The organism is Flavobacterium akiainvivens (genome assembly GCF_001278115.1).
In the GTDB taxonomy this organism is placed as follows: Bacteria; Bacteroidota; Bacteroidia; order Flavobacteriales; family Flavobacteriaceae; genus Flavobacterium; species Flavobacterium akiainvivens.
In genome coordinates this window covers 3,984,302-4,041,972 of sequence record NZ_LIYD01000005.1, presented here as the reverse complement: position 1 = coordinate 4,041,972, position 57,671 = coordinate 3,984,302, and the positions used below count along the sequence as shown (strand labels likewise).

Annotated in this window: 49 protein-coding genes and 2 tRNA genes (2 of these 51 running past the window's edge); 28 read left to right on the top strand and 23 right to left on the bottom strand. The window is 43.5% G+C overall.

From position 1 onward, the window contains the following. Both ubiE and porT read left to right on the top strand, forming a co-directional pair. Window positions 1-420 carry the 3' portion of a bifunctional demethylmenaquinone methyltransferase/2-methoxy-6-polyprenyl-1,4-benzoquinol methylase UbiE gene (gene ubiE / locus AM279_RS18055; RefSeq protein WP_054409447.1) on the top strand. It extends 312 nt beyond the left edge of the window, so the window shows 420 of its 732 coding nt (coding positions 313-732); its start codon lies beyond the left edge, outside the window; its stop codon occupies window positions 418-420. Window position 421: 1 nt separating this feature from the next. Continuing rightward, window positions 422-1,138, top strand: coding sequence for a type IX secretion/gliding motility protein PorT/SprT (porT, locus tag AM279_RS18050; RefSeq protein WP_054409446.1), 717 nt, complete (start codon window positions 422-424; stop codon window positions 1,136-1,138). Here porT and AM279_RS18045 read toward each other — a convergent pair. Beyond that, window positions 1,125-1,862, bottom strand: a complete 738-nt coding sequence (locus AM279_RS18045; protein ID WP_054409445.1) for a TrmH family RNA methyltransferase — start codon at window positions 1,860-1,862, stop codon at window positions 1,125-1,127. The two genes, porT and AM279_RS18045, sit on opposite strands and share 14 nt — an antisense overlap. 39 nt (window positions 1,863-1,901) lie before the next feature. Here AM279_RS18045 and tamL point away from each other — a divergent pair, with 39 nt between their 5' ends. The 5 genes from tamL (at window position 1,902) to AM279_RS18020 (ending at window position 8,532) form a co-directional block, all read left to right on the top strand. After that, a complete protein-coding gene (tamL, locus tag AM279_RS18040) occupies window positions 1,902-4,472 on the top strand; it encodes a translocation and assembly module lipoprotein TamL (RefSeq protein WP_054409444.1) in 2,571 nt (856 codons plus the stop codon). A gap of 59 nt (window positions 4,473-4,531) precedes the next feature. Continuing rightward, window positions 4,532-5,599 (top strand): class II fructose-bisphosphate aldolase, encoded by a 1,068-nt coding sequence (gene fbaA, locus AM279_RS18035; RefSeq protein WP_054409443.1) that lies wholly within the window; start codon window positions 4,532-4,534, stop codon window positions 5,597-5,599. A 76-nt stretch (window positions 5,600-5,675) separates the two neighbouring features. After that, window positions 5,676-6,530 (top strand): acetyl-CoA carboxylase, carboxyltransferase subunit beta, encoded by an 855-nt coding sequence (accD, locus tag AM279_RS18030; RefSeq protein WP_054409442.1) that lies wholly within the window; start codon window positions 5,676-5,678, stop codon window positions 6,528-6,530. A gap of 254 nt (window positions 6,531-6,784) precedes the next feature. Further along, a complete protein-coding gene (locus tag AM279_RS18025; protein ID WP_054409441.1) occupies window positions 6,785-7,588 on the top strand; it encodes an alpha/beta hydrolase in 804 nt (267 codons plus the stop codon). A 293-nt stretch (window positions 7,589-7,881) separates the two neighbouring features. Beyond that, window positions 7,882-8,532, top strand: coding sequence for a hypothetical protein (locus tag AM279_RS18020; RefSeq protein WP_054409440.1), 651 nt, complete (start codon window positions 7,882-7,884; stop codon window positions 8,530-8,532). A gap of 70 nt (window positions 8,533-8,602) precedes the next feature. Here AM279_RS18020 and AM279_RS18015 read toward each other — a convergent pair whose 3' ends face one another. Further along, window positions 8,603-9,856 (bottom strand): ABC transporter permease, encoded by a 1,254-nt coding sequence (locus tag AM279_RS18015; protein WP_054409439.1) that lies wholly within the window; start codon window positions 9,854-9,856, stop codon window positions 8,603-8,605. Window positions 9,857-10,013: 157 nt separating this feature from the next. Between AM279_RS18015 and purH the strand changes: the two genes are divergently transcribed. The 6 genes from purH (at window position 10,014) to rodA (ending at window position 17,107) form a co-directional block, all read left to right on the top strand. Then, window positions 10,014-11,549, top strand: a complete 1,536-nt coding sequence (gene purH, locus AM279_RS18010; RefSeq protein WP_054409438.1) for a bifunctional phosphoribosylaminoimidazolecarboxamide formyltransferase/IMP cyclohydrolase — start codon at window positions 10,014-10,016, stop codon at window positions 11,547-11,549. Window positions 11,550-11,611: 62 nt separating this feature from the next. Beyond that, a complete protein-coding gene (locus tag AM279_RS18005; protein WP_054409437.1) occupies window positions 11,612-12,640 on the top strand; it encodes a rod shape-determining protein in 1,029 nt (342 codons plus the stop codon). Window positions 12,641-12,651: 11 nt separating this feature from the next. Then, complete coding sequence (gene mreC / locus AM279_RS18000; protein WP_054409436.1) at window positions 12,652-13,485, top strand: rod shape-determining protein MreC; 834 nt, start codon at window positions 12,652-12,654, stop codon at window positions 13,483-13,485. Beyond that, complete coding sequence (locus tag AM279_RS17995) at window positions 13,485-13,991, top strand: hypothetical protein (RefSeq protein WP_054409435.1); 507 nt, start codon at window positions 13,485-13,487, stop codon at window positions 13,989-13,991. The genes mreC and AM279_RS17995 overlap by 1 nt, the downstream gene beginning before the upstream one ends. Beyond that, window positions 13,988-15,850: a penicillin-binding protein 2 gene (gene mrdA / locus AM279_RS17990; RefSeq protein WP_054409434.1), complete on the top strand. Its 1,863-nt coding sequence runs from the start codon at window positions 13,988-13,990 to the stop codon at window positions 15,848-15,850. The genes AM279_RS17995 and mrdA overlap by 4 nt, the downstream gene beginning before the upstream one ends. Beyond that, window positions 15,851-17,107 carry a rod shape-determining protein RodA gene (gene rodA, locus AM279_RS17985; RefSeq protein WP_054409433.1) on the top strand — a complete coding sequence of 419 codons (1,257 nt, stop codon included), beginning with the start codon at window positions 15,851-15,853 and terminating at the stop codon, window positions 17,105-17,107. Window positions 17,108-17,281: 174 nt separating this feature from the next. On the opposite strand, the gene AM279_RS17980 is transcribed toward rodA, so the two are convergent. Beyond that, complete coding sequence (locus AM279_RS17980; RefSeq protein WP_074961394.1) at window positions 17,282-18,190, bottom strand: GYDIA family GHMP kinase; 909 nt, start codon at window positions 18,188-18,190, stop codon at window positions 17,282-17,284. Continuing rightward, on the bottom strand, window positions 18,168-19,520 hold the full coding sequence (locus tag AM279_RS17975) for a hydroxymethylglutaryl-CoA reductase, degradative (protein WP_054409431.1): 1,353 nt from the start codon (window positions 19,518-19,520) through the stop codon (window positions 18,168-18,170). Before AM279_RS17975 ends, AM279_RS17980 begins: the two co-directional genes overlap by 23 nt. Window positions 19,521-19,687: 167 nt before the next feature. Between AM279_RS17975 and AM279_RS17970 the strand changes: the two genes are divergently transcribed. The 4 genes from AM279_RS17970 to AM279_RS17955 are packed head-to-tail and all read left to right on the top strand — an operon-like array spanning window position 19,688 to window position 25,762. Then, window positions 19,688-21,844, top strand: a complete 2,157-nt coding sequence (locus AM279_RS17970) for a S9 family peptidase (protein ID WP_143090312.1) — start codon at window positions 19,688-19,690, stop codon at window positions 21,842-21,844. Between the two features lie 3 nt (window positions 21,845-21,847). Next, window positions 21,848-23,470 (top strand): peptide MFS transporter, encoded by a 1,623-nt coding sequence (locus tag AM279_RS17965; protein WP_054409429.1) that lies wholly within the window; start codon window positions 21,848-21,850, stop codon window positions 23,468-23,470. A gap of 22 nt (window positions 23,471-23,492) precedes the next feature. Continuing rightward, window positions 23,493-25,253: a peptide MFS transporter gene (locus AM279_RS17960; protein ID WP_054409428.1), complete on the top strand. Its 1,761-nt coding sequence runs from the start codon at window positions 23,493-23,495 to the stop codon at window positions 25,251-25,253. A 44-nt stretch (window positions 25,254-25,297) separates the two neighbouring features. Continuing rightward, window positions 25,298-25,762 carry a thioredoxin family protein gene (locus tag AM279_RS17955; RefSeq protein WP_054409427.1) on the top strand — a complete coding sequence of 155 codons (465 nt, stop codon included), beginning with the start codon at window positions 25,298-25,300 and terminating at the stop codon, window positions 25,760-25,762. A 5-nt stretch (window positions 25,763-25,767) separates the two neighbouring features. Here the strand turns inward: AM279_RS17955 and AM279_RS17950 are convergent, their stop codons facing one another. The 6 genes from AM279_RS17950 to AM279_RS17925 all read right to left on the bottom strand — a co-directional run bounded on the left by AM279_RS17950 (window position 25,768) and on the right by AM279_RS17925 (window position 31,689). Further along, window positions 25,768-27,780, bottom strand: a complete 2,013-nt coding sequence (locus AM279_RS17950; RefSeq protein WP_054409426.1) for a ComEC/Rec2 family competence protein — start codon at window positions 27,778-27,780, stop codon at window positions 25,768-25,770. A gap of 29 nt (window positions 27,781-27,809) precedes the next feature. Then, on the bottom strand, window positions 27,810-28,586 hold the full coding sequence (locus tag AM279_RS17945; protein ID WP_054409425.1) for a C40 family peptidase: 777 nt from the start codon (window positions 28,584-28,586) through the stop codon (window positions 27,810-27,812). Between the two features lie 73 nt (window positions 28,587-28,659). Further along, window positions 28,660-29,772, bottom strand: a complete 1,113-nt coding sequence (lpxB, locus tag AM279_RS17940) for a lipid-A-disaccharide synthase (protein WP_054409424.1) — start codon at window positions 29,770-29,772, stop codon at window positions 28,660-28,662. Window positions 29,773-29,814: 42 nt separating this feature from the next. Further along, entirely contained in the window at window positions 29,815-30,300 is a 486-nt protein-coding gene (locus AM279_RS17935; protein ID WP_054409423.1) for a hypothetical protein, read from the bottom strand. 59 nt (window positions 30,301-30,359) lie between these two features. Continuing rightward, window positions 30,360-31,118, bottom strand: a complete 759-nt coding sequence (locus tag AM279_RS17930) for a DUF2490 domain-containing protein (protein WP_054409422.1) — start codon at window positions 31,116-31,118, stop codon at window positions 30,360-30,362. A 124-nt stretch (window positions 31,119-31,242) separates the two neighbouring features. Beyond that, window positions 31,243-31,689, bottom strand: coding sequence for a hypothetical protein (locus AM279_RS17925; RefSeq protein WP_143090311.1), 447 nt, complete (start codon window positions 31,687-31,689; stop codon window positions 31,243-31,245). Between the two features lie 396 nt (window positions 31,690-32,085). Here AM279_RS17925 and AM279_RS17920 point away from each other — a divergent pair, with 396 nt between their 5' ends. Together AM279_RS17920 and AM279_RS17915 are read left to right on the top strand one after the other, a co-directional pair. Continuing rightward, window positions 32,086-34,281 (top strand): carboxy terminal-processing peptidase, encoded by a 2,196-nt coding sequence (locus AM279_RS17920; RefSeq protein ID WP_054409420.1) that lies wholly within the window; start codon window positions 32,086-32,088, stop codon window positions 34,279-34,281. A 7-nt stretch (window positions 34,282-34,288) separates the two neighbouring features. Beyond that, the gene (locus tag AM279_RS17915; RefSeq protein ID WP_054409419.1) at window positions 34,289-35,395 is read left to right on the top strand and encodes an ABC transporter permease; all 1,107 of its coding nucleotides are present in this window, start codon (window positions 34,289-34,291) and stop codon (window positions 35,393-35,395) included. Between the two features lie 318 nt (window positions 35,396-35,713). Here AM279_RS17915 and AM279_RS17910 read toward each other — a convergent pair whose 3' ends face one another. The 7 genes from AM279_RS17910 to AM279_RS17880 all read right to left on the bottom strand — a co-directional run bounded on the left by AM279_RS17910 (window position 35,714) and on the right by AM279_RS17880 (window position 43,289). Beyond that, window positions 35,714-37,813, bottom strand: coding sequence for a peptidylprolyl isomerase (locus AM279_RS17910; protein ID WP_054409418.1), 2,100 nt, complete (start codon window positions 37,811-37,813; stop codon window positions 35,714-35,716). A gap of 99 nt (window positions 37,814-37,912) precedes the next feature. Next, window positions 37,913-39,169 (bottom strand): hemolysin family protein, encoded by a 1,257-nt coding sequence (locus tag AM279_RS17905; RefSeq protein WP_054409417.1) that lies wholly within the window; start codon window positions 39,167-39,169, stop codon window positions 37,913-37,915. A gap of 5 nt (window positions 39,170-39,174) precedes the next feature. Further along, window positions 39,175-39,372, bottom strand: a complete 198-nt coding sequence (locus AM279_RS17900; RefSeq protein ID WP_054409416.1) for a hypothetical protein — start codon at window positions 39,370-39,372, stop codon at window positions 39,175-39,177. Then, entirely contained in the window at window positions 39,372-39,911 is a 540-nt protein-coding gene (gene lptC, locus AM279_RS17895; RefSeq protein ID WP_054409415.1) for an LPS export ABC transporter periplasmic protein LptC, read from the bottom strand. Before lptC ends, AM279_RS17900 begins: the two co-directional genes overlap by 1 nt. Continuing rightward, window positions 39,908-41,266, bottom strand: coding sequence for a hypothetical protein (locus AM279_RS17890; RefSeq protein WP_054409414.1), 1,359 nt, complete (start codon window positions 41,264-41,266; stop codon window positions 39,908-39,910). Before AM279_RS17890 ends, lptC begins: the two co-directional genes overlap by 4 nt. Before the next feature lie 12 nt (window positions 41,267-41,278). Continuing rightward, complete coding sequence (locus AM279_RS17885) at window positions 41,279-42,562, bottom strand: hypothetical protein (protein ID WP_054409413.1); 1,284 nt, start codon at window positions 42,560-42,562, stop codon at window positions 41,279-41,281. Continuing rightward, window positions 42,555-43,289: a type III pantothenate kinase gene (locus AM279_RS17880; protein WP_054409412.1), complete on the bottom strand. Its 735-nt coding sequence runs from the start codon at window positions 43,287-43,289 to the stop codon at window positions 42,555-42,557. Before AM279_RS17880 ends, AM279_RS17885 begins: the two co-directional genes overlap by 8 nt. A gap of 143 nt (window positions 43,290-43,432) precedes the next feature. On the opposite strand from AM279_RS17880, the gene AM279_RS17875 reads away from it, so the two are divergent. Continuing rightward, window positions 43,433-43,505, top strand: a tRNA-Phe gene (locus AM279_RS17875). Window positions 43,506-43,560: 55 nt separating this feature from the next. Next, window positions 43,561-43,633 (top strand) — tRNA-Phe (locus AM279_RS17870). Between the two features lie 13 nt (window positions 43,634-43,646). Here AM279_RS17870 and AM279_RS17865 read toward each other — a convergent pair. Together AM279_RS17865 and AM279_RS17860 are read right to left on the bottom strand one after the other, a co-directional pair. Continuing rightward, window positions 43,647-44,357: a CPBP family intramembrane glutamic endopeptidase gene (locus AM279_RS17865; RefSeq protein WP_054409411.1), complete on the bottom strand. Its 711-nt coding sequence runs from the start codon at window positions 44,355-44,357 to the stop codon at window positions 43,647-43,649. A gap of 303 nt (window positions 44,358-44,660) precedes the next feature. Beyond that, a complete protein-coding gene (locus AM279_RS17860; RefSeq protein WP_054409410.1) occupies window positions 44,661-45,017 on the bottom strand; it encodes a winged helix-turn-helix transcriptional regulator in 357 nt (118 codons plus the stop codon). Window positions 45,018-45,152: 135 nt separating this feature from the next. Between AM279_RS17860 and AM279_RS17855 the strand changes: the two genes are divergently transcribed. The 3 genes from AM279_RS17855 to AM279_RS17845 all read left to right on the top strand — a co-directional run bounded on the left by AM279_RS17855 (window position 45,153) and on the right by AM279_RS17845 (window position 46,964). Further along, window positions 45,153-45,935: an SDR family oxidoreductase gene (locus tag AM279_RS17855; protein WP_054409409.1), complete on the top strand. Its 783-nt coding sequence runs from the start codon at window positions 45,153-45,155 to the stop codon at window positions 45,933-45,935. 22 nt (window positions 45,936-45,957) lie between these two features. After that, complete coding sequence (locus AM279_RS17850; RefSeq protein ID WP_054409408.1) at window positions 45,958-46,281, top strand: nuclear transport factor 2 family protein; 324 nt, start codon at window positions 45,958-45,960, stop codon at window positions 46,279-46,281. A gap of 239 nt (window positions 46,282-46,520) precedes the next feature. Next, window positions 46,521-46,964: a KTSC domain-containing protein gene (locus AM279_RS17845; protein WP_054410407.1), complete on the top strand. Its 444-nt coding sequence runs from the start codon at window positions 46,521-46,523 to the stop codon at window positions 46,962-46,964. Between the two features lie 36 nt (window positions 46,965-47,000). Here AM279_RS17845 and AM279_RS17840 read toward each other — a convergent pair whose 3' ends face one another. After that, a complete protein-coding gene (locus tag AM279_RS17840) occupies window positions 47,001-49,043 on the bottom strand; it encodes a hypothetical protein (protein WP_054409407.1) in 2,043 nt (680 codons plus the stop codon). 128 nt (window positions 49,044-49,171) lie between these two features. Here AM279_RS17840 and AM279_RS17835 point away from each other — a divergent pair, with 128 nt between their 5' ends. The 3 genes from AM279_RS17835 (at window position 49,172) to AM279_RS17825 (ending at window position 52,848) form a co-directional block, all read left to right on the top strand. Continuing rightward, complete coding sequence (locus AM279_RS17835; protein ID WP_054409406.1) at window positions 49,172-51,193, top strand: thioredoxin domain-containing protein; 2,022 nt, start codon at window positions 49,172-49,174, stop codon at window positions 51,191-51,193. Continuing rightward, window positions 51,194-52,036 (top strand): mechanosensitive ion channel family protein, encoded by an 843-nt coding sequence (locus AM279_RS17830; protein ID WP_054409405.1) that lies wholly within the window; start codon window positions 51,194-51,196, stop codon window positions 52,034-52,036. A 134-nt stretch (window positions 52,037-52,170) separates the two neighbouring features. Continuing rightward, window positions 52,171-52,848, top strand: a complete 678-nt coding sequence (locus AM279_RS17825; RefSeq protein WP_054409404.1) for a hypothetical protein — start codon at window positions 52,171-52,173, stop codon at window positions 52,846-52,848. Here the strand turns inward: AM279_RS17825 and tsaB are convergent, their stop codons facing one another. From tsaB to AM279_RS17810, 3 genes are read right to left on the bottom strand one after another with little or no spacing between them, the layout of a single operon-like run. Beyond that, complete coding sequence (gene tsaB, locus AM279_RS17820; protein WP_054409403.1) at window positions 52,849-53,508, bottom strand: tRNA (adenosine(37)-N6)-threonylcarbamoyltransferase complex dimerization subunit type 1 TsaB; 660 nt, start codon at window positions 53,506-53,508, stop codon at window positions 52,849-52,851. It abuts the gene before it with no gap. Then, window positions 53,508-54,803, bottom strand: coding sequence for an efflux RND transporter periplasmic adaptor subunit (locus tag AM279_RS17815; protein ID WP_054409402.1), 1,296 nt, complete (start codon window positions 54,801-54,803; stop codon window positions 53,508-53,510). The genes tsaB and AM279_RS17815 overlap by 1 nt, the downstream gene beginning before the upstream one ends. Window positions 54,804-54,805: 2 nt before the next feature. Beyond that, complete coding sequence (locus AM279_RS17810; protein ID WP_054409401.1) at window positions 54,806-56,170, bottom strand: TolC family protein; 1,365 nt, start codon at window positions 56,168-56,170, stop codon at window positions 54,806-54,808. 145 nt (window positions 56,171-56,315) lie between these two features. Here AM279_RS17810 and AM279_RS17805 point away from each other — a divergent pair, with 145 nt between their 5' ends. Beyond that, window positions 56,316-57,671, top strand: the 5' portion of a protein-coding gene (locus tag AM279_RS17805; RefSeq protein WP_054409400.1) for a DUF4403 family protein. Its footprint extends 36 nt past the window's final position; 1,356 of the gene's 1,392 nt are visible here — the first part of the coding sequence; it begins with the start codon at window positions 56,316-56,318; its stop codon lies beyond the right edge, outside the window.

Here is a 57,671-nt window from a genome sequence, read left to right as displayed (position 1 = left end):
CTTGACAACCGTATTAAGCTTGTTTTTGGCGATAGCGAAAACCTGCCTTTTGAAGATAATTATTTTGATGCTATTACCGTGGCCTTTGGCATACGCAACTTTGAAACCCTTGAAAAAGGCCTTGCCGAAATACTGCGCGTGCTTAAACCCGGCGGTATTTTTGTAATACTCGAAACATCTGTACCCACAAAATTCCCTTTTAAACAGGGCTATAAAATATACTCAAAATACCTGCTGCCACTTATAGGCCGCCTGTTTAGCAAAGACCGCAGCGCCTATGCTTACCTTAGTGAATCGGCTTCTGTTTTTCCTTACGGAGAAAAACTGAACAATATTTTAAGCAAAATTGGGTTTATAGAGGTGAAGCACCTGCCCCAAACAATGGGTGTGGCTACCATTTACCAGGCTTCAAAACAATAAGATGAAGAAATTTCTTTTATACATATTCCTGCTTTCAGGGCTGTTGGGCCGTGCACAGTTTGGCACTGATGTGTTTAGCAAGCACCCCATTATAAACATGGAAAACTTTGATAAGCAGCGCGTACACTGGGGTTATTTCCTGGGTTTTAACAGCTACGACTTTAAATTTGACTATAAAGTAAACCCTGGTGTAGACATTATTGCAAAAAAAACAACAGGCTTTAACGTGGGGCTTGTAGGCAACCTGCGCCTTATGGAAAACCTTGACCTGCGCCTTGAGCCGGGTTTGTACTACACACAGCGCAACCTTACTTATAACGACCCAAGGCTTTTAACTGATTTTGAAAAGCTTAGGGAGGTAAAATCTACCTATATACACTTTCCGTTACTACTTAAGTTTTCGGCAAAGAGAACCGGTAACGTAAGGCCCTACCTTTTGGGTGGTGTTTCGCGCACGTGGAACCTTGACAGTAATGCCGATGCCAAAGATGACAACCTTACCGGCGACCGTTTCCGTATGAAGAAATGGACCAGCAACTATGAGCTTGGCTTTGGTGTAGACCTTTATTTTGAATACTTTAAGTTCTCACCGTCAATACGCGGTGTGTTTGGCCTTGAAGATGAGCTCATCCGCGATAATACTATCGACAGCCCCTACACCGGCAACATAGAGAGCATGAAAACCCGTGCTATCTTTATCAACTTTACTTTTCACTAAAATTTCGCCTGAATTCGCTTAGCGTAATTGCAGCCGCAGTGGCTACATTAAGGCTTTCGGTAGCCTGAAGGTCGCCAAAGCGCGGTATGGCAATACGCTGTGTGCAAAGTGCCTCAATTTCAGCCGAAATACCGTTAGCCTCATTACCCATTACCACAATACCATTTTGTGGCAGGATTTTGGCATATATGTTTTCGCCATCCATAAAGGTACCAAAAACGGGTAGCGTGGTTTGGGCAAGATAATCCTGCAAATCAGTATATACCACATTTACACGGCTTACAGAGCCCATTGTGGCCTGTACCACTTTGGGGTTGTACACATCTACACATTCTACACTGCACACCAGCTGGCTTATGCCAAACCAGTCGCACAGCCGTATAATAGTGCCCAGGTTGCCGGGGTCGCGCACATCATCAAGCGCTACAATAAGCCCGGTGGTGGCAACAGGCTTTTCATCGGGCATTTCAAAAAGTGCCAGGCAGGTTTGCGGTGTGGTAAGGGCGCTTATTTTTTTAAGCTCCGGTTCGGTAATATGGGTTATTTTTGCCGCATCAATGCCGCCAAAAACATCTTTTGTGGTGTATAAATGCTGCAATTCAAAATTGGAAGTCAGCAATTCCTGCACTACCTTTATGCCTTCGGCAAAGAATAATTTATGCTGCTTTCGGTATTTTTTTTGCTGCAGGCCCGTTATAAGCTTAATTTGGTTTTTGCTAACCATAAATAATGTATTTTTGAATTACTATCCGGCAATAGCGTTTTGAAGAATTTAGCAACAAAAGTAACACTAATTATATTATCGGGCTTTGTTATTTATTCGTGTTCGCTTGTAAAGCGGGTGCCAGACGGCAGCCACCTGTTAGAGAAGAACGAAATAACCGTTAACGGTGAACAAAATAACGATGACGACCACAAGGCGCAGCTCTACCAGCTGCCCAATACTGATATTGCGGGCTTTCACCTGCGCCTGCACATGTATAATGCCGCCAAGCCAAATGCAGATTCTACCTACCTGGCCTACCTTGACAACCACCCGGGCATGCACAAATTTTTAAGGGGTATGCTGTCTGAAAAGCAGGTGCGCCGCTTTGGCAACTCGTTTGTAATTTCGGGCATAAGCAACTTTTTAAAGAAAACCGGCGAACCCCCTGTGCTGGTAGATGAAACCCGCACTAAAAAAGGCCGTAACAGGCTTTTTGCCTACTACTACAAAAAAGGCTTTTTCAGGGCTAACGTAAAATACAGCATAGATACCCTGCCCGATAAAAGGGCTGTTGTGCATTATGATGTAGAAACTGGCAAACCCTACATTATAGACACCATAACCGCTTATATTGAAACGCCTGCGCTTGACAGCCTGTACAAAAAAAGTAAGATTGAAGCCAAGCCTATGATTAAGGAAGGTGTACAGTATAACGAGGCAGATTTTACTGCTGAGCGCGAGCGTATCACAGCTTATTTCCGCAACAACGGGGCGTATAAATTTGAACCTAACAATATCAACTATGTAATTGACACTGTGGGCAATGACTACAAAGCCAGTGTAGATATTAATATTGATAATGAAACCGTGCGCCAGGGCGATTCTACCTTTGTGCGCCCGTTTAAGCTATACAAAATAAGTAAGGTAGACATTTATACCCAAAACCCGTCTGACGAAACACAGGAGCCCGACAGCGCCAGCTATAACGGTTTTAATATATACAGCAGGGGCAAGCTAAACTACAGGCCAAAAGCCCTTACGCAACCCGTTTTTATTACCCCCGGCAGCACCTATGCCGACTGGAGGCGCGTGCTTACTTCGCGCTATATGAGCAACGTAAACATCTTTAACTACCCTGCTATTGATTTTGTTGAAGACACAACAGATGCCAGCGGCAACTCACTGATTGCCAAAATACGCCTTAGCCCTAAAAAGAAATTCCGTTTTAACGTAGCGGCCGATTTTAACCACAGTAACATCCAGGATTTTGGTATACAGGGTAGTATGGGGGTGTCCATCCGTAATATATTCCGCGGCATGGAAACCCTGCAAATATCTACCCGCGGCAACATTGGTTCCAGCCGCGACCAGGCCATTAAAGACCGTACTTTCTTCAACATCCTTGAATATGGTGCCGATGTAAAGCTTACCATACCCCGTGTGTGGCTGCCGTTTAAAACCGAAAGTATAATCCCGAAACGGATGATACCTTCTACCACCGTAAGCTTTGGTATAGGCAGGCAAAAAAACATAGGCCTTGATAAAGAGAATTTTACAGGTATGCTTAGCTACAACTGGTCGCCTAGGCTTGGCACGCAAACCGCAAAACTCGACCTGTTTAACATTCAGTACATACGCAACGTAAATGCAAACCGTTATTTTGATGTATACCGCTCGTCATACGACCGCCTTAACGAAATAGCCCAGAATTACAGCGGCAGTATTCCGGCAGAATACCTTGAACAGAATGGAGACCTTACCATTCCCGGCGGTACCGACTATTTTATAAACAACACATCTGAAGTTGAGCCCCCCACCCTGCCGGTTACCCAAAACGAACTTACTGAAATTGAACGCATTCAGGAACGCCGCGACAGGCTTACCGAAAACAACCTGATTGTGGCCTCAAGTTTTACCTATACCCTTACCACCCGCTTAGACAATAATGACAACTCCTTTTTCATATTTAAAACCAAGTTTGAGAGCGCGGGCAACACATTATCATTACTATCTAAAGCTTTTGGCAATATAGATAATGCCCCACTTGGCCAAACCACATTATTTAATGTAGAATACTCGCAATACCTTAAAGGTGAGGTAGATTTTATAAAACACTGGAGCCTTGGCCGCGGCAAAGTACTGGCCATGCGTTCGTTTTTTGGCCTTGCCGTGCCTTATGGCAACTCAAACACAATACCGTTTGCAAGAAGTTATTTTGCCGGGGGCTCTAACGATAACCGTGCATGGCAGGCCTACAGCCTTGGCCCAGGGCGCAGCGGCGGTTTAAACGACTTTAACGAAGCTAACCTTAAAATGGCTTATAGTGCAGAGTTGCGTTTTAACCTTTTCGGGCAGCTAAACGGTGCGGTTTTTGGCGATGTAGGCAACATCTGGAACGTATTTGATAATGTAGACGACCCTGATTACACCTTTAACGGCCTCTCATCTTTCAGAGACCTGGCATTTGGCACAGGCCTGGGGCTTAGGTATGACTTTAACTTCTTTGTAGTGCGCTTTGATCTGGGCTTTAAAACCTATAATCCCGGCAGGCCCGAGGGCTCAAGATGGTTTACAGACCACGATTTTAAGCACAGTGTTTTAAACGTAGGTATTAATTATCCGTTCTAAAATTTTCAGGAATAGTTAAAAACACTATTTTTGTGAATTAAATTTAAAATCCCAAACTAATGGCCCACAACATTAAGCCCGGTGTAGCCACCGGAGATCAGGTTCAGGAAATCTTTAATTATGCTAAAGAAAAAGGTTTCGCGCTTCCTGCAGTAAACGTTACCGGTTCAAGTACTATAAATGGCGTTCTTGAAACCGCTGCAAAACTTAAAGCTCCTGTAATCATTCAATTCTCTAACGGCGGTGCCGCTTTTAATGCCGGTAAAGGCCTTAATAACGATGGCCAGAAAGCAGCAATTCTTGGTGCTATAGCCGGGGCTAAACACGTTCATACACTTGCAGAAGCCTATGGTGCTACTGTAATTTTACATACTGACCACTGTGCCAAAAACCTACTGCCATGGGTAGACGGCCTTCTTGATGCCAGCGAAAAACACTTTGCCGAAACAGGCAAGCCGCTTTTCAGCTCGCACATGCTTGACCTTAGCGAAGAACCGCTTGAGGAAAACATAGAGATATCTGCAAAGTACCTTGAAAGGATGAGCAAAATGGGCATGACCCTTGAAATAGAACTTGGTATAACAGGTGGTGAAGAAGATGGTGTAGACAACAGCCATGTAGATGCTTCAAGGCTTTATACACAACCTGAAGAAGTAGGCCATGTATATGAAGAGCTTAGCAAAATATCGCCAAGGTTTACCGTAGCTGCTGCTTTTGGCAACGTACACGGCGTTTACAAGCCTGGTAACGTAAAACTTACCCCTACAATTCTTAGGGATTCTCAAACGTATGTAGCTGAGAAATTTGGCACCGGGCCAAACCCTGTAGACTTTGTATTCCACGGAGGATCAGGCTCTACGCTTGAAGAAATCCGCGAGGCTATTTCTTATGGTGTTATCAAGATGAATATTGATACCGACCTGCAGTTTGCCTTTACCGAAGGTATCCGCGACTACATGGTGGGCAAGGTAGACTACCTTAAAACGCAGATAGGTAGCCCTGACGGACCTGAATCGCCTAACAAAAAACACTACGACCCACGCAAATGGATTCGTGAAGGCGAAGTTACCTTTAACAAAAGGCTTGAGCAGGCATTTGCTGACCTGAACAACGTAAACACACTTTAATATTACCACAATAGGCTAAGCACCAGCGTGTTTAGCCTATTGTTATTTTTACCAAATAATTTAAGGAGAGAGAATTATGGCCTGGTTTAAAAGAACGGAAAAAGGTATTACTACCCCTACCGAGTCCAAAAGGGATGTACCCAAGGGGCTTTGGTATAAATCGCCAACCGGAAAGATTATTGATGCTGAGGAACTTGCGCGCAATTTTTATGTAAGCCCTGAAGACGGTTACCATGTAAGGATAGGCAGCAAAGAGTATTTTAGCATACTGTTTGACGACAACGAATTTACTGAGCTCGACAAGAACATAACCAGTAAAGACACCCTTAAGTTTGTGGATACCAAGAAGTATGACGAACGCCTTAAGGATGCCATGGAGAAAACCAAACTTAAGGATGCAGTGCGCACCGCTGTGGGCAAATCTAAAGGTAAAGACCTGGTTATAGCCTGTATGGACTTCTCTTTTATAGGCGGTTCTATGGGTGCTGTGGTAGGTGAAAAAATAGCCCGTGCCATAGACCACTCTATTAAAAACAACATTCCGTTTCTAATGATCTCAAAATCAGGGGGCGCCAGGATGATGGAGGCTGCTTACTCGCTTATGCAGCTGGCCAAAACATCGGCTAAGCTGGCACAGCTGGCAGAAGCCGGAATACCGTACATATCGCTTTCTACCGACCCAACAACCGGCGGAACTACAGCAAGCTACGCCATGCTGGGCGATGTAAACATCTCAGAACCAGGAGCATTGATAGGCTTCGCAGGCCCGCGTGTGGTTAAAGACACTACCGGTAAAGACCTGCCTGAGGGCTTCCAGACGGCTGAATTCCTGCTGGAGCACGGTTTCCTTGACTTTATTACACCAAGGAAAGAACTTAAAGACAAAGTAAACCTGTATCTTGACCTGATCCAGAATCAGCCAATACGATAAGAAATCACTTACAGAAATATCAAAAAGCCATTCGCAACCCGAATGGCTTTTTTCTTACAAGCACGCCTCAAAAAGTGCTTAATATTTCACTTTTGGAGTTTGTTTTCACGGTGTGAAATATCAAAAGCCATTTTTTACCCCACAGCGGCTTTTTTCAAAAAAAATTTGCTACCCAAAAAAGCCTCCACAATCGCAATTATATTTTTTGTACGTTTATACTTCAAACAATTTTTGACCTTCATAAAAACACTCGCATGAAACCACTATACATACTCCTTGCTATTTTAACCCTTAGCTGTGCAAAAGCACCCCAACAGCCGGCCGACCCAATTCCTGCACACAACACCTTTACTATAGCCTCTAAGCAACTGGGCGAAACCCGTACCATTAATGTATGGACACCCGAAGGCTACGCACAGGCTACCGACTCCCTGCCGGTTATGTACATGGCCGATGGCGGCATAAAAGAAGATTTTCCGCATATTGCCAATACCTTTTCAGAACTTATTAAGGCCAAAAAGATAAAGCCCTTTATTTTGGTGGGCATAGAAAACATACAGCGCCGCAAAGACCTTACCCCACCCACCACAGTGGCAAAAGATAAGGAAGTAGCCCCCGTTGTGGGTGGCTCAGGCGCATTCAGGGCGTTTGTGGCCAATGAGCTGTTTGCCGAAGTAAACAAGCACTACCGCACCACCGCGCAAAGGGGCATACTGGGCGAATCGCTATCTGGCCTGTTTGTTATGGAAACCTTTTTCCTGGAGCCGCAGCTGTTTGACTACTACATAGCTTTCGACCCATCGCTATGGTGGAACAACCACAACCTGGTTACCACCGCCAGACAAAACCTGGCAAAAATGCCGCAGGGCAAAACACTGTGGTTTGCAGGCTCTGGCGCTACAGATATTTCGCAGTACACAAAACAGCTTGAGGGTATACTAAAAGCCACCAACACCCCAGGGCTGCGCTGGGCATATTCAGATGAGCCTAACGAAGAGCATGGCACTATTTTCAGGGCTACTAAAGAAAAAGCGCTGGTATGGGCGCTAGGTAAGTAATTTTTCTGCGCCATGCTCACTAAAACTCATATTTAAACACAAAGCTTCGTGAACTTCAAAATGATCTTATCATCTAATCTTCGTGTCCTTTGTGATCCCGATAACTATCGGGATTGGTGACCTTTGTGTCAAAAAATTATCTACAGAAATCTTTTAGAAACATTTTTTTACGAAAACGTTTTTCTAAATATTTATGTTAACAAACTGCCGTTCATCGATTTATTCATTAAAATCATCGCTATCAGACTGTTAAAAAAATTAACATATTTATAGCGCCCCTATATTTGCTGCTTATGAAAACATATGCCGCAGATATAATACCGAAGATTGAACGGTTTTCGCAAAAGCTTGATAACATAACCATGCTGGTTAACCACCACTGGGTAGTGCTTGATGAAGCCTCCCAGACTAAAACCGTGTATATTTTCAGGAATAACGGGCAGTTGCTTATTTCGGTTAACGGCAGGGTGCAAAAAGCCCGGTGGGAGTACCTGGGCAACAACGCCATACTTATTGATTTGCACGATGAGTCATACCTTTTCCGCCACGGTTTTTTTGATAAAAACGTACTGGCGCTAAAAGTAGACAGCGCTAATGAGTATGCCGTGCTTATTAACGAAAGCCGCTACCGTGCCGACCTCAATTCCATTGCCGCGGTGCTTGATTTTTTAAGCCTTACCTATGGCGAAGATGTAGTGCCAAAGCTACAGCAGCCGCATAACCACCACTTGCCCATTACCTATTACATTACCCTTGTAAAAGAAAGCTATTCGCTCAGGATGGGTGCATACCGCGAATACAAGGTAAGGCTCTCCGGTGGGGCGGTGTTTACCATATACAAAAAGAAATCAAACGGAAAGTTCTTCTTTTACCACAACCGCGAAATGGTGCAGTTCAGCAACAAATCAAGCTGTATTGAGTATATAGAAAGAGTAGCGGGGTAGTTCCCGTTTAGGGTTCATTGTTCATTGTTCGTTGTTTAACCCTGAACCCTGAACAGCGAACGCCGCAGGCCTACATCCCACTACGTATCGCCTCAACCGGGTCGAGCTTAGAGGCAGAGCGCGCCGGTAAAATACCCGCCACAAGCCCAATAAAGGTAGAAATGCTAAAGCCCAGCATAATGTTGCCAAAGCTCAGCACAAAGTCAAAACCGGCAATGCTGCTGGCAATGGCTGCTGCTCCTTTTACCATAAGTATACCTATAAGCCCGCCAATAAGCGACAGGATTACGGCCTCAAATAAAAACTGGAACAGTATAAAGTGGTTCTTTGCACCAAGTGATTTTTGTATGCCTATAATGTTGGTACGCTCCTTTACCGATACAAACATAATATTGGCAATACCAAATCCCCCCACCAGCAGTGAGAACCCGCTTATAATCCACCCCACCATGTTTAGCACGCCAATAATCTGGTCTATAAACTCGGTGAATGAAGAAATAATGTCTATCATAAAGTTATCGCCCTCACTCGCCTTAATACCACGATAAAGGCGCAACTTCTGGGTAATATCGGCCTTGGTGGCCTCGGCATCAGCACCCTGTTTAGGCTTTATGATAATTATGGGCGTCATAAAATCATTGTTATCGCCATACATATTGCGCATCATATTAACCGGAAATATAGCCGCAGTGTCGTTACTGCCCATACCCATCCCGCCAGAGCCTACTTTTTTAAGCACGCCTATAACCGTAAAGCGCCTGCCGTATACCCTAATCTTCTTGTCAATAGGGTTATCATCGCCAAAAAGCGTTTCGGCCACATCATACCCCAGTACAATAACGGCGCTGCCACGGTTGCTTTCGCTTTCGTTATAAAAACGCCCTTTATCAAGCTCTTCTTTTTGAATGTCTATAAACTCATGCGATGTAGGTATCATGTTTATGCCCGTAGCCGTCTTCTTTTCATAAGTCAGCGTCTCGGCATTGGTAAACATCTGGTAAGCCATGTATTCAGAACTCGCCACATTGTCTTTCAGGTACTGGTACTCATCATACGTCACATCCGGAAACTGCTCGCGCCTCCAGGCCGGTATATCGGTTGGCGCAAAAGAAAAACGCTTCAGGTACATGGTATTTTTATCTACCTTGTTCATATCGGCCTTAATCTTGCGGTCCAGGGAGTCTACCGCGGCCAGCACGGCTATAATAGAAAATATACCTATGGTTACACCCAGTAACGAAAGGAATGTGCGCAGCTTGTTGTTAGTAAGTGCGTTTATGGCAAAAGCAAAGCTTTCTTTAAGTAACCTAAGGTAAAGCAGCATGGCAAAAAATTATTGGCTTGTTCAAAATTCAGCATTTTTTTAAAGCCGTGAAAATGTAAGGGCATAAAAATTTCAAATTAAATAAAAATAACCATTTTGGCTTTTGAATGTTACCTGCGTTATAACTACTTTTGCGCCTTAAACTAACACACAACAAATGAGCAGCGCAAAAACAATTTCATCGGCACTTATTTCAGTATTTTATAAAGACGGCTTAGAGCCTGTTGTAAAGGCACTTCACGCCAATAATGTAACCATATATTCTACAGGCGGCACAGAAGATTTTATAAAAGCCCTGGGCATACCGGTAGTGCCGGTTGAAGATGTAACGTCTTATCCGTCAATACTTGGCGGCCGTGTAAAAACCCTGCACCCTAAAGTTTTTGGTGGCATACTAAACCGCCAGGACCATGAGGGAGACGTAGCGCAAATGAAAGAGTATGATATACCACAAATAGACCTGGTTATTGTAGACCTTTACCCGTTTGAAAAAACCGTGGCAAGCGGCGCTTCTGAAGCCGATATTATCGAGAAGATAGACATAGGCGGCATATCGCTTATCCGTGCGGCGGCAAAGAATTTTAAAGACACCGTTATTGTGGCATCGGTAGACCAGTATGGCCTGTTCCTTGACGCGTATAACAAAAACAACGGCGGCACCACGCTGGAGGAAAGGAAACTTTTTGCTGCAAAGGCATTCCACACTTCATCGCACTATGATACTGCCATATTCAACTACTTTAACAGCCAGGATACAGACGAAACCATATACAAGCAAAGTGTTGCCGGTGGGCAAATACTGCGCTATGGCGAAAACCCGCACCAAAAGGGTTATTTCTTTGGTGGCTTAGACACTATGTTTACAAAGCTGCACGGCAAAGAGCTTAGCTACAACAACCTGCTTGATGTAGATGCTGCTGTAAACCTTATAGGCGAGTTTAAAAACGACAACCCTACATTTGCCATACTTAAGCACAACAATGCCTGTGGTATTGCAACCCGCCAAACGGTTAAAGAAGCATACCTTGATGCCCTTGCTGCCGACCCAACTTCTGCTTTTGGCGGTGTGCTTATTGCAAACGCGGCTATTGATAAGGATGCAGCTGAGGAAATCAACAAGCTTTTCTGCGAGGTGGTTATTGCACCGGGGTATAGCGATGAGGCTGTTACCATACTTCAGGAAAAAAAGAACCGAATTATTTTAATCCAAAACGAGGTAGAACTTCCTGCAACACAGGTGCGTACATGCCTTAACGGAATTTTAGTACAGGATAAAGACAATATTACCGACAATAAAGGCATACTAACCACCGTTACAGTAACATCACCTTCTACGCAGGAAATCGACGACCTGCTGTTTGCATCTAAAATATGCAAGCACACTAAATCTAATACTATTGTATTTGCTAAAAACGGACAGCTTATAGCCAGCGGTACCGGCCAGACCAGCCGTGTAGATGCGCTAAGGCAGGCAGTAGAAAAAGCACACTCATTTGGCTTTAGCCTTGAGGGCGCTGTTATGGCAAGCGATGCTTTCTTCCCGTTCCCTGATTGTGTGGAACTGGCTAAACAGGCAGGCATTACAGCTGTAATTCAGCCGGGCGGGTCTATTAAAGACGAGCTTAGCATAAACTACTGTAACGAAAACGGCGTGAGCATGGTATTTACAGGAGTACGTCATTTTAAACATTAATTTTAGTACTTTTGTAAGCTTAAAACGCAAACATTATAAATATATAACCCGCACACACACCTATGGGATTTTTTGATTTCATGACTGAGGATATTGCCATTGACCTTGGCACCGCAAATACCCTCATAATACATAACGATAAAGTAGTTATAGACAGCCCCAGCATAGTAGCCCGCGACCGCGTTAGCGGCAAAATTATTGCCGTGGGTAAGGAGGCTAATATGATGCAGGGCAAGACCCATGAAAACATTAAAACCATACGCCCCCTAAAAGATGGTGTAATTGCCGATTTTGATGCCTCTGAAAAGATGATGAGTATGTTTATAAAAAGCATACCGGCCCTTAAAAAGAAGCTCTTTACCCCTGCCCTCCGCCTGGTTATTTGCATACCAAGCGGCATTACAGAGGTAGAAATGCGTGCGGTTAAAGAAAGTGCAGAGCGTGTAAACGGTAAAGAAGTTTACCTTATACACGAGCCTATGGCAGCAGCAATAGGTATTGGCATAGATATTATGCAGCCCAAGGGCAACATGATTGTAGACATAGGTGGCGGTACTACAGAAATTGCCGTTATAGCATTGGGCGGTATTGTGTGCGATAAATCGGTTAAAATTGCGGGCGACGTGTTTACTAATGATATTGTGTACTACATGCGCACCCAGCACAACCTGTTTGTGGGTGAAAGCACTGCCGAAAAAATTAAGATACAAATAGGCGCAGCCCTTGAAGAGCTGGACAGCCCACCGGAAGATATGAGCGTACAGGGGCGTGACCTTTTAACAGGCAAGCCTAAGCAGGTAGATGTTAGCTACCGCGAAATTGCCAAAGCGCTTGATAAGTCAATCCAGCGTATTGAAGATGCGGTTATGGAAACCCTGAGCCAAACGCCTCCTGAGCTTGCTGCCGATATTTACAACACCGGTATTTACCTTGCCGGCGGCGGTAGTATGCTAAGGGGCCTTGATAAAAGGATTTCACAAAAAACCGACCTGCCCGTTTATATTGCCGAAGACCCGCTTAGGGCAGTTGTGCGCGGCACCGGAATGACACTAAAAAACATACCAAAATACAGGAGCATCCTTATAAAATAACGAGATAGCAAATGCAGCAAATATTTAATTTTCTATATAAAAACAGTATATTCTTACTGTTTTTGCTGCTTTTGGGCATATCGTTAATCTTTACCATACAAAGCCACTCTTACCACCGCAGCAGGGCGGTATCATCGGCTAATGCGGTTAGCGGCTATGTATATGAACAGGTAAATAACATTAAGGCCTACTTTAACCTGCGCGAGCAAAACCAGGCCCTGGCCTTTGAAAATGCCCGCCTGCAAAGCCTGCTGTACAACACGCAGGACACCGCAAACAGGCCCGAGATTAAAATAGACCCCGCCTTTGCCGATTATAAGGTTATACAGGGCAAGGTGATTAAAAACGCCTTTAGCCGCCAAAAAAACTACCTTACCCTAAACATAGGCTATAACGACGGCGTGCGTAAAGACATGGGCGTTTTAAGCAGCCGCGGCGTGGTAGGCTATATAGAACAAACATCAGCCAATTATGCCACGGTAATAAGCGTGCTGAATAAAGATTTCAGGCTTGGTGCAAAAATCAAGAAAAACAACCACTTTGGCACCCTTACCTGGAACGGTAAAAACACCGGCTATGCCCAGCTTACAGATGTGCCCCGGCTTGCCGAGGTAACAGTAGGCGACACTATTGTTACCGGTGCAGAGAGTACTATTTTTCCTGAAAACATACCTATAGGTACTATTTATAAAGTAAACAGAAACACGGTTACTAACTATTTTGAGCTCGACATAAAGTTGTTTAACGACATGACCAGCCTTGACTATATTTATATTGTAGAAAACAAGCACAGGGACGAGATTATTAAATTAGAGGAAGCTACCACACCCACCACTACAAAATAATGAACAGTACGGTATTAGTAAACATATTCCGTTTTATAGGATTACTGACATTGCAGGTAATGGTGCTTAACCATATTAACCTGTTTGGCTTTCTAAACCCCTACCCTTATATTTTATTCATACTGCTCTTTCCGGTAAACGGCAACAGGGCGGCATTGCTGGTTAGTGCATTTTTCCTGGGGCTGTGTGTAGATATGTTTCTTGATACCAGCGGCCCCCATGCGGCGGCCTGTGTGGTGCTGGCCTACGTTAGGCGCAACTACTTTAAGCTGGCCTTTGGTGTTAGTTTTGAATACCAGACCATAAAAATCAACGACAGGCTTTCGCCCGAAAGGTTCTCGTTTATCCTTATGTGTATTGTAACGCACCATTTAATTTTGTACCTTTTGGAGGTCTTTAACCTTGGGCTTATTTTCAGCACACTGTTAAATGCACTCTACACCACAATATTTACGCTTATAATAAGTCTTATTGTTATATACCTTATTAAGCCTGCAAAAGAATGAGAAAGCTATTACTGCCCATAATTATTATCTCGGCTACATTACTAATAATTGCGCGGCTTTTTTATTTGCAGATTGTTGATGACTCCTGGATTAAAAAAAGCGACAACAACGCCTACAAAATAAAATACGAATACCCTGAGCGCGGTTATATTTATGACCGTAACAATAAGCTTATGGTGGCCAACCAGCCGTCTTATGATATTATGGTTACCCCAAACGAGGTGGCCGATGATGTAGATGTAAACGAGCTGTGCAACCTGCTGCACATAGACCGCGCCTATTATGACCTGCGCATGAAAAAGGCCAACGTGTACAGCCCGCGCCTGCCCTCTATTTTCTTGCCGCAGCTCAGTAAAAAGGAGTTTGCCGCCTTCCAGGAAAAAATACGCCGCTTTAAAGGCTTTGATATTGTAAAGCGTTCCCTGCGCGATTACCAGCTTACTGCCGGCGCTAACGTGTTTGGCTACATACAGCAGGTTAACGATGCCATTATACAGAAAAACCCCTACTACAAAAGCGGAGACCTTATAGGCCGCCAGGGTGTGGAAGAAGTATATGAAGAAGTACTGCGTGGCACCAAGGGCGTTAAGTACATACAAAAAGACCGCTTTAACCGCGAAATAGGCTCTTTTAAAGAGGGTATTTATGATACCATAGCCGTTCAGGGTAAGGATATAACCCTTACGCTTGATATGGAGCTTCAAAAATATGGCGAGTCGCTAATGTTTGAAAAGCGTGGCGGTATTGTAGCCTTAGAGCCCTCAACCGGCGAAATACTGGCACTGGTTACAGCACCTAATTATGACCCGGCGCTGCTTGTGGGCCGCGACCGTTCTAAAAACTACCTGGCCCTTGAAAGGGACACCATAGGCATACCCCTGTTTGACCGTGGCCTCCTGGCAGAATATCCGCCGGGCTCACCTTTTAAAATACTTACCGGGCTTGTAGGCCTGCAGGAAGAGGTTATAGACGAAAACAGCACCTTTGTGTGCCGCCATGGCTTTAGCTACGGCCGCGGTGCGTTTATGAAATGCCACGACAGCGGTACAAACAACCTCAACTCGGGTATATACCACTCGTGCAATACGTATTTTGCCAATACCTTTAAACTTACCATAGATAAATACGGCAAGCCAGACCTCGGCGTTAATGCCTGGGCCAGCCACCTGCAAAGCTTTGGCCTGGGAGACTTTTTGGGTTATGACCTGCCTCCGGGGCGCAAGGGGCTTATACCTACTGCAAAATTCTACAAGCGTTTTTACCCCAACGGGGGCTGGAGGAGCAGCACCATTATATCAAACTCTATTGGCCAGGGCGAAATCAAAATGACCCCCATACAGCTGGCAAACATGATGGCCACTGTGGCTAACAAGGGCTGGTACTACACCCCTCACATCATCAAGAAAATTGAAGGCGGCACTATAGATAAAAAGTTTACCACAAAGCACGTTACCACCATTGCGCAGCAATACTACAACCCGGTTATACAGGGATTGTTTGACGTGTATAACTTTGGTACGGCAAGTCGCTTAAAGGTTGAAGGCATAGAAATTTGTGGTAAAACCGGTACTGCCGAAAACTTTGCAAAAATAGGCGGCGTGCGCACACAGCTTGACGACCACTCTATTTTTGTGGCGTTTGCACCAAAGGAAAACCCTAAAATTGCCATTGCAGTGTTTATAGAAAACGGGTATTGGGGTGCACGCTGGGCAGGCCCTATTGCCAGCCTTATGATAGAAAAATACCTGAAGGGCGAAGCGCTTACCCAAAAAGCCCGCGAAGAGTACATACTGCACAACGGCCTTAAGGCTACTTATGATAAATATACAAGCGGCATGCCGTTTAGCATTAACCACTAAATGAAGAACCAGAGCGTAACCAATAGTGTAGACTGGATAACCATACTACTGTACATGGTTTTGGCCATTATGGGGTGGATGACTATTTACTCGGCATCGCTGCCGCGTGAGGCTACCTCTATATTCGACCTCAACCAGGTATACGGCAAGCAGATACTGTTTATACTGGGCAGTATCCCGCTTATAATTGTTATGCTTTCTATAGATGCCAAGATATTTGACAAGTACGCTTTTATCTTTTACGGGCTTTCCATACTGTTACTTGCCGGCCTCTTTATTTTTGGTACAGAACGCAAGGGGCAAACCAACTGGTATGCCTTTGGCGGCTTTAGCTTGCAACCCTCTGAATTTGCCAAGATAGCCACATCATTAGTACTCAGTAAATATCTGAGTGATGTTCAGGTAAACCTGCAAAAGGTTAACCACCAGCTGGTAGCCTTTGCCATAATAGGCGGGCCCATATTGCTCATCATGATGCAGCCCGATGCCGGTAGTGCCATGATATTCCTGTCGCTTGTATTTGTACTGTACCGCGAAGGATTACCTGCCTGGTACCTTATTGCCGGATTCTCTGCCGTAGGGCTGTTCCTGCTGGCACTCGTTATAAAACCCATTTTTGTTATCATACTTCTTGTAGTAGTGTTAGGCCTGCACTACCTCACAGCCAAACGCGTAAACCGAAACCCCATAGCCTACACCCTGATACTTGTTGCCGCAAGTGCGTTTGTGTTTTCGGTTAGCTATGTGTATGATAATGTGCTCGAACCCCACCAAAAAGACCGTATAAATGTGCTTTTTGGTAAAGATGTAGATTTAAAAGCCGAGGGCTACAACCTCAACCAGGCGCAGATTGCCATTGGTTCGGGCGGATGGCTGGGCAAAGGCTACCTTGAGGGCACACAAACCAAGGGCGGCTTTGTACCCGAACAGCACACCGACTATATTTTTACTACAGTAGGCGAAGAATGGGGCTTTGCAGGATCAATAATTGTGATTATAATGCTAATAACATTACTGTTCCGCATTATTTACCTGGCAGAAAGGCAAAAAACCAAATTCAGCCGTACTTATGGCTATTGTGTAGCCGCCATACTCTTCATGCACTTTTTTGTGAATATCGCCATGCTTATCAGGCTGTTCCCCACTGTGGGTGTGCCGCTGCCGTTTTTCTCTTACGGAGGATCGAGCTTCTGGGCATTTACCATACTGCTGTTTATCTTTATAAAGCTCGATGCAAACAGGGTAAACGAGTGGTAGGCTCGCTTCGCTCAGGTTATTTTGTTTAGGGTTGGGAGTTGGTTTTAAAGTTGTTTGCTACTTTCAACAAAGGCATACAAAATTAAATTCATATCAAGCCACGAATCTTACTAATTATCGAAAATTAATTAGTGAGATTCGTGGAATTCGTGGCAAAAAAACTTTGCGGAATAACTACAAGATCATCTCGCCATACGGCACCACAACATCATAGCCTTTCGTCTTAAAGTATTCAGTTGGATTTTCTTCGGTAGCGGCCAAAATAAAATCGCCGCCCCAGGCACCCAGGCTTTTTACCACACCTTTAAAATCAGGAAACAGGCGTTCCTGCACCGGGGCAATGCCCAGCACACCGCCCACTAAAGCTTCCTGCTTTTCTAACGCCGATGCAAAAGAGCTTAAATCAGGGGCAGCAACAAGCGCTTCAATAAGTTTATTGATTTGCGCTACCAGAGCCGGGCGGTCAAAATTCCTTTCGCGGTAAGCGGCAATGGCTTCACGGCTGTTCTGCTTTTTATTGAGGTAAACAAAGTATAGGTTGTGAGCAAACGGCGGGTTAAAATCAAACGTTTCAACTATGGGCTCATTTGCCGTTTTAGTATATAAAACAGCCATATCGTGCTGTGCACAGGCAATATCATACCCGCTTCCGCCAAAGGTATTGGCAAGCAATTCATACGCATCAATACCAAACCATTCTGCCACCAGGGCAATAAATGTAGACGATGTGCCCAATCCCCACAAGCGCGGAAATGTAAGTTTGGTTACCACCTCAAACCCTCCATTAGCCAGTATTTCAGGATTAGCCTTGTGCGCTTCGTGCAATACTTTTATAAGCATTTGTGTCGCTTCAGGATGCGATTGCCCGTTGTTAGCAACAATATCATTAACCGGTATTTCGGCTTCAAGCCAAAGCGTACCGTCGGCATCATGGCTTTTCCATAGCAGGGTATCCCCTGCCCTGTTTTGTACCTCCAGGCTCTGCCCGAATTTTGTAGGCAATGCAAAAGCCGCCGAGCCATCAAGCACGGTATATTCGCCCATTATAAAGAGCTTTCCGTTAGCGTAAAAAGTCTTCTTCAATTTTTGTGGGGTCGTTTTTGCGGAGTTCTTCAATAAAATCAGCCACGCCTGAGTGGCTTACCGTTGCAGTTTCAAAATGCTTTACGGCTGCGTGCTTTTCAAGGTCGTTAGCCCCCAGCTGGTTGAGTATGTTCATCAGGTGCATTTTCATGTGTCCCTGTTGTATTCCCGTTGTGGTAAGCGATCTCACGGCAGCAAAGTTTTGCGCAAGGCCTGCCACCGCCACAAACTGCATCAGCTCTTTAGCAGACGGGTTGCCCAGCATCTCCAGGCACAGCTTTACCAATGGGTGCAGGGTGGTTAACCCGCCCACGGTGCCCAAAGCCAGCGGCACATCAAGCCAAAAGGTAAAAATACCGTCTTCAATTTTGGCATGGCTCAGGCTGCGGTACTGTCCGTCTTTGGCGGCATAAGCGTGTACCCCGGCTTCTACCGCACGAAAGTCATTACCCGTTGCCACCACCACGGCATCAATACCGTTCATAATGCCTTTATTATGCGTAACCGCACGGAAAGGCTCTACCTGCGCCACCTGAACGGCAGTAACAAACTTTTGGGCAAAGTCTTCCGGCTTTATATTTTTGTCGTCATTAAGGTCACTAACCGGGCATGATACTTCGGCACGCACCACACAGTTGGGCACATAGTTGCTCAAAATACTCATTATAACCTCTATGTGCTGTTCGCATTCGGTAAAGGCATCATAACCCAGCGCCTGCGCCTTTAGCGTATTGGCAAACTGCTCCAGGCATGAGTTTATGAAGTTAGCCCCCATACTGTCTACCGTTTCAAACGTAGCGTGCAGCTGGTAGTAATTGGGCAGTAATGTGGTTTTATCGCGCAGCTCAATATCAAGAATACCGCCGCCACGTTTCTGCATATTTTTAGTAAGGTCTTCGGTTGAAGTAAAGAAAGCAGACTTTATAGCATCAAAAAACGCCTGTAGCTTTGCAGCATCCCCTTTATATAAAAAGTGTACCTGCCCTATTTTTTCGGTGCTGATAACCGTAGCTTTAAAGCCGCCTCGCTTTGCCCAGAATTTAGCCGAACGCGCCGCGGCAGCCACTACGCTGCTTTCCTCAACCGCCATGGGCAGCACATATTCTTTTCCGTTTATTACAAAACCGGGCGCCACACCCAGCGGAAGGTAAAAGTTAGAAACGGTGTTTTCTATAAATTCGTCGTGCAGTTTTTGCAGCGCGGCATCATCATTCCAGTATTGTTTCAGGATGGTTGCGGCTGCATTTGGGTCGGCAAAATAATGACTGGTAAGCCATTCTATTTTCTGTTCCTTACCCAGTTTGCTAAAACCCGCTATAGTATTACTCATTCTCAGGAGCTTAATAAAAATTACCCTGCAAAGATACGCCTTATGCCCGGCTTACGCCAAAAATTAATTAATCAGTAAAGTTTTCGCAGAAATTCAGTTTAACAAAAAAAACAGCTCATATCTCATAAAATTTTACTAAAATTGACAGTTTTTTTATCATTAATAAAATGAAATATTTCTTAAAGCCTGTTTTATTCTTTTTAATAGCCGCATTGCCGGCTGTAGCACAGCAAAAAATAACCCTCGACGAAATCTGGAGGGGTGGTTTCCGTGCCCAGGGTATGGACGAACTCAACACCCTCAAGAATACCAACCAGTACACTGTACTTAACGGCAACAGCATAGATTTGTACGATTTTGCCACACTGGCTAAAGTAAGCACGCTGCTTGAGGGCAAGGGCTTCAGCCAGCTTAAAGGCGGTATTGACAGCTATACCTTTAGCACTGACGAGAAGAAAATACTGGTAGCTACAGGCAGCGAGCCTATTTACAGGCACTCGTTTACCGCTACGTATTATATTTATGATATTGCAGCCAAAACGCTTACGCAACTTTCTGAAAACAAGGTGCAGGAACCGGTATTTTCGGCAGATGGTACTAAAGTGGCTTACGGCTATGCCAATAACCTGTATGTGTTTGATATTGCTGCAAAAACCAGTAAGCAAATTACTACCGATGGCAAGCGTAACAGCATTATAAACGGCATTACCGACTGGGTGTATGAGGAAGAATTTGCCTTTGTGCGCGCTTTTGACTGGAACAAGGCCGGAGATAAAATAGCCTACATCCGTTTTGATGAGACTGAGGTTCCTGAATTTACTATGGAATATTACCAGGGCACCCTATATCCGCAGGAATACAAATTTAAATATCCAAAGGCCGGCGAAAAGAACGCTACCGTTAGCCTGCATATTTACGACCTTAAAACAGGGGCTTCAAGCCAAATAAAACTGGGCGATTATACTGATTTCTACATTCCGCGTATAAAGTGGACTAACGATGCCAACACACTGAGTGCACAGGTTATAAACCGCCACCAAAACAACCTCGACCTTATTTTTGTTGATGCTGCCACCGGCACTGCCAAAGTGGTGCTTAACGAAAAAGACAACGCTTATGTAGATGTTACCGATAACCTTACATTCCTTAACGATAACAGCTTTATCTGGACCAGCGAAAAAGACGGCTACAACCACATATACCACTATGCCAAAACCGGCAAGCTTATCAAGCAGGTTACTGCCGGCAAATGGGAAGTAACGTCTTACTATGGCTTTGACGCTAAAACCGGCAATATTTTTTACCAGTCGGTAGAAAACGGTTCTATAAACCGCGATGTGTACCGCATAAACATAAATGGTAAAAACAAAGTAAGGCTAAGCAGCCAGGCCGGCACCAGCGATGCTAAATTCAGCCCTGATTTTAGCCTGTACCTCAACAACTTTTCAAGCGCTACACAGCCCGAAATCTTTACGCTAAACAGCGCTAAAGACGGCAAGGTGGTTAAGGAAGTGCTTAACAACAACACCCTGCTTAAAAAGCTTGAGGGCTATAATATGCCTGTAAAAGAATTCACCACCATTAAAACCGAAAAAGGCCACGAACTGAATGCATGGTTTATTAAGCCTAAAAACTTTGACGCTTCTAAAAAATACCCGGTGCTTATGTATCAGTACAGCGGCCCCGGCAGCCAGGAAGTGGCCAACCAGTGGAACAGCTATAATGACTACTGGTTTTATATGCTGGCTCAGGAAGGCTATATTGTGGCTTGTGTAGACGGCCGCGGAACGGGCTTTAAAGGTGCTGCCTTTAAAAAAGTAACCTATAAAGAACTGGGCAAATATGAGGTGGAAGACCAGATAGACGCTGCAAAGGTTATTGCACAATACCCGTATGTAGATGCTGCACGCATAGGCATTTGGGGCTGGAGCTACGGCGGTTTTATGAGCAGCAACTGTATACTTAAAGGGGCCGATGTATTTAAGGCAGCAATTGCCGTTGCACCGGTTACCAACTGGCGTTTTTATGACAGCGTATATACTGAACGCTATATGCAAACCCCACAGGAAAATGCAAGCGGGTATGACGAAAACTCGCCCATAAACCACGTTAAAAAACTTAAAGGCAAGTACCTCTTGGTACACGGCAGCGCCGATGACAACGTACACCTGCAAAACACTATGCTTATGGTAGAGGCGCTTGTACAGGCAAACAAACAGTTTGACTGGGCCATTTATCCTGATAAAAACCACGGCATTTACGGAGGATTTACCCGCATACACCTGTTTACAAAAATGACAAACTTTATAAAAGAGAATTTATAATACATGAGCCAGGACCTAACCTTAGAACAAATACAGGACTTTAAAGGCAAATACCCAAAGCAGCTTTGGGGACTTTTCTTTTCTGAAATGTGGGAGCGCTTTTGCTTTTATGGTATGCGCGGTGTGCTTACCTATTTTATGGTTACACACCTTATCCTTGAAAATGGCGGCCACATGAGCGATAGCCAGGCTAACCTGCAATATGGTGCCACACAGGCTTTTGTTTACGCCTTTACGTTTATTGGCGGGCTTTTCGCTGATAAGATTTTAGGCTTCCGCAAGTCGTTGTTCTGGGGTGGTATTTTAATGATTGTGGGCAGTGCCATCCTGGCATTCGACCCTTTCCCAGAAAGTAATTTCTTCCTGGGTATTAGCTTTACCGTAATTGGCACAGGCTTCTTCAAACCGAACATTTCAACAATGGTGGGTGCGCTTTACAAAAAAGGCGATGCACGCCGTGATGCAGGCTTCTCTATGTTTTACTCAGGCATTAACATTGGTGCGCTGCTTGGCGGATATGCCTGTATTGCCATAGGCAAAGGGCAGCTCTTTACCAGCTTTATACCTGCTGAATACACATGGAATGTAGCCTTTGGCCTTGCCGGAATTGTAATGACCATAAGCCTTGTAACGTTTATCTTCACACAAAAAACACTGGGACCAATAGGTTTATCCCCTTTTAAACGCGAAGACAATACTGTTAAGAAATTTACCGAAGCCGACAGCTTTGGCACTGCTCCGGCTGAACCCACCAAAGTGGCTCTTACTGTAAAATCAGGCAAGGCATGGTATGAGTATGCTGTATATGCCCTTACACTTGTGCTTATACCTGTTATTATGGCTATGGTTGCCAAAACAGAATATACTGATTATTTTATGTATACCATAGGTCCCTTAACGTTAGTGTACCTGGTATATGAAATGAGCAGGCACACGTGGGAAGAAAGTAAAAAGCTTATCGCTGCCCTTGTATTTATAGTTTTTTCTATAATATTCTGGGCTTTTTTCGAGCAAAGCGGTGGTTCATTAAGCCTCTTTGCTGCTAAAAACCTTAACAACGTGGTAGCAGGCACACTTACGCTTGACCCTAACGGTGTAAACAATGCAGCAAACTCTGTATTTGTTATCATATTCGCGCCTATAGTAGGCCTTGTATGGGTGGCAATGGCAAAGAAAAAAATTGAACCTAATACTGTAGTAAAATTCGGGCTTGGGTTTTTATTCCTTGCAGGCGGTTTCTACACATTTTATGCAACACGCTTTTTTGAGGTAATAGCCGGTTCGGGCATTGCAAGCCTTGATGTTTTTGTGGTAGCTTATTTTATCATTACTTTTGGCGAGCTTTGCCTTTCGCCCATAGGCCTGTCTATAATGACAAAATTGTCTCCGCAAAAATTGCAGGGTGTAATGATGGGTATGTGGTTCCTGGCAAGCGCCTATGGCCAGTATGTGGCAGGTATCCTGGGTGCAGGGCTTAGTGAGGGCGGCGAAAACGATTCGCTACAACAAAAACTTATTACGTATACTGACGGCTACCAACAGCTTGCCCTATATGCGGTTATAGCAGGTGTGGTGCTTATAGCCATATCGCCACTGGTGCGCAAGCTTATGCAGGACGTAAAATAATAAAAATTACAACTAAATATATATGTCGACAACTACAACGTCTAACGACTTTTTTAAATCAACGGTACTGGGGCACCCTTCCGGGCTTTTTGTACTGTTCTTTACCGAAATGTGGGAGCGTTTCTCGTTCTACGGAATGAGGGTACTTTTAATAAATTTCCTTACAACAGCCATTTTAGGCTCTAACCCCGGCTGGGGCTGGTCGGCCGAAAATGCCGGTGCACTATATGGCACCTATGCCATGCTGCTGTATATTACCCCTATTTTTGGCGGTATTGTAGCCGACCGTTATATTGGCTACCGTTGGGCTGTAGTTATTGGCTCTATAATCATGACGCTGGGCCACGCCGCTATGGCGCTTGACACGCCTGTTATGCTGTATACCGGGCTTGCACTATTGGTTATTGGTACCGGTTTCTTTAAACCAAACATGACCTCTATACTATCTGAAATGTATAAGCAGTTCCCCGAAAGGAAAGACGGTGCCTATACCATTTTCTATATGGGTGTAAATGCAGGCGCCTTCTTTGGTATGATGCTTTGTGGCTACCTTGCCGAAACACAGGGCTGGCACTGGGGCTTTGGCCTTGCCGGTATCTTTATGCTTTTGGGCACACTACAGTTTTGGCTGGCCAAACCGCTTTTTGGCACTATTGGCGATGTACCTTCTAAAGAAAAAAGAATAGCTGAAGAAGCCGCTGCAAAATCTTCTGCAAATGCAGAGGATAAAAGAAACCCTTTTACTATGGTTGATTACGTGCTTATTGCCGTGTCTACCGTATTAGGCCTTTTATATGCTTTTAACGACCCCCTTTCTAAAATTGGCGGCATCAATATGTTTCCGTTTGAAGTAGGTGGTGTTACCGGCCAAAACGTAATTGTGCTTATAGCGCTAATACTGTTCCTTTTCCTTGTTATTACACGTATAGCACGCTACACAACCGTAGTGCGCGACAGGATGGTAGCCGTTATTATCTTTGCATTCTTCACAGTATTCTTCTGGATGTCTTTTGAGCAGGGTGCTTCATCGCTGGTAATTTTTGCCCGCGATAATGTAGACAGGTCGCTTGCCGGCAACTCGCTTGTAGCATTTAACATCATAAACTCACTGCTTACTGTTGTGCCTCTGGCTATTGTTACATGGGTACTTATACTGCTTGCTAAACAAACCTGGAACACCACACCGGCATCTAACATTGTACTTGCCATTTGCTTTATTGGTATTTGGGCTATTGCAGGATGGATGCTGTATCAATACCTTACAGCTGAATCTTCAGAAATAACAGTATCTTGGTTTAGCATACTTAACTCATTCTTTATTATTGCACTTGCATCGGGCGTTTCTAAACTGTGGGATAGCAAGTACAACCCACCTGCAGCCTACAAATATGGCCTTGGCCTTATTATCATGGCAATAGGCTTTGGCCTGCTTGCCTTTGGCGCTTATGGCATTACTACAGGTGTAAAAGTGAGCATGATATGGCTTGTACTGGCCTACCTGTTCCACACACTTGGCGAATTATTCCTTTCACCGGTAGGATTATCTTATGTATCTAAACTGGTACCGGGCAGGATGATTGCCTTTATGTTTGGTATGTGGTACCTTGCTATTGCAATAGGCAACAAGCTTGCGGCCATTCTTGGCGGACAAATTGAAAACATCACTAAAGAGTACTCTCTTTCAACATTTTTCCTGATCTTTACCATTGTTCCGGTTGCGGCAGGCTTAATAGTCATAGCCCTTAACCGACCGCTAAAAAAACTAATGCACGGCGTGCATTAATAAACGGCACAGTATTTGGCTTAAGCACTTAAACATTAAAGACTATGAAAAAATTTATATTGGCACTGGCCTTTACCCTTGGGTTTATAGGCGTTAATGCGCAGGAACAGGAGTGGTATACCGATATGAATAAAGCGGTTGAGCAAAGTGTAGCCACAAAAAAGCCCCTTATGCTGTTTTTTACAGGCAGCGACTGGTGCGGGTGGTGCATGAAACTGCAAAAAGAAGTGTTTAAAACCGAGGAGTTTACTACCTGGGCCAAAGAAAATGTAATACTGGTTGAGCTTGATTTTCCGCGTAGGAAAGAACAGCCGCAGGAAATAAAGGCACAAAATGCCCAGATAAGCCAGGCGTTAAAAGTGCGCGGTTATCCTACGGTGTGGTTTGTAACGGCAGAGAAAAACGCCGAAGGCAAAACCAACCTCAACGCACTGGGCAATACAGGCTATGTAGCCGGAGGCCCTGCCAAGTGGATTGAATCGGCCAACCCGTTTATTAAAAAATCATAACAAGATTATTTCACAGTATAGTATCCCTTTTCGGCAGTAGCATGAAAAGGGATATTTTGTTTTTGGCAGGTAGCGGCCCATCGGGCTACCACGTTTTTATGGCTGGTACCGTCGGCCACTACGTGGGCAGGCTTCAGGTCGTGCAACACACGGTTAAGGTTTACTTTAGTATTCTGTGTAAGCACCAGCACGTCGGGTTTTATTCCGGCAGGATAAACAGCAAGGTTATCGAGCACCAAAACTTTTGTACCGTTGTGCCACAGCAGCTGCCTCATTGGTTTTAACCTCACAGTCGGATTAAAACTGCCTTTGATATAATCAGCAATTACGCGGTTTTGCAGCGCAAGGGTATCAGCACTCATAACGGTAATACCGGCGGGATTTTTCTGCGCAAGCAACGATGATTTGTAGTTGTGGAAAATAACCAGCTCCTCGTCTTCTTTAGCATTGTATGAAGTTATCATGTAGGCAAGCTGAAAGACTATAATACTGCACAGGCACGCCACAGCATATTTAAACCGCCTTTTATACAGCCATTGTACCAACAGCAGTATTACCGCGTACAATAGCACATTCAGCAGCAGCGTAAAAGGGATATTTTTGATTACAAGGCTTTCAAACGAAGCTACCCAGGCAATAAAGCCATTCATAATTTCAATACTGAATTCAAGCGCCTTGCCCACCCATATTGCCACTGCGGGAATGGTAAAATTGAGCAGCAGTGTTGCAATACCCAGCCCCAATACCAGGTTAGACAGCGGTATTACCACCACATTAGCCAGTAAAAACAATAACGGAAACTGGTTAAAATAATACAGCGTAACGGGCAGTACCCCCACCTGTGCTATAAACGATATAGCAACGGTATCTTTAACCCACTGTAAGGCTTTATATTTAGAACGCTTCAGCCTGTTGTACAGCGGTTGCAGCCCCACAATGGCAAACACGGCGAGGTAACTGAGCTGGAAACCGGCATCAAATAAAAAGGCAGGTTTGGCAATAAGCAGCAACAGCATAGATACTGCCAGCGAGTTGTAAATATTTGCCCTGCGGTTTAGGGCATCGCCTGCCATTACAATGGTAAACATTACCACCGCACGCACCACAGAGGCCGATAATCCGGTAATAAACGCAAAGCCCCACATAAGCCCCAACACAATAATAAAATGCCCCACATTACCTAATTTAGGCACGCGCTTTAATGGGGCAAGCAGCCTGCTCAGCGCCCAGAACAACAGTGCAAAGTGCAGGCCTGATATGGCCAGTATGTGCACCACCCCTGCACTGGTGTAGCTATCGGTGGTTTGTTTATCCATATCCTGCCGCTGGCCGAACAACAGCGCATTGATAACCTGTAGCGTTTGCGGTTTAAAATTATGGATGGAGAAGCTGCCTATAAGCCTGTCACGAAGCTTCTGTATGTAGTAACTAAAATCACGCTCCTGCCCTGCAATAATATAATTGCCCTTAAGGTTTATTTGGTGGAATACATCCTGCTTAGCCATGTAAGCAGCATAATCAAACTGGTAGGGGTTGCGGGCATTGGTTATGGGTTGGGGAGAACCTGCTACAAAAAGCACATCGCCGGGGTGCAGGGTCTTGGCAAATTTGTCTTTGGGCATGTTTACCAAAATAGTCCCCACGGCAGGCTGCTTATCTACAGCCGTAACCTCAAGGTAATATTTTTCGGAATACTTATTTGGTTTAAGCCTTTCAGATATTACTCCCCTGATTACGGGGTTTTCAATTTTGGCATGGGTATAATGCAAGCCTTTATTGGGCCCGAAATGGAGGTATTGCACCGCCATGCCCAGTGAAAATGCCAGCAACCAGGCAGCTACGGTAAACCACGGTTTTTGCAGCAGCACTTGTTTAGACTGCCACCATGCAGTAAGCAATAATAAGGCTGAAAGTAAAGCACAAATCAGCACAACGCTTTTATCAGGCTGCAAATAGCCTGCAAAAATGCCCAGTGCCGTAAAAAATGTTATGGGGATTATGGGGTATTTCAATATCATAAGTGCAGCGGATATTGAAATACCATATACTACTGTATGTCGTCTATAACCCTGTTTGCCTGAACATACGTTTTAATGTAATACGGCTCGTTCATAGACGAAACTATTACACCGCTGCTCAGGGTTGAGTGTATAAACTTAACCTCGCCCTCCTCGGTAACTTCGGTTACAAGGCCCACGTGGTTAACGCGTTTTTTATAAGGGTTGTTGTCAAAAAACAGCAGGTCGCCTTTTTTAACCTCGCCAAGCTTTATTTCATGCCCGGCATTAGCGGCCATATCAGCAGAGCTGCGCGGTAATGTTACATCAAAAATCTGGAATGTGGCATACACCATGCCAGAGCAGTCCATACCTGCCGGGGTTGTGCCACCGCCACGGTAACGCACGCCTTCAAACTGCATGGCGTTGTTTACTACCTGCTGGGCAAAGTAGCTTTCATAAGGGTCTGGGGTAAAACCGGCCGGGGTAGGTTCGTCTTTAACTGCTACTTCCTCTTTTTTGGCCTTTTTGTTTTTCTTAGGTTCTTCTTTTTTAGCAGGCTTTTCAGCTTTAGCTGGAGCCGCTGAAACTGCCGGGGCAGGCGCTACATTTGCCGTAAGGGCATCAACCGCGGCTACGGTTTCCTGCCTTACCTGTGATTTTTGCTGCGAAGAAGAGGTTGGGATTTTTGCCGATGACGGTTTTTCAGCATACGAATAAATGCCTTTCGCCTGGGCTTCCTTCTTAGAGGTTACAATTTGCGCGGTAACGCTAAATGAGGTAATCAGTAATAGTAAGGTAAGTGACAGGGATTGGATATGCTTCAAAACTTTTATTTTTTCAAATTCGACTTGGTTTTTTACAAATATAAGAAAGTTAGATTAATATAAAATTAAGAATCTATGTTAAATCTTTGACTATGAGCTGCGCCACCCTGCTGCTTGCCCCTGCCCCACCCAGCTTTTCTTCCAGTAAATCATACTGTTTCAGCAGGTTTTGGCGGGTATCGGGCGCTAAAATTTTTAACAGTTCGGCCTGTATATTTTTTTTATTGAGCTCACTTTGTATAAGTTCTTTTACCACCTCTTTATCCATAATAAGATTTACAAGTGATATGTATTTTAGCGTAATAACGCGCTTTGCAATCTGGTAGCTAATCCAGCTGCCGCGATAGCACACTACTTCCGGCACTTTAAACAAAGCGGTTTCCAGCGTTGCCGTGCCCGATGTTACCAGTGCTGCATGCGCAACGCTAAGCAAATCATAGGTTTTGTTGTTTACAAAATGTACCCGAGGATTGGTTAAAAACTGCTTGTAAAAATCATATTCCTGCGCGGGGGCGCCTGCTATTACAAACTGGTAATCCGGAAAATCATCTACAACCGAAAGCATCAGTTCCAGCATTTTTGCAATTTCCTGCTTGCGGCTTCCTGGCAGTAAGGCAATAACAGGGCGGTGGTCGAGCCCGTTTTCTTTTATAAACGCTTCCTTATCGGTCGGGGTGCGGTTGTGTATGGCATCAATAAGCGGATGGCCTACAAATTCTACCGCAAAATTGTGTTTTTGCTCATAAAACTCCTTTTCAAACGGCAGGATAATGTACATTTTATCTACATCGCGCTTAATGGCCTTAATGCGGTTTTCTTTCCACGCCCATATTTGCGGTGATATGTAATAATGTGTTTTAATACCCAGTTCTTTAGCCCATTTAGCAATACGCATGTTAAAGCCCGGATAGTCTATAAACACAATAACATCGGGTTTAAAAGCCAGTATGTCTTCTTTACAAAGTTTTATATTTTTAAGGATGGTACCCAGGTTAGCCACCACTTCGGCAAAGCCCATAAAAGCCAGGTCGCGGTAGTGCTTAACGAGCGTTCCGCCTGCTGCCTGCATAAGGTCGCCGCCCCAAAAGCGTATATCAGCCTGTGGGTCGGCCTTATAAAGTTGCTTCATAAGGTTGCTGCCGTGCAGGTCTCCGCTGGCCTCGCCCGCTATGATGTAGTATCTCATTGCCTTTTGGTTTTCAGCAAAAATACTGTTTTTGTTTATAATTTACATTTTAGTGTAGGTAAGAGTCGCGCCATATAAAAATATGGAGGTATCGGCAAAGTTGCCATAACCGGGCACATAATCGTCCGACTCATAATTTAAAGTAGCCGTAAGTGTGTTGCCATTTAGCACATAAGTTGCCGTGCGGTTGTATGTGGGGGTTGAGGCATAGCTAAACGTTACATTACTACCCTGCTGTATGTAAGATGTTAGCTCAGGGCCATCGCTTTCAGAAAGGCAATGCCCGGTAAATACTGCTGTATTTGAAGCTCCAAAAATTATAGATGTTGTATCAAAACAAGAGGTTTCATCAAGATGGTTTTCGGAAATAACACCATCGCCATTGGCATCATAAGCTATATTATCGGGCAGTACAATTTTTGTGAGTACCCATGTGCCTCCTACCGGCTGGGCATTATTGTTATCATCATCAGAACACGAAACAAACAGTACTGAGGCAAGTGCGGCGAATAACGTAATCTTTTTCATGGATTGTTTTTTTTGGTTCAGGAAATTACTTACAAACATTATGCCGCAATAACCTACAACTAAAACACATCTACCAGCACCACATCTACTGCAAGATAATTGGCATCGGCTATATGGTGGCCATAACCCATGAGGTCGTTCATATACCCAACGTCTACCACCATGCGAGGAACCGGCACATAGGTATAATACAGGCAAAAACGGCTCTCTTTATATTCATAATTACCCCAGCTACCGTGTTCATCAGCAATTGAAAAGAGCGCTTCGGCAGTACCGGTTAAGCCATTTCCATCATTACCTAACGGCATCCACACACCGGCTTTAACCCTGGTGCGCAGTTGCAGCTCATAGCTTTGGGCATTAAAGTCAGGTGCAAAAAACTCGCGCACTTCCTGCCTCAGCGTAAGCGAATACTTGCCGCCGTTATTGCCCTTAAAGCTATAGGCCAGCCTGCCATAAGCCCTGAACTCCTGTTTTATAGCAGGGTGTTCTAAATGATATGGGTATGCATCAGTATACTGGCTTTGCCTGCGGTAGCTCATGGCATAGCTGTATTTAAAATGGGTAGAAAGGGTATGGTATACCTCGGCATTCAGCACGCCTATAGAGGGTTTATCTAAAGGGTTATCGCTACCCGGCCCGCTAATCCTGCCCATACCGGCATATACAGTTATTGCATTAAGGCTGTCCAGCTGTTCTTTTACACCCAGGGCCGTCCACACGGCGGTATTTGTATCCCCCAGCCCCGGCGGGCTTATCTGGCCTTTGGTGGTATTTACAAAAAACAGAACAACTACTAACGCTACAATCTTTTTCATATCCTCAAATTGTTATATACCGCAAGTTGGCACTACAATCTGGAAAGAATCTGGATTTTGATAAAACAGGGCAAAAAAAACACCCCCGCACATGGCAGGGGTACAATTTCTTTAGGTAAGATGATTACTGTTTGGTAAACACAGTAGTAGTGTTACCCCATTCTTCGTCTACCTCAGATGCAGTCATAGTGTTGCCTGATTTGGTAAACTCAACAACATATTCGCCTACAGTAACAGCTACAGTATTACCATCCTGAACATAAGTTCCGTTTTGTGCAGGCTGTATCTCGCAGGTTAGGTCTTCGGCTGTAGCATCAAAGGTAAACTCTTCTGCATACAGCACAACTGTGTTGTTAGCGCCAAATACCAGCTTGGTATTACCAAAGCAGCCTGTTTCGGCAATAAGGTTTGTAGAAGCATTACCATCCATGTTAATGTCTACCGGAGTGCCGGATGTTAAGGCTGTTACTTTCCAGGTGCCGCCAAGGCTTACTGCTGTGTTTGCCGAATCGTCGTCGCTGCATGAAGCCATTACTGCTGCCATAGAGGCAAATAAAAGAACTTTTTTCATTGTTGATTGATTTAAATGATTGATGATTAATTGTTCTCCATCTAAACGAACACAAAACACTTTTGTAACAAAATTTTTGAAAAAAGTTATTTTTAACAGCACAAGAATACATCAAAACACTAAAAATCAAAACCTTAACCTAAATAAATATTTTTAACTTTTTACTTAACTCTTTCTCTAATAACATAATTATATATTGCAAAACTGTAACATTTATTCACATATAGCTACCTATTTTAGTATAGAGTATTTTTATTAGCCCTTTAGTAATATTGAAATAAGAGTTGTACTTTTACGTTAGTTAACTATACAATACAGGCAGTGCCCATGCTGTAGATTATCCCCTAAAATTTTTGGCACGCTTTTTATTGTACCTATTACCACCAGAGAATTGAAATGAAAGCTTTTTTAAGATTTATGAAGAGAAACTATAAATTTGCGCTGGTTGCCCTTGCAGGCAGCGCACTGCTTAGCTGTACGCTTTTTGCCCAGGGCAAAGGCAATACAGACAAAGACAAGACGCTTATTGACCTGCTTACCTATGTAATAGAAAACGGCCATTACAGCCCCGCAACTATAGACGACAACTTTAGTAAAGGTGTTTACAAATCATACCTTGAGTCGCTTGACCCAAGCAAGAGGTTTTTTACACAGGCCGACGTAGCGGAGTTTGCCAAATATGAAACCCTGCTTGACGACCAGATTAAAGACCGCGATGTAAGCTTCTTTAACCTTACATATGACCGTCTTGTTACACGCACCAAGGAAGCCGAAAAATACTACCGCGATATTCTTGCAAAGCCATTTGACTTTAGCAAAAACGAAAGCATTAACGTAGATTATGAAAAGCAGCCGTACCCAAAAAACGATGCCGCACTGCGCGAGCGTTGGGAAAAGCAGCTTAAGCTATCGGTACTTTCATCGGTAACCGATAAAGAAAAGCTACAGGCAGGCACTGCAGATAAGGCCGATGCTAAAAACGAACCGGCTGCTACCAAACCTGACACCAAAAACAAATCGTTTGCAGAGCTTGAAAAAGAAGCCCGCGAAGCAACCCTTAAGTCGCTTAACGAGTACTTTGAGTTTGTAGACGGCATTAAGCGCGACGAATGGTTTAGCATATACCTGAACTCTATTGTAGAGCGTTTTGACCCGCACACGTTCTATTTCGCACCAGACGAAAAAGAGAAGTTTGACACCAGCATGAGGGGTTCCCTTGAAGGTATTGGTGCACGCCTGCAAAAGAAAGGCGAGTATATTGAAATATCTGAACTTATACCGGGCGGCCCTGCATGGAGAAGCAAAGAGCTTGAACAAGGCGACATGATTATGAAAGTGGCCCAGGGCAAAGACGACGCTATTGATATTGCCGGTATGAGGCTTGACGATGTGGTTAAGAAAATTAAAGGCCCTAAAGGCACAGAAGTGCGCCTTACCGTTAAAAAGGTAGACGGCAGCATAAAGGTATACTCTCTTGTGCGTGAGGTGGTAGAGATTGAAGAAACCTATGCCAAGTCAAGCATTGTAAACAAGAACGGCAAAAAATACGGTATTATTTACCTGCCTAAATTTTACATTGACTTTGAAAACCAGGACAACCGCGACGCTGCCAAAGATATGGCCGTTGAAGTTGAAAGGCTTAAAAAGGAAGGTGTTGAAGGCCTTATTATAGACCTTAGGGATAATGGCGGCGGATCGCTTAAAACCGTGGTAGATATTGCAGGGCTATTTATAAATAAAGGCCCTGTTGTACAGGTGCGCGAACGCGATAAGAGCGCAAAGGTGCTTAACGACACCGACTCTAAAATACAGTGGGACGGCCCGCTTGTAGTACTGGTTAACAACTTCTCGGCATCGGCATCAGAGATTTTTGCAGCAGCGATACAGGATTATAACCGCGGCCTGATATTGGGCAGCAAGCAAACCTATGGTAAAGGTACTGTTCAGAATATTTATGACCTGAACAACTTTATGCGTAGCAGCAGCTTTGGCGACCTGGGTGCCATTAAAATTACCACCCAGAAGTTTTACCGTGTAAACGGCGGTTCTACCCAGCGCGAAGGCGTTAAGAGCGATGTTGTGCTTCCGGATAAATATACGTATGTAGATATAGGCGAACGCGACAGCGACAACGCACTACCTTGGGACAAAATACCGGTAGCCGACTTTAAGCGCCTTAATAATGACTTTAGCTCGGTAATTGCTAACAGCAAAAAAAGGGTGGCTGCTAACCCTCAGTTTAAACTGATGGACGAAAATGCACACTTTGTTAACGACAAGAAAGACGAAAACACCTTTAGCCTTAACATAGATAAGTTTAAGGCCGAGCAGGATAAGAGCGATGCTTTTGCCAATAAGTTTAAAGAGCTGAACAAGTACAAAAACAACCTTGTATTTGAGGCCCTGCCTTATGAAAAAGAAGCCTTTAAAAAAGACCCTGCCCTTGGTGAGAAAAAACAGGCCTGGTATGACAGCCTGAGCAAAGACATATATGTAGAAGAAGCGCTTAACGTACTGAATGACATGCAAAACAGCCCTACAAAAACGGCCATAAACATGAACCAGGAAAAGCAGCTTAACAAAACCCGATAAGCTTTAAATGGATAAAACCGGTAAATCGCTTACAGGCTTGGCGCTCCAAAAGTTCCGCAGGAACCTTTGGGGCGTTTTAAGTTTTATATTCATAACACTGCTGCTGCTTGTGGCGGTGTTTGCCTATGTGCTGGCACCCGATAAAACCGCTAACGCCAACTGGGGCGACCTGGCCATACACAGCAAGCCACCGGGCTTTACCGTTACCATGCTGCGCCTGCCGGGCAACGGTAACCGCACAATGGCTTTTAGCGAATATTTTACCGGCATTAAAAACCCGCAGCCTAAAGTACCCATACTTAACTATGCCATAAACGGCGACAGCATTACCTTTCGCGAGTATAGTACTGACCCCGACCTTTCGGTCACCAAAACACTACCGCTGTCAGAATTCAGCCTAACAGATGGCAAAACCTTTGAAAAGGAATACATATCGCAACAAAAATTCCTGCTGGGTACCGATAGCCAGGGCCGCGACCTGCTAAGCAGACTTATTATAGGCAGCAGGGTATCGCTCTCAATAGGTTTTGTGGCTGTATTGATATCTTTAGTAGTTGGCATCTTTTTCGGGGCTATAGCAGGCTATTATGGCGGCAAGGTAGATGCTTTTGTTATGTGGCTGGTAAACATCATCTGGTCCATCCCTACCCTACTGCTGGTTATTGCTATAACACTGGCACTGGGTAAAGGGTTCTGGCAGGTGTTTGTAGCTGTAGGCCTCACCATGTGGGTAGAAGTAGCACGCGTAGTACGCGGGCAGGTAATGAGCATTAAGCAAATGCAGTTTGTTACTGCCGCACGGGCACTGGGCTACCGCAACGGGCGCATTATCTTTAACCATATACTACCCAACAGCATGGCACCGGTTATTGTAATATCTGCCGCCAACTTTGCTAGCGCCATACTGGTTGAAAGCGGCCTTAGTTTCCTGGGGCTTGGCGCACAGCCGCCTGTACCCAGCTGGGGCGGCATGATAAAAGACCACTACAACTACATTATATTAGGCAAACCGTGGCTGGCAATGGCCCCGGGTATTGCCATGTTATTGCTTGTATTAGCCTTTATGATGGCCGGTAATGCCCTGCGTGATGCGCTGGATGTAAAATCAGAGTAAGCCTAACAAAACAACTGAGATAACGGCAACCAAAATTAATTCACCATCGAAAAGTATTTGTAGCTTCACTTACACTTCAGAAAAAAAGCATCCATTTATAAAACACAAACTCACAAGGTAAACGAAGAAAAGGTACACATACGCCCACAAAGTCTTGTGAATCTGAAAGGCAGGAATGCATTCCTACGTTTTAAACAGGAAAAAATCGCATAAAACATACACTCTTTAACCACACAAAAAAGCAACTCAAAAGCTCTAACATCAGCCCATAAAAAAATCCACCCGAAGGTGGATTTCTTATTTTATAATGTAAGGTTCTTAGTTAAACTGGAACCTGTTGTCTTCAATATCAGCAGCATCCTTCATAGCCTGTGTAAGCCTTGACTCAGCCATGTTGCGTGCCTGAGAGTTTGCGCTGTTTATTAGTGATGTATAGTTAGGCAGTTCAGCCGCTTTTTCAACCGACTTAGTTGTTACCATATAAACACCAGATACACCATCTATAAGCTGAGATGTTTTGCCGGCAGCAAGGCCAAATGCCTTACCTACCACTTTAGGTTCAACACCTACACCGCTTATCATTGGGTTAGAGAACGCAATACCTGTAGCATTAGCAATGCTTGAGCCTGATGCTTTAGAAACAGCATCAAGTGTAGTACCTGCCATTTTCTTACGGATGATTTCAGCTTTCTTTTCATTACGCACTAAAGGAAGAACCGAAACTTTAGCCTGCTCAAGAGAGATAAGGCCGTTATCGTTTATGTTTTTAAGCCTTGCTACTACGCGGCCACCGTTAGAGGTATCAAATATTTTAACATCGCCCACTTTAGTATCGCCGTCATAAGCCCAACGCACAAGCGCCCTAAGAGCACCTACACCCGGTACAGCCTCATCATAAGACCTAAGTCCGTTAGCCGGGGTTGGGGTAAAGCCACCTGCTTTTGCAAGGTCTTCAAATTTCTTACCATTCCTGGCATCCATTTCAAGTTTAGTAGCTTTGTTAAAGTTTTCGGTAACTGTTTTCTCGCTTGGGTTAGTTTTAACCGCAATTGTTGCTACCTGTATACCTTCATATTTATCAAGTATCCTGATTACGTGGAAACCAAAGTCAGTTTCAACCACACCGGTCTTGCCTATTGGGTTATCAAAAATAAACGCATCAAAAGTAGGTACCATCTGGCCTTTTGGTATGTTATCATAAATACCCTGGTTAGCAAGAGAACCTTTGTCTACAGAGTTTTCAGCCACAAGCTGGCCCATTGCAGAAGGGTTAGCGTTAACCTGCACAAGAAGCTGGTCTGCCTTGGCTTTAGCCTCTTCTTTAGTCATTGTAATAGAAGGATCCGGAGCTTTACCGCCTGTGTAACCAATAAGTATGTGCTGAGCCTTAACTGTAGCACCCGGTTTTTTAGACATCATACGGGTTAGCTTGTAGCTGCCGTTGTCTTTGTACGGACCAAAAACCTGGCCTACCGGAGTATTGTATATCTGCTCACTAAACTCAGCCGGAAGCTGTGCTTTAGTTACATAAACAGTATCATAAGGTGTATCTGAAGCCTCGCTAACAAACTGTGCTACCTGGCTTGCAGGGATTGAAGCAAAACCGGCAATAGTATCGTTTTTAGCTGTTTCAGCGTTATATTTTACTTTAGGAAGCAGGAAGCTTTCAATTTCTTTTTTAGCATCAGCCTCATCCTGTGCAGATGGCTTGTTGTCTATAAGCACATACTCAACATCGCGTGTTGGCTCTGCCTTATATTTCTTGGCATCTTTTTTCATGTAGGCAAGAAGCTCCTCATCGGTAACTTTTACCTGGTCATCGTTTACAGTATTGTAAGGCACATACACATAGTCAAAGTTAACTTTATCGTTATCCTGGGCATAGCGTTGCTTACCTTCAATATTTGTAGTAAAGAAACCACCTTTAACCATGTTTACATACACCTGCCTTTTGGCAAATGCTTCAACTTTTGGCCTTGAAGCCTCAAAGTTTTGGTATAGTGCGGGATTATCTTTTTTAAGGTTTACAAGAAACTCATTAAACTTAGCCTTGTCAAACTGGCCAAGGGCATTCATGAATTGTGGCTGCTGGCCGTAAGACTGGCCATAAACATCAAAAATGTGGTCTTTACCCACAAGGATGCCTGCTTTTTCAATCCTTTCGTTATAAAGAATAGTTTCTACTTCCCTGTTAAAGATAGAGTTTGTAGCCTGTGTAGAGCTTCCGCCCTGCATGCCCTCTAATTCTCTTTTAAAATCACTTGCAGGGATGTCTGTACCGTTTACGCTGCCTATGTTCCTGGTTACACCAAAGCCTCCGCTGTTAATGATGTCGCCAATGATAAAGGCAAGCAAGCAAAAGCCTATGATACCGATAAGCAGTATTGAGCGCTCCCTGATTTTAGATAAAACCGCCATTTTTATTATTGTTAAATTTTATTTCAGTGGGCGAAAATACAATTATCTGTTTAATAATAAAAATAGTGGCGTTATTTTTTAAAGAAGTTTTGAAGCAAATTACACCGATTGCGAAACAATCTTTACCAACTCTATGTATTTTGCCGAAGCCTGCTGTATAACAAGGCTGTATTTACCTACAGAAATGCTATGCCCCACCGCCGGAACACCACCGCAATGGTGCACAATAAGGCCGCCTAAAGTACTGTACAAATCGCTTTGGGGAAGGTTAAAACCATATTGGGTATTGAGCACCTCAACATCATACCGCGCAGAAAAAAGCCATGCACCACCTGATTGCTGCTCTGCCACCAGGGTTTCTTCGTTATCGTGCTCGTCTTCAATCTCGCCAAAAAGTTCTTCTATAATATCTTCAACGGTAACAATACCCTCTGCCCTGTCGTTTGCACCGGCCACCACCGCCATGCTCCTGCCTGCACGGGTAAGCCGCGTTAGCAGCTCTTTTATGTACACCTCTCCCGAAATTTTTTCAACCGGCAATGTTATGCTTTTTACATCAGGCGGATTTTTAAACAACTCAAAAGAGTGCACATAGCCCACCACATTGTCAGGATTATCTTTATATACCACAATCTTGCTGTAATCAGTATCCAGGAAAAGCTGGCGCAGCTCGTCAACCGTATCGTTAATTTCTACAGCTGCAAGCTCAGTTTTGGGCGTCATGATGGCTTTTGCCTTTACGGCAGAAAAAACCAGTGCGTTACGAAAAATCTGCACCTCGGTATCAGCCTCCTCATCTTCTTCGGCTTGTTGCTGCGTAACATAGCTGCCCAGTTCGCCACGGCTAAAAAGGCCGGTATCGCGGTGCGCTTTTGTACGGAACAACTTTACAAGCACAAAGTCAGACACCCCTATAACCACCTTAGACACCCACGAAAACAGCAAGTAAAACCCATAAGCCGGCACCGCCAGCAGTTTTATAATGCGGTTGGCATATACCTGAAAAAACACTTTGGGTAAAAATTCAGCAGTTATAAGCAGTATGGCTGTAGCGATAACCGTTTGCAGCAATAACTGCAACAACTTGTGCCAACCAAGGCTGTGGGGCGCAAACCAGTTTAACACCACTCCGCCCATGTAGTAGCTGTAAATAACCAAGGCTATGCTGTTGCCCACCAGCATGGCAGCCACAAAACGCGACGGGTTTTGCGTAAGGCGCGATAAAATTTTAGAAAGAAAGGCATCCTGCTGTTTCTCTACCTCAAGGTATACCTTATTGGCAGAAACATAGGCAATTTCCATACCCGAAAAAAAGGCTGAAAGCAACAGGCATATTATGATTACTGCTGCCTCCATAAGCGTTATTTTTTAGGACCCTGGCCGGGGTTTGTATATCTTTTATAGGATTTTCTGCGGATGAAAAACATGGCAACAGCCGCCACAGCAAGCAATGCCGACGGAATATAATCTGCACCTTCGGCATAACGGGTTATGGCATCAATAATAAAAATTATTGCCACCCCAAGAAAGGCATACGGTAAGTATTTAAAATAAAGCATTAGTTAAGATTGTTAAGCTGCCCGCTATTTTGCTGCATATTGACTACTTTAAAGTCTTTACTGAAGTCTATGCCGGGGCCTTCGTAATATCCGCCTTTGTTATCGGTAAATTTAAAGTTTTTTTCGGTATAAAACCACTGGTTTTTCTGGTCATAATACAACTGCGGCGCGGTAAGCCTATTACCATCATTACTGGTAATTTTTACATTGCCCTGCATATCTATTATATCTGTACCTTCATAACGAATGGCATAATCTGCCACCACAAAGGTTTGCTGCCCCTGCGCATCATACAGCGTAAGGTCTACCCCATCAGGAAACTCATTAAAACCGTACTGCAAATGGGTGTAATCCAGCATTTTTTTGCTTTTAAGCACAGCCTGCACCTTACCCCCTTCGGTATACTTAAGGTTTATATTTTCAGAAACACCCACAGGGTTAAAGGTAACACTACCCATGCGCTGCACCTCTTTAAGGTTGCTTTCGCACGCGGTTAGCGCCAGCACGCCCAGGCATAATATGGCAAAACGTTTTATCATTTTACTTTAGGCACAGTAACGGTTTCATTAATCCAGCAACCGTAGGTTATGGTATCGCCCTTGCTTTTCTTGGCTACTTTAAGGTCTTCTTTAGTAGGCACTTTAGCTTCATACCTTTTTAGCAATGCCGCCACCGACGGTTTTAGCTTAGGCTCTGCTGCCTCAGCTTTTTTAGCGGTATCTATAGCCAGCCAAAGCAACGCTTTACGATCGAAATCGCTCAACTCGCAGCCACCGCCACCGGCATACATTTCGGCAAGTTTAAGATAAGGGCTGCCATCTTTAGGATTAAAAGAAGCCGCCTTAAGCAGATATGATTTTGCAGCCGCCCTGTCGGTATTGCGGTAGTTAGCGGCAATAGTAAGGTAAATTTTAGCCTTACCAACTGAATCAGCCTCAAAAGTTATGGCTTTTTCATAATAAGCAGCACTCTCTTTTGGATCGGCATACAAACGGCTTAAATTACCCAACAGCAATGCCGTATCAAGGGATGGGCTTAGCTTATCGAGCTCAACCGCTGCATTGTATAATACAGGAGTAGGCTTGCAGGCTTTAGACATTACAGCCACAAGGCCACCAAGCCACGCCTTATCGGTTTTGTTTTTTTCAAACAGGCCTTTGTAGTAGCCTTCAAGCTTTTCGCAAGATATATTCTTTGGAAACTGTCCTGCCATGTTATCTGAAACCGCCTTAAGCGCACTAAGGCTTTGCGGGGCTTCTTTAAGAAACAGGGTTTCTTCTTCATCAAGGGACTGGGTTTCTTTTTTGGCTAAAAGCTCTTGTTTTTTCTTTTGAATGAACGCCTGGGCATAAGCGGTTTGCCCGGCCATATCGCCAAATTTGGCTATAAACTGGTCTGCCGTTATACCTTTGTTCCCGGCAGTATAGCGGGCAAGGTACAGGTTAAAATACAGCTCCAGCACATTATAATCTGTAAACGATGTTTTGTTTGCAGCAAAAGCCTCATCTAACAAGCTAAATACCTCGTCATCTTTAGCCAGCTTATTTTCATGAAGGAAAAGCGCCTTTTTTTGCACACCGCCCGTTGCCGGAAAGTTCTTTTCCCAATCGGTATACAAAGCCACAAGGTCAGTAACATACAGGCTGCGGTCGGCGTCAGACTCTGCCGTATCAAGATTGTATTTTACTACCGTTTCGCCAAGGCTGTATACCTTAACATTGTATTTTGGGCATGATTTCCTCAGCCCTGCCAGTATGGGTACAGCCGTTGTGTAATCTTTAGATTGTACAGCCGTACCAAGCGCCTTAAAGTTATCTTCGCATTTAAATTCCTGCGCGTTAACCGCCAAAGCCATAAGGCCGGCAAAAAATACTGAAAGGGCTTTTGTTTTCATACTGTATCTGTTTTATTCGTATTTCCTCTTTATAAACCACCTGTCGTTTAACGAAAGGCTTATAAAGATGTTTACATAATTTTCCTGTATAAGGCCAGAGGCTGTTGTACCCCTACGGCCAATTTCGGCACCTATATTAAGGTTAGAGCTGCCGTAAGACCCCACAACACTGCTTAACGGAAGGCCCACACCAAAAGTAAGGGCCATATCATTAATATTTTCGTTGTTTAGCACAAGGCCTGTTTTTTCATACTTAACACCTGCGCGGTAGGTAATCCTGCTCAGGTAGCTGGTAAACGAGTTGAATTTAGGAATCCAGTAGCCACCCAGCGACATTTTCTGTGATTTTTCGAACGCCACGTTGTCTATACCCTGAAACCTCGCGCTAAGGCTGTTGGCATCCTGAAGGGTAATATCGGCACCGGCAAACCACCTCCTGGCCTGGCCAAAGCCAAAACCACCGGTTACTTTAGACGGCAGGTAAATATCTTCGCTGCCCAGCACATAATCCTGGCTATCTATAACCGATTCCGTTCCGTTAGAGCTTATAGATACCGTAGCAAGGCTGCGGTTTATAGTACTGTTAAGCTTGGTTTCGGGCGTATAGGCACCGCTTACATAAAGCTCCCACTTGTTATTTATACGTTTATGATACATAGCGCCCAGCGTGTATGAATAGCCATCATATTCTGAAGCGTTAGTCTCGCGGGTTGAGTATTGCAGGGCACCGCCCGGCAGGGTTGTAAGCGAACGGGTTTCTATATCGCCAAAGAAATACTGGAACTCGCCCCCTATACTAAAGTTTTCGGTAACGTTAAACGAAGCGCCGCCAAACACCCTGTTAAGGCCGCCCGTACCTTCAAACTCATTATAACGCACATAGCCATCTGCAGGGTCGGGCTGTGTAGTATTGTTTATTCTGTAACCTACCGCCGAATACGGCATGATACCAAATGCAAAACCAAACCTTTTTACCGGTATGGCCACCGCAATATAGTCTACCGTAGTACGGCCAGACCTGTCGCTGCCCTCATTAGTCTTAAAACCGGTTGAAGACGTAGTACCCCCTATTGTAAAGGTGGTTAATTTTAACGCTGAATATCCTGCCGGGTTTTGCAGGTTTACGTGTATACTATCGGGCAGTATGCCCACACCGCCCATAGCGCGGTTTTCGTTTGTTCCTTTAAATTTTATATCGCCAATGCCGTAATAAGAATATGGAGATGCACTATTTTGCTGAGCAAAAGCAACACCGGCAAAAAACAGGCAAAAGCCCGCAATAAGGTTTTTAATCATTTCGGTTCGTATAATGGTACAAATGGTTCAAACTTTCCAGCAGGAAATTTGAATTGGCAAAGATGGTGTTTTTTAATCTTTTAGCCAAAAAATCAGCATCGCCGCCCGTTAATATTACCGTTACATCCTGATACTGTTCAACATACTGCTGTACAAAGCCGTCAATTTCATGTAAAAGGCCGTTTACCGCCCCCACGTGCATAGACTGCGCTGTAGAATTGCCTGTGAAACTCTGCGGCATTTCCGGGTATAACAACGGAAGTTTTGCCGTAAAAGTATGCATGGCATTATATCGAAGTTGCAAACCGGGCGAAATAGCCCCACCAAGATAGTCATCTGCACCCGAAACAAAGTCGTAAGTAATGCACGTGCCGGCATCTATAACCAGGCGGTTTTTGCCCGGGTGCTGCAACACCGCACCGGCGGCAAGCACCATGCGGTCTATGCCCAGCGTGGCCGGGGTGGCATACTTATTAGTAAACGGAAACACAGATGTATGATTAATACCCGTAAACAAGGTGTTGTTTTTTAACCATAATAACAGCTCATTTTGCTCTTTCCCTACCGATGAAAGGATGCTTTTTGTGGCGCGGGGGTATTTTTTTAAAATTTCTGCCACCTGTGTTACGGCTTCTTCCTGCGGGAACGAAAATTTCTCCACAAGGGCATTATCCTCAAACACAGCGGCTTTAATTTTTGTATTGCCAATATCTACGGCTAAAAGCATTTTTGTTTTATTAGTACTACAAAGATAGCAATTGATTTTTTTTATCTTTTGTTTTGCATACTCTAAAAACAATTCTATATTTGCACCCGCAAACAAGGTTACTCACGTCTTAATAAAATAAGCATTTGGTAACGTTTTAGCAAGGTACCTTAGCTCAGTTGGTAGAGCAATGGACTGAAAATCCATGTGTCCCTGGTTCGATTCCTGGAGGTACCACAAAAAAGAGCCCCGTTACACGCGGGGTTTTGTTTTTAATGAATTCTATTTTACCGGTACCTTAGCTCAGTTGGTAGAGCAATGGACTGAAAATCCATGTGTCCCTGGTTCGATTCCTGGAGGTACCACGTTAAAAGCCTGCTACACAGCAGGCTTTTTTGTTTTTACAATGTTCCCAATCTTAGGCCAGAAAACAAGCAACAGCGCAAACAGCACAAAGCACACAACAGCTGCAATGTTTGTCTGGATTATAAAAGCATGGATTGCAGCGGGTGCCACAACAGATTTTGTGCGCAAAGCCGCAAAAGTCAGTATAAACGAAAACACCACACAAAACGCCATAAACACCCAAAAGCCCCCATACTGGTTAAAATCGGCAAAAATAAGCAGGTGCCAAAACGCCCATAACACTCCTGACACCATACTCTTAACCACATAGTGCACATTACCCAGGGCATCTATAACCCAACCGCGCCAGGCATATTCTTCCATAATATTATATACAAAGGCCAGGAAACAAAACAGTAATGCCCACAGGTGCGGGTTTATACCGTGCGCATTATTTATACCCACTACCCCATACACAGTAAATAACACAAGGGGAAATAACAGGCTTTTGAGCTTCTCACTACCCAAAAGGGTTATACTTTGCGCAATACCGCCAAACCTGTAAAACAAAAATGCCAGTAACGCCACTGCTATGCCGTGGTTGTAGTTAAACGAAAAAGGGATATCGCTAATGTTTTGCAGCAACAGGTTCAGCACATTAACTTGCTTACGGGCAATATAGGTAAGCACCAAGGCAAGCACATAAAACAATAAAAGCCGCACGAGTTTTTTAGGCAGATTCATGTAAGAATGTTTTTACAGCACAATATAGCACACCACTTATATATACAAAAGACCATGACTAAATATTTGCATTTTATTTCAAAAGATACAGACTTGCACAACCAGTTATATAATTAATTACTTTTATTGTTATGTCTTTTTTTGAAAAGACAGGTATTGTTGCCCCCGGCAGCAGGTTGCGGCTGTTAACCGCCCGGCTTACTGAAGACGCAGTAAACACTTATGCCCCGTTACTTCTTATCCTGAATTTCACAAAAACCATAGCAAGCAGTAAACATACCAATGCAAAATGCTATTGCCATACTAATCCAATCGCTTTAAAATTAACGCCCGTAGCCTTTCTTCGTGCTCATCTCCCCAACTCCCTATTGTAGCAATTACCGGAATGAGTGTCTTTCCAAAATCGGTAAGGCTATATTCTACTTTAGGAGGCACAACAGGATAAATAATCTTCGAGACAAGCTCATGGTCTTCCAATTCCTTTAGCTGCATATTTAAAACCCTGCGGGAAGCATCGGGTATTTTGCGCTGTAGTTCGCTTGGGCGCTTATGCCCCTGATCGATAAACCAAAGCAAACGTATCTTCCACTTGCCATATAGCACTTCTCCTATCAGGTCAAGGCCACAATTAAGGTTGGGTATTGTTTTTCTCTCATACATATTACAAAATTAAATCTATATGCCTATTTGTGCAATAGGGGAATAATTTATCCCTATATGAATCGTAACTCCGTACTTGTGAGGAACTAACGTACTCCCGAGATTTGTACAAAGAAATTTAAATACAAGTACACAATGGATTATAATAATGAACTATCAGGCAAAATTGCCTTAGTAACAGGAGGCACAAAAGGAACCGGAAAAGCAATTGCAGAAAGGCTGCTTCAGGCAGGTGCAACAGTAATTATTACCGCCCGGAACTTTCCGGAAGAGGAAAACAGCAAGCTGCATTTTATCCCTTCTGATTTGAGTAAAGCAGAAGATACACAAAAACTGGTTAACGAAGTACTTTCCATTTACAGGAGACTGGATATCCTGGTAAACAACCTGGGTTCTTCAACAACACCTGCCGGCGGCTTTAACGCGTTAAGTGATGAAGACTGGGCATCTACCCTACAGGCCAATTTACTGGCCCCTGTCAGGCTGGATAGGGCATTTTTACCACAAATGATAGAGAGAAAAAGTGGTGTTATAATACACATAGCGTCTATTCAGGGCAAATTACCCCTGTATGATTCTACCCTGCCGTATGCCGCTGCTAAAGCAGCATTGAGAAACTACAGCAAAAGCCTGTCTAATGAAGTTACACCAAAAGGCGTGCGCGTACTGGCAGTTTCGCCGGGATGGATAAACACATCAGCTTCAAAGGCCTTTTTAGGCGAAATTGCAAGAAACGCAAACAGCACTGTGGAAGAAGCACAACAAAGCGTAATGAACGCATTGGGCGGAATACCATACGGCAGGCCTGCCGAGCCGGAAGAAGTAGCTGAGCTTGTAGGCTTCCTTGTTTCTCCAAGAGCAAACTACCTGACAGGGACCGAATATGTAATTGATGGCGGTACAGTACCAACAATCTAATAATCTTTAAAACAATAACAACATGAACTTACCAAAAGTAGTAACGGACCTTATTAAATCACAGAACGAATTTGATGCCGTGACCTATGCCAGTTTGTTTTCGGAAACAGCCGTAGTGTTTGACGAAGGTAAAACACATACAGGAAGACCTGAAATAGAGCAATGGATTGACCACTCAAACAAGAACTATCAATCAAAAATGGAACCGCTGGAGTATACTGAAAACGGCACAGCAAGTATCCTGACGGCAGAATGTTCAGGCACATTTCCCGGAAGCCCTATTGTATTAAAATTTCATTTTGAAATTGTTGACGGGCAAATACAGCAACTAAAAGTAACAGACTAACAAAACAAAGAGAGCGGCTGGTTTTCAGCTACTCTCTTTAGTTGTATTAATTATAGCTAAAACGTAATTACAATTAAAGAAAATGTTACCATGTTGTGCGCCATAACTCCCTGAGTATTACATAATATTTAATCTTTTGCAAAAGCATTTGCTTTACAAGCAATTAGCATTACCTTTGCGCGCATTTTAGCGCCGCCTTAAACCGTGGCCTCACCCAAAAAAAGAGAGAAAACATGAGCATGAAAAAAATTGTTGAGTACCGCACACTACTCAACGTTACTAAAGACGCCACGCTTAAGGAGCTGAAAACCATTTACCGCAACAGCATGAAAGACCATCACCCGGACACGATTGCTGATGATGCCGAACGCCTTGCTGCCGAAGAACGCAGTACTGCCATTATTGAGGCTTACCACTTTTTAGTGAGCGTAGCACCCGAAACCCTTGAAAAAACCAAGGAGGCTTACACTGCCACTACCAGCACACAGCCGCTTACCGAGTTTTATTATGACAAGGGCGTGCTGTTTATGAACTTTGCCGATGGTGCCGAATATGAATATTTTGGCGTACCTAAGAACATTTATGTTAAGATGATTAATGCCGACTCTCCTGCACGTTTTGCCAAGCGCAACATACACGGTGCTTACCTGTACCGCAGCGCCAGCAAAATTGTAGCTGAATAATATAACAAACCCTGCCAAGTGCAGGGTTTTGTGTTTTTAGTTTTTTTCTGCCGCTTCCGCCAAAAGCTTTTGTGTTTTTTTGGCCTGCTGTTTCTCTGAAAGCCTGTCAAAATATTCGAGAAACTGAATATCAAACCCGATATTTATGTACTTATAGTAAAACAAATCCTGAAAAGACTTTTGTGACATTAAAGGCACACCAAGGCTAATGTTTAGGTCAAGGGCATTGCTAAAGGTAATGCCTGCACCGACCCCTGCCATTGGAAAATCAAACTCTTTGTCAGTTTTAGCGTTTACAACATTATATAGAATCCCTGATCCATAAGCTAATAGATGTATATTACTTATTAGTGGTTCATGAGGTGGTGTTTTTTTTACATATACATTATCACCGTACGCATAGGTTTCTCCAGGGTTACGCGTGTAATAGAAAGCCCAGTCCCACAGTTTCCACTTCACTCCTATTTTTTCGCTCACAAAAGAAAGATTGGCAACAGTATTGTCTTTCAGTGGAACATTGTGCTGAAAGTAAGCATTATTAAGACCTACCGTAAAGTTAAATTCTATTGCTTTATGCTGATAAGGCTTTACACGCTGCAATCTTACAATAAAACTTTCTATATTAAATTCCAGCACTTCTTTACCATTTTTATCTTTATCGGTAACGCTGTAATCTTTTACAAAAGACACCACTGTGCTTAGCGCATTGGTTATATTATTACTTGGAAAAATATAACCTATTCCTTCTATAAGCTTAATATAATCTGATATTGTTGATGCCTTATCAAATTCGTATAATTTCGCAGCAAGCAGCATAAAATCATCTATCTTTCCGTCTTTAAGCTTAAAAACATCATCTTTATCAAGCAGTACAGAGGCAATGCGTGCACTAGCCAAATCAATCTCTTCAAGTAAATTAATATATTCTAAAGATGTGTAGCCCTGCTTTTTTATTAAAGGCATAAATTCGCCGTAAAACGTATACAGTATATCCGCCATTATTTCCTTATCATTATCCATATCAATTACCTGTTTTGACGCCCTGTCAAAATAATAATACATTTGTGTCAAGTTGTTGATCTCTGTTTTACCTAATGTATCATTAGCATGCACATTTATTCTTTCTTCGAGCAATTTATGAGTGATATCCTTTAAATCACTAAAACTTTTGGAGAGGCTGTAAGAATTGGCTGTTGTATTTTCATCAGTGTATTCAAAGGGTCTTGCTTTGTTTCCTGTTTTTTCATTTAACCCCCTTTTATTAAACACTGCCAGCTTATCATTCCTAAAGCTAAAATGTTCAACCACGTAGTTAACCAAGCCTATATAATTTGTAATCTCTCCGAGTCTTTCTTTCATATCCCTGGAAAGATTTTCAGAAAGTATATCATATTCAGCATCCTCGGGCGCATAAATTTTAGGATTTTTATAGCGGTTTAGATATTCATAAGTGTCAGAATAAGAAATTTGCATTAAACCCAATTCTTTTAATTTTACATCCTGACGTATAGTTTCTGCAGCCATGTCTATCAACAAAGCCAGAAGTTCTACCCTGTAACTATCTTTGTCTGCTATTCCTTCCTTCGTATTATTTTTATCTTCTCTTTTTTTTAAAAAATTGGACAAACTTACTTTTCCCATATCTTTAGCATCTAAAGTAACTTTATAGACTTTGCATAAATGATTAAAATCATTTATGCTTTCAGTATCCAGGTTATTAAGATAATATTCTAAAAAAGCAATTGCAAACACCAAATTAACAGTGTTTTCCATAATTTTTTTAGTACGTAGTGACTGGTCGCTTTCAAGTAAAAGTTCTTTTACAACATTGTTTGTAAAACTATAAATAGCACCCCCAGCCGGCTCAACCTTAGCCAAAAACACATTTTGAATAGCTTTGATTTTAAGCTCTTTTTGCTTTTCAGCTATAATTTCCATGATAAGCTTAGCATCAAGGGTTCCTTTGGTAAACGTTAAATTATCTAAGCCAACCTGTAATGTAGGCGCCTTGGCTTTTAAATCTGTTTGAGAATATGCATTAAAGGCGCATAATAATAGTAAGAGTAAAATCTTCCTCATAATTGTTTGATTTATTGGTTCTTATAAAGTTGCCAAATATCGCGCAGATAGTAAATACCTAACAAAGGGTATTTATTGTGATGCTGTTTTAGCTTCCATTTAAGAAGTTTTGGACTTACCTTTGGGCTATGAACGAACTACACCTTGAAACCAGCCCCTACCTGCTGCAACACGCCGCCAACCCCATATACTGGAAGGCGTGGAACCCTGCCAGCCTGGCCCTTGCCAAAGAGCAAAACAAGCTGATTGTGGTAAGCCTGGGCTATTCGGCATGCCACTGGTGCCACGTTATGGAGCACGAAAGCTTTGAAGACCAGGAGGTGGCCGATGTAATGAATGCCCATTACATATCTATAAAAGTAGACCGCGAGGAGCGCCCCGATGTTGATGCCACTTACATGAAAGCGGTACAGCTCATGACCGGGCAGGGAGGATGGCCCATGAACGTGGTATTGCTACCTGACGGAAGGCCGGTTTGGGGTGGCACGTACTTCAGGAAACAACAATGGACAGAAGCATTAAACCAGCTTCAGGATTTATTCATTTCGGACAGGGACAAGATGGAGGATTATGCATCTAAACTTTTGGAGGGGATAAAGCACGTTGGTTTGTCAATTTCAAACTCCGAAAGTGAAATATTAGACCCTTTTCACATAAAACCGATAGTGGAAAAGTGGGCAAAAAGTTTCGACTGGGACTATGGCGGCCATGCCCGTGCACCCAAGTTTATGATGCCCAACAACTACCTGTTCCTGCAACGCTATGGCTACCAAACCAAAACACAACAACTACTTGATTTTGTAGACCTTACCCTTACCCGCATGGCGTGGGGCGGGCTGTTTGATACTGTGGGCGGCGGGTTTTCGCGTTATTCAGTTGATTTAGAGTGGCATATACCCCATTTTGAAAAGATGCTGTATGACAATGGCCAGCTTATGAGCCTGTATGCAGAAGCCTACAAACGCACGCAAAACCCTCTATACAAAGAAGTTATAGAGAAGACGCACTTTTTTGTTGAGTCGGAACTCACCACACCTGAAGGGGCTTTTTACAGCGCCTGGGATGCCGATAGCCTTAACCGCCTGGCTGAGCTGGAAGAAGGCGCCTTTTACAGCTGGGAAAAACAGGAGCTAAAAGATTTATTAGGCGCTGATTTTGAGTTGTTTGCACAGGTTTTCAATATCAATGAGTTTGGTTTTTGGGAAGACGGCCGGTACGTGCTCATCCAAAATGAAGAACTGAACACAATTGCTAAACAACACAATATCAGCCCTGAAGAGTTAAAAACCAAGAAGCAGGACTGGGAACAGTTGCTATATACCGAACGCAATAAACGACCAAAGCCAAGGCTTGATGACAAGGCGCTTACATCATGGAACGCCCTGATGCTCAAAGGCTATGCCGATGCTTACAAGGCGCTGGGCGATGAAAAGTATTTGCAAACAGCTCTTAAAAATGCTGAGTTTATTACCACGAAACTCTGGCATCCTGACGGTTACCTTTGGCGCACTTACAAAAATGGTACAGCTAAGATTCAGGGCTTCTTAGAAGACTATGCGCTTACAACTGAGGCACTTACCGCATTATATGAAGCCACCTTTAACGAAAAATGGCTGCTAAACGCCAGGCAATTAACTGATTACTGTCTGGAGCATTTTTACGACAGCCAAAAAATGTTCTTCAGCTACACGGCAAACAACGCAGAAACCCTTGTAGCACAACACTTTGAAACCGAAGATAATGTTATCCCGGCCTCAAACTCGGTTATGGCAAATGTGTTGTACAAGCTCAGCATACTGTTTGATAACGTTCATTATGAGAAGGTTGCCCTTCAAATGCTGCACCAGATTATCCCTAATATGGATTATCCTTCGGCATTTAGCAACTGGCTTAACCTTTGGCTTGACTTATCATCTGATAATAAAGAACTTGCAGTATGCGGCCCTGATGCAAAAACTGCTGTTGCGGCCGTTAACAGGCACTACCTTCCCCATGTTATTATTGCCGGCAGCACTAAAGAATCTTTAGTGCCTTTTTTACAAAACAGGTTTGACCCAAATAGCCTATTGTTTTATGTGTGCCAAAACAAAGCCTGCCAACTGCCGCAAAACAATATAAATGAAACACTTAATGAATTAAAAATCAAATAAATGAACGAAGAAACAAAATTAGAGTACTACATTGGCCAGTTTACAGATGGATTAATAGGTTACGTACCTAACCTTATTAAAGCTGTACTTATATTACTTTTCGGGTTAGTTATAATCAAGATAATCAGGAGAGTAATAACAGGTATTGTTACCAAAAAACCCGAACACGACCCCACCCTGCTTAAGTTTATACTTGATGTAGCTACCTGGACCCTAAGGGGTTTCATATTTGTGAGCATTATTGGAGCATTAGGAGTAGACACCGCAACGTTTGCCGCAGCCATAGCCGCAGCAGGCCTTGCCATTGGCCTGTCATTACAGGGGTCGCTAAGCAATTTTGCCGGTGGATTGCTCATAATTATGTTTAAACCTTTCCGCATAGGCGATTTTATTGAGGCTCAGGGCCAAATGGGTACCGTAAACAGCATACAGATATTCAGCACCAAGCTTATAACCCCTACTAACCAGGTGGTGTACCTGCCCAACGGCACACTAAGTAACAACACCATTAAAAACTTTAGCCAGGAGCTCCTGCGCCGCGCAGATATTTTAATTGGTGTAGGCTATAACAGCAACATGGAGCAGGTTAAAAACGTAATTTTCAGCACCATAAAAAACACTGAATTAATTCTACAGGAACCGGCACCACTTATTGAAGTGCGCAACCTTGGCGAAAATTCTGTAGACTTAATGGTCATGATTTGGTGTGAAAGGGCTAATTATGGCAAGATGGTATCTGAGTTTTACCAAAACATAAAAGCAGGGTTTGATGCTGCGGGTATAGAAATACCTTTCCCTCAGAGAGAAATAAATATTAAAAATAATGGCAACTTATTACAATAAAACAACATATTAATCCGTTAAGTATGGCATGTTTTTTGTTAAATTTATTAATACTTGTTTATCATTGCTTCCAAAGCAACTAATTATTAATATATTTGATGCCTAATATTTTCTATTAAATACCAAAAAAAAAGATGAAACGATTTAACTTACTCTACAGCTCATTGTTTGCCCTTGCAGCATTTCCTGCAGTAGCGCAGATTAACCAGACACCAATACACAGTAACGGTAACCAGATTTTTACTACAGCCGAGGAAAAGCTTAAAACTGAAGGCTCAATGTACTATCAGGAAAATTATATGCCTGCAAAAATTGAGGGTACAGATGAAATTGTACTGCTTCGTTACAATGCTTACCTTGACCAGTTTGAGATAAATAACCAACAAGAACAAACGCAGGGAGTTATTGCCAAAGAAGCTGATAAGGATATTACATTCTCCGGTGGCGATACTTTTGCTTACGTTCAGTATAAAGATGATAAAGGCCAGCAGGTTAATGGCTATCTTGAGGTAATTAACAACGGCCCAAAAGTAAAAATATTTAAAAGCCAGAAAATATACCTTCAACCGGGCAAGCCATCAAGAAACAGCTACCAAAGCGCAAAGGCACCTGTACTGAAACAAGCTGACGCTGAACTCTTCATACAACTGCCAAACAGCACCCAGGCTGTACCATTTGACGGTAAAAAAGACTTAGCCAAAGTGGTAGGTAAAGAAAAAGAAGTACTTGATTATATTAAGCAAAACAAGCTTGATGTAGAAAAAGATACTGACCTGCAAAAGCTTGCAACTTATGTTGAAACAATAATATAACTATTTACCTGCAATAAAATTTTTAAGGTAAAAAGGTTCAAAATAAGCGACATCTACAGTGTCGCTTATTTTGTATTTATTAAATGACAATGCTGACATTTCTTTTGCAGAAGGATATACTACAGCATCATGATATACATATTTTTCTCCAACCAATATAGGCTTGCATTTAGCTGCTCCATCTCCTAATAAATGAATTGGCCCTTCTAAAGCATCATAAATGTTTTCTTCTATAATTTCTGCCTTTACAGGCTCTAAAAGCTTGTAATCAGCCGAAAATACTGCTGTGTATGCCTCCATCCTCCTTGCATCAATCATAGGCATTATTATACCTGAATCTATTTTAACAGCATGGGCTAACACCTCTGTAGTATCTATCGCAACCATAGGCATATTAAGTGCATAACAAAGCCCCTTTGCCGCCGAAACACCAATTCTTAAACCGGTGTACGATCCGGGGCCTTTGCTTACCGCTATAGCGCTTAAATCATTTAATGATATGCCTGCTTCGCCCAGGGCCTCTTCTATAAAAATATGCAGCTTTTCGGCATGGGCATACCCCTCACCCGCAAACTCTTTAAGCGAAACCGTTATCCCGTCTTTTGCCACAGATACTGAGCAGTTTTTGGTAGCTGTTTCAAGATTTAATATATATGCCATTATTTCGAAGCGGCTGTAGCCTTTTCTTTCACTTTATCATTAGGGTTCAGGTCTTTACTTACAGTAGTAAACGGCCCGGTTATAACCTTATCACCTTTTTTAAGGCCGGTTATAATTTCAATATTTGTATCATCCTGAATACCTGTACTTACCGGCCTTAATACTGCCTTACCGTTTTCTACAATAAACACACATTCGTGTTTTTCAACACTTTTGCCGGTTTTCTTTTCCTGTTCTTTCTCTTCCAGCTCTTTAACTACATCTTTTTTAGCAGCTAACGTGTCTGATTTTACCACTACAGCACTAATAGGCACTGCAATAATGTTTTCTTTTCTTGTAGTGATAATATCTACAGTAGCCGTCATACCAGGCCTGAACGGCGAATAGCTTGCCGGCTTATCTTTAATCATATCAGCATACGATTCTTCAAGAATACGCACCTTAACCTTAAAATTAGTTACCTGGTCTGTAGTCTGGCTGTCGCTTGCTGAGTTAGAAATACTGGTTACCTCGCCCTTAAATTTCTTTTTAAGGTAAGCATCCACCTCAATATCAGCCTGGTCGCCTATTTTTACTTTTACAATATCATTTTCCGGAACATCAACCTCTACCTCCATATTGTTCAGGTTGGCTACACGAAGAATCTCAGTACCCGTCATTTGCTGTGTACCCACTACCCTTTCGCCCAGCTCGGCATCAAGCTTGCTTATAGTACCGTCTACCGGAGAATATATAGTAGTACGGTTAAGGTTGTCCTGCGCCTCGGTTACTGATGCACCCGCGCTTTTAACCTGGAAATAAGCCGATTGCTTTTGCGCCTGGGCAGACTCATAAGTTGAAACTATCTTATCCCACTCTGATTTAGAGATTACACCTTTTTCAAAAAGCGCTTTATTGCGTTCATAGTTGGCCTTGGCTTCTTTAAGTGTAGCCTCTGCCTGGCTTAAACCTGCTTTAGATGTAGAAAGGGCAGCAGCATTTCGGCTCACACCACTTTCATACAGGTCAGGGTTAATGCGCACCAGCAGGTCGCCTTTTTTAATGGCCTGTCCTTCTTTTACAGGAAGCGCTATAATTTCTCCCGAAACTTCAGATGATATTTTTACCTCTACTTCAGGCTGAATTTTGCCTGTAGCCGTTACGGTTTCGGTTATGGTAATTTGTTTTACAACGGCAGTCTCTACTTCTTTCCCTTCGTCATTATTGCCAATAGTTCCCGTTTTTTTCAGGACAACAAGAAGTATAACCACTAAAACGGCACCTCCAAGTAAATAATAAATTGTTTTTTTAGACATGATTACTGTTTTTGAAATATTGGTAAGCCAAAGTAAAACTCAAGTATTTTTACCCTGAAAATAAACTCGTATTTAGAACGCACTACTTCGCTTTGTGCATTTACAGATAGTGTTTGTGCCTGGTTCAGCTCAAACACGTTAATAAGCCCCACGCCATAGCGTTCTTTAGCATAGTTAAGCGAAAGCGCCCTTGCCTCAGCAGCTGATACAGCAGCATCATATGCCTTTAGTGCTCCCTGCGCATCTGTAAAGGCCTGATAAATGGTGCGCTCAAGGTCAAGCTCCTGTTGCTCAAAAGCAAGCTTAGAACGCTCAAGCGATATTTTGGCACGCTCAACATTATTGCGTGTAGCAAAACCGTTTAATATTGGTATATTAAGCTGAAAACCAAAGTTATGGCCCTTGTTATCCCAAATCTGGTTCCAGAATGGCGGCGGGCTTTGGGTAATAGGCAATCCCGCTTCGTTAAAAGTAACATAGTCGGCATACGTAACCCTGGTGTTAAGGCTGTAAAAACCACTAAGCGTAGGCTGGTATGCTCCACGGGCAATCTTTACATCCTGTTCGGCCACATCAAGGTTAGCCTGTGCCAGCTTTATTTCAGTACGTTGCTCGCGGGCCTTTTTATAGATGGCATCGGGTGTTTGTAAAAACACTTCACTGTCTTCCATATTATACTCTTCATCGGCAACATCAAAATTGGTATAATCATCCAGCTGTAGCAGCTGAGCAAGGCTCAACTTACTAATAAGCAGTGTGTTTTCTGCCTGAACCACACGCTGCCTGTCAGTTGCCACGGTAGCCTCTATATCCATAAGGTCACCACGCGGAATCTGCCCGCCTTCAAGTAACTGCTTAGAACGCTCTGCCTGCTCAAGGTCTATTTGCAGCTGTTGCTGCTGTACTTTCAGGTTTTCTTTATTGAAAAGGACATCCAAAAAAGCATTAGCCACGTTAAGGCCAATATCATCCTTCATTTTCTGAAGCTGGTACTGCCCGGCAATAATGGCCATTTTAGACCTGCGCATCTGCATTTGGTTTTGCAGGCCTTTGTAAATATCTACCTGTGTACTAAACCCTGCCGTAGTAAACTGGGTAGTTTGCTGCTGGCTGATACCGGTTATGGGGTTGGGGTTAAGACCTATATTCCAGGAATGGCTGCCGCTAAAATTAGCAGAAGGTAAAAAATTACCCAACGCATCGGTTTTTGTAACCTCAGTAGTTTTAAGGTCGAGCTCGCTTTGGCGCACAGAAATGTTGTTTTTAAAAGCATATTCAACACATTCCTGAAGCGTCCATTTCTTAACCTGCGCATTTGCCGCAAGGGCCATGCAAAGCGCAAGTGCTATATAAAGTGGTTTTCTCATAATGTTACCATAAGAGATGGCGTAAACAAAATTATTAAAAATATCGTGCAGCCCAAATGGCTTTGCACTTTATTAGTCGACCAAGTGTTAAAATTGTTACAAAATACAGCTACATTTGTGCGCGAAAAAACAAGCAAGAACATCAATGAAAAAAATAATCGCCTTACTTTCAGTAACAGGCACCCTTTTAACCGGATGCAGCTCTGCAAAACGCATAGAAGCCCTAAAGCCCGAAGCCGGAAATACTACCGATGTGGTGTATGACGCCACAACATCATTCATAAACCTACCCGTTACCATTGCAGTTGCCGATATAGAAACCCAGGTTAACAAACTGTTTAGCGGCCTTATGTTTGAAGACAAAAAGCTGGAAGACGATGATATTGCCATGAAAGTATGGAAAACAGCCCCGTTTAAATTTAGCGAGCAAAACGGCAAGCTGGTTTCGGTTGTACCTATTAAGGTAAATGCAAAAGTACGCTATGGTACCACAGCCCTGGGTGTAGATATGTATGACACCCGCGAGTTTGACCTGAACGCCACCATAACCTTTAGCAGCAAAATAGCGCTCAGCAACTGGAAGCTAAATACCACCACCACCATTCAGTCACTGGAGTGGAACGAAAGCCCCACCGTATCTATTGCCGGTAAAAAAATGGCTATTACCTACCTGATTAACCCGGCTATAAAAATGTTTAAGTCGCGCATTGAAGACGAACTTGATCAAGCCATAAGCCAAACCCTTGACTTTAAGCCACAGGTGCTGGATGCCGTTGCCAAAGTAAGCGAACCCGTTCTTGCAAACGAACAGTACCAAACCTGGTTTAAAATTGTTCCGCAGGAACTGTATGTAACCGATGCTGTGCTTGCAAAAAAGCAAATTACCATGAAAATGGGCCTTAAGTGCAACATGGAAACCATGGTAGGCCAAAAGCCCAAAAACACATTTAAGAAAGATGCCCTTGTACTAAAAGCAGTTAAAACCATGCCCGACAAGGTAGACGTATCGGTCGCTGCGGTTAGTACATTCCAGAATGCATCGGCAGTTATAACAAAAAACTTTCAGGGACAGGAGTTTGCATCAGGAAGCCGAAAAGTGGTAGTACAAAAGGTAGACCTGTGGAGCAAAGACAACAAAATGATTGTTGCCCTACAACTTACCGGCAGCCTTAACGGCACCATTTATCTTACCGGATACCCTAATTACAACGCCGTTACCCAGGAAATTTATTTTGACCAGATGGATTATGTACTCGATACTAAAAGTGTACTGATGCGCACCGCGAACTGGTTTGCGGAAGGCTTTATCCTTAAAAAGATACAGGAAAACTGCCGCTACTCTATAAAAGGCAACCTTGACGAAGGCAAGAAAAGCATTGAAAAATACCTGGCCAACTACTCCCCCATGCCAGGTATTTATATAAACGGCAAGCTTGAGAAGTTTGATTTTGAAAAGGTACAAATAACCAACAACGCCATTATAGCCTTTATAAAAGGCACC

Coding starts and splice junctions, on each gene's coding strand:
- porT (WP_054409446.1), top strand. CDS start 422: ATGAAGAAATTTCTTTTATACATATTCCTGCTTTCAGGGCTGTTGGGC.
- AM279_RS18045 (WP_054409445.1), bottom strand. CDS start 1,862: ATGGTTAGCAAAAACCAAATTAAGCTTATAACGGGCCTGCAGCAAAAA.
- fbaA (WP_054409443.1), top strand. CDS start 4,532: ATGGCCCACAACATTAAGCCCGGTGTAGCCACCGGAGATCAGGTTCAG.
- accD (WP_054409442.1), top strand. CDS start 5,676: ATGGCCTGGTTTAAAAGAACGGAAAAAGGTATTACTACCCCTACCGAG.
- AM279_RS18025 (WP_054409441.1), top strand. CDS start 6,785: ATGAAACCACTATACATACTCCTTGCTATTTTAACCCTTAGCTGTGCA.
- AM279_RS18020 (WP_054409440.1), top strand. CDS start 7,882: ATGAAAACATATGCCGCAGATATAATACCGAAGATTGAACGGTTTTCG.
- AM279_RS18015 (WP_054409439.1), bottom strand. CDS start 9,856: ATGCTGCTTTACCTTAGGTTACTTAAAGAAAGCTTTGCTTTTGCCATA.
- purH (WP_054409438.1), top strand. CDS start 10,014: ATGAGCAGCGCAAAAACAATTTCATCGGCACTTATTTCAGTATTTTAT.
- AM279_RS18005 (WP_054409437.1), top strand. CDS start 11,612: ATGGGATTTTTTGATTTCATGACTGAGGATATTGCCATTGACCTTGGC.
- mreC (WP_054409436.1), top strand. CDS start 12,652: ATGCAGCAAATATTTAATTTTCTATATAAAAACAGTATATTCTTACTG.
- AM279_RS17995 (WP_054409435.1), top strand. CDS start 13,485: ATGAACAGTACGGTATTAGTAAACATATTCCGTTTTATAGGATTACTG.
- mrdA (WP_054409434.1), top strand. CDS start 13,988: ATGAGAAAGCTATTACTGCCCATAATTATTATCTCGGCTACATTACTA.
- rodA (WP_054409433.1), top strand. CDS start 15,851: ATGAAGAACCAGAGCGTAACCAATAGTGTAGACTGGATAACCATACTA.
- AM279_RS17975 (WP_054409431.1), bottom strand. CDS start 19,520: ATGAGTAATACTATAGCGGGTTTTAGCAAACTGGGTAAGGAACAGAAA.
- AM279_RS17970 (WP_143090312.1), top strand. CDS start 19,688: ATGAAATATTTCTTAAAGCCTGTTTTATTCTTTTTAATAGCCGCATTG.
- AM279_RS17965 (WP_054409429.1), top strand. CDS start 21,848: ATGAGCCAGGACCTAACCTTAGAACAAATACAGGACTTTAAAGGCAAA.
- AM279_RS17960 (WP_054409428.1), top strand. CDS start 23,493: ATGTCGACAACTACAACGTCTAACGACTTTTTTAAATCAACGGTACTG.
- AM279_RS17955 (WP_054409427.1), top strand. CDS start 25,298: ATGAAAAAATTTATATTGGCACTGGCCTTTACCCTTGGGTTTATAGGC.
- AM279_RS17950 (WP_054409426.1), bottom strand. CDS start 27,780: ATGATATTGAAATACCCCATAATCCCCATAACATTTTTTACGGCACTG.
- lpxB (WP_054409424.1), bottom strand. CDS start 29,772: ATGAGATACTACATCATAGCGGGCGAGGCCAGCGGAGACCTGCACGGC.
- AM279_RS17935 (WP_054409423.1), bottom strand. CDS start 30,300: ATGAAAAAGATTACGTTATTCGCCGCACTTGCCTCAGTACTGTTTGTT.
- AM279_RS17930 (WP_054409422.1), bottom strand. CDS start 31,118: ATGAAAAAGATTGTAGCGTTAGTAGTTGTTCTGTTTTTTGTAAATACC.
- AM279_RS17925 (WP_143090311.1), bottom strand. CDS start 31,689: ATGAAAAAAGTTCTTTTATTTGCCTCTATGGCAGCAGTAATGGCTTCA.
- AM279_RS17920 (WP_054409420.1), top strand. CDS start 32,086: ATGAAAGCTTTTTTAAGATTTATGAAGAGAAACTATAAATTTGCGCTG.
- AM279_RS17915 (WP_054409419.1), top strand. CDS start 34,289: ATGGATAAAACCGGTAAATCGCTTACAGGCTTGGCGCTCCAAAAGTTC.
- AM279_RS17910 (WP_054409418.1), bottom strand. CDS start 37,813: ATGGCGGTTTTATCTAAAATCAGGGAGCGCTCAATACTGCTTATCGGT.
- AM279_RS17905 (WP_054409417.1), bottom strand. CDS start 39,169: ATGGAGGCAGCAGTAATCATAATATGCCTGTTGCTTTCAGCCTTTTTT.
- AM279_RS17900 (WP_054409416.1), bottom strand. CDS start 39,372: ATGCTTTATTTTAAATACTTACCGTATGCCTTTCTTGGGGTGGCAATA.
- lptC (WP_054409415.1), bottom strand. CDS start 39,911: ATGATAAAACGTTTTGCCATATTATGCCTGGGCGTGCTGGCGCTAACC.
- AM279_RS17890 (WP_054409414.1), bottom strand. CDS start 41,266: ATGAAAACAAAAGCCCTTTCAGTATTTTTTGCCGGCCTTATGGCTTTG.
- AM279_RS17885 (WP_054409413.1), bottom strand. CDS start 42,562: ATGATTAAAAACCTTATTGCGGGCTTTTGCCTGTTTTTTGCCGGTGTT.
- AM279_RS17880 (WP_054409412.1), bottom strand. CDS start 43,289: ATGCTTTTAGCCGTAGATATTGGCAATACAAAAATTAAAGCCGCTGTG.
- AM279_RS17865 (WP_054409411.1), bottom strand. CDS start 44,357: ATGAATCTGCCTAAAAAACTCGTGCGGCTTTTATTGTTTTATGTGCTT.
- AM279_RS17860 (WP_054409410.1), bottom strand. CDS start 45,017: ATGTATGAGAGAAAAACAATACCCAACCTTAATTGTGGCCTTGACCTG.
- AM279_RS17855 (WP_054409409.1), top strand. CDS start 45,153: ATGGATTATAATAATGAACTATCAGGCAAAATTGCCTTAGTAACAGGA.
- AM279_RS17850 (WP_054409408.1), top strand. CDS start 45,958: ATGAACTTACCAAAAGTAGTAACGGACCTTATTAAATCACAGAACGAA.
- AM279_RS17845 (WP_054410407.1), top strand. CDS start 46,521: ATGAAAAAAATTGTTGAGTACCGCACACTACTCAACGTTACTAAAGAC.
- AM279_RS17840 (WP_054409407.1), bottom strand. CDS start 49,043: ATGAGGAAGATTTTACTCTTACTATTATTATGCGCCTTTAATGCATAT.
- AM279_RS17835 (WP_054409406.1), top strand. CDS start 49,172: ATGAACGAACTACACCTTGAAACCAGCCCCTACCTGCTGCAACACGCC.
- AM279_RS17830 (WP_054409405.1), top strand. CDS start 51,194: ATGAACGAAGAAACAAAATTAGAGTACTACATTGGCCAGTTTACAGAT.
- AM279_RS17825 (WP_054409404.1), top strand. CDS start 52,171: ATGAAACGATTTAACTTACTCTACAGCTCATTGTTTGCCCTTGCAGCA.
- tsaB (WP_054409403.1), bottom strand. CDS start 53,508: ATGGCATATATATTAAATCTTGAAACAGCTACCAAAAACTGCTCAGTA.
- AM279_RS17815 (WP_054409402.1), bottom strand. CDS start 54,803: ATGTCTAAAAAAACAATTTATTATTTACTTGGAGGTGCCGTTTTAGTG.
- AM279_RS17810 (WP_054409401.1), bottom strand. CDS start 56,170: ATGAGAAAACCACTTTATATAGCACTTGCGCTTTGCATGGCCCTTGCG.